The following is a 49,199-nucleotide window of genomic DNA, read 5'->3' on the forward strand; positions in this document are numbered from 1 at the left end:
CTCGTTGGCCCAGCGCTCGACCTCATCAATGATCTTCTGCTGGCTTGGCCGCACCGGCTCGGGCGCTGCGGGTTCTGCGGAAAGCTTGCGAGGTAACCTGACTGACTTCGTCGGTCATGGTCTCTCTCCCTTACGGGAACAATGCCTTACGGCGGCATGCGTTTCAATAAATTATTGATTTTATTGGATTTCCTATTCACTTGCAGACTTCGTCGGCTTTCGCGGAACTCTCATCAAGTTGTTTCGTTGAGTAAGCTACTCAACCTACTCAATTTGCGTGATCGCCATGAACGACCTTCGCGCCGAGCGCCTTCAGGTCATGCTCTCGCCGGAAGAGTTGGCCGCCATTGACGATTTCCGGTTCAAGCACCGCATGCCGACGCGGGCGGCAGCAGTCCGCGAACTCCTGAAGTTCGGACTGGCCGCTGTGGGCGTCGATGCCGCTGCCGGCGTGAAGTCGAGCAGCTTTGGCGTATTCGGCCGCGGGCCTGAAGGACATACTCAGGGGGATCCGGAGAGCGGCGCCGAATGACGCACGGAAAGCCCCTCGAAAAGCAAACGACCCCGGCACGGTGGGTGCCAGGGCCGTCCTTGGAGATTGCTTCCGGCGCACCGGGGGCATGACTGCCGGAAGCAATCCGTCGACACTTCCCGCGGAAATTCGTTCCTGGTGAGAGCTAGCCCGTGGCGTCGCTCGAGCCGTCCGGCATGGCGCCGGAACCCGGCGTCTTGATGTTGTCGTTCAGCTTGGGATCGCGCGTCGCTTCACGCGAGGGGGAGCCTTTCGGATCCGCCTTGTGCACGGATTGCGCACGTTCCTTGTCGCGGGGCTGCACCTCCCCACGCTTGTCCTTGACGATGCCTTGGTCGGAATGGGCCATGATGCGCTCTCGCTTCTGCTGATGTGTCGGAGCGCTTACGCATAGCGGCGTCAAATGTTCCGCTGCGGCAATCAGCTGCGCACGGCGTGGACGGGAGATGCGCTCTCGAGATGCACCTGTCGCACCGTGGTCACCGTCGCGAACGCGACGGAGACGCCAAAGGCGAGAATGAGGGAGAGAAGAGCCAGACGCGGAGCCATCGCCAAACCTCCTTCTGCAATTGGAATCTCCGCGATCGACGTTCCCGGATCATCCCAAATCAGTTGTGCGCCTTCCGTGAGCGGTCTCACATGCAGATTCTTGAAGACGAGTTCACCCGTTCCGCTTTGGAGCTGCATGGACGGGAACGGGCGAAATTTCGCCGTCGAGCCAATCCTGCTCGTTGGCGAGTGCCGTCCAGGCGTCGGCCATGCGCGAATAGCGCTTATGGGCGGGCTGTCCGTCAGCGCGCTCGGCAAGCTGAAGACAATTGTCAGCGTTGTCTCTGAAGACGTCAGACTGTTTCATATAGAGGACGTGGGGACGGAACTCTTGCGCCGCAACCCGCTTACCGGATCGTAATGGTCGGGGAACTTTCGCACGCGGTTCGTCATTGAAGATCGATGCGAGTTGTCGCCGCAATCATTCTGGCATTGATCAGCACCTCGGCGCTTGCCGACAGCCTTGGCGAACGAAAGCCCGGCGCACGGGCGCCCTCCGCGATCGAGGTGATCAGCGGCGCCTACAATTTCAGCCGGTTTCAACAGGGGCTGCTCGAGAACACCGACCTCAAGGGCAACGCCGAGGTCAAGAACCTCGCCGCCCTGCGCGCCGAGGAAGCGGCTAAGCGCGACAAGCGACTGAAAGAGGTCCAGGAGGCGATCGGCGCGGAACTGCATGTCGGCAGGGCAACATCCTCGAGCGCGAGCCTCGTCGAGCCCGAAATGTCGGATGGTCCGGCCTATGTCAGAAGCTTCTATGCCGCGCAGATTCCCGAGTATGAGTCGATCATCGGCCTGCTCGAACGCTATCTGACGGCGCCCGACAATGCAGCACTCGCAGCGTTCGCGCGCGAACAGCTGCCGCTGCTGCGCGCCCAGGTCAGGGACGCCGAGCGCACCATGGCAGACAAATAGCCTCTACCTGTCGCTCGGTCGTTGCTGGCTCTGCGGCCGCACGGTGCGGTCGCTCTCCGGCATCTTGTCGCGACCCGCATCGCCGTTGTCGTCCTTGCCGCCCGACGAGGACGTGCCGCTTCCGCTTGGATTCGAGCGGGTAGCCGCTCCGGTGGTCGGCGTGTCCGCCTGCGGGTTGGCGGAGCTTGCGGCGGGGTCGCCGGTCACGGAGCCGCGCCCACTTGGCGCACCGCCCTGCGCCAGAGCCGATCCCGTGGCAAGGACCGTGATGGCGATGGCGACAATTGCTGCTTTCATGTCCGTTCTCCTGTCTGCGCTGGCTAACCGTCAGGCTCGGCGCTCCGTTCCGAAGGAGGACTGCGGACGACGGACGCGTGGACAACCCGCACTTGCGGGCCTTTTTCCTTCTGAGGCCATGGAACCAAACCGGCCGGACCGCCGTTAGCGTGGTTGGGCTGAGCAAAGCGGGTTCCAATTCCTGGCGCCGTACGTTGGCGCTTGATTTCGAATTTGGCTGACGCTCTTATTTCGTCGAACGCGTCTTGCCTCAGATTCGGCCGACGCCTGCGGGGGAAACAGTATGAGCGACCTCGATTCCGGAACTGCATCACGCTCCGGTCGTCGCGTCCCAAAGCCAAAAATCAACGGTACGTCCGAGCCGGATTCCCGAGCGGAACTGCTGCTCGCCCTCCAAGCGATGCGCAGCGGTGACTTTTCGGTGCGCATGAGCGGCGACTATCTCGGTATCGACGGCAAGATCGCCGACACTTTTAACGAAATTATCGCCGCGAACCAGCGCATGGCACAGCAGCTCGAGCTGGTGGGCCAGGTGGTGGGACGCGAAGGCAAGACCCGCCAGCGCGTGAAGTTCGGCCTCGCCTCCGGCTCCTGGGCCGACATGGAAGGCTCCGTCAACACGCTGATCGACGACTTGTTGTGGCCGACCCGCGAGGTGACGCGCGCGGTTGCCGCTGTCGCCCAAGGCGACCTGCTGCAGACCGTCAAGCTCGACGTCGACGGCCGTCCGCTCCGCGGCGAGTTCTTGCAGTCGGCGACGATCGTCAACACCATGATCAAGCAGCTCGGCGTGTTCACCTCGGAGGTGACGCGCGTGGCGCGCGAGGTCGGCACCGAAGGCAAGCTCGGCGGCCAGGCCCAGGTGCCGGAGGTGACCGGCGTCTGGAAGGACCTCACCGAGAGCGTCAACTCGATGGCGAACAACCTGACCAACCAGGTTCGCAACATCGCCGAGGTGACGATCGCGGTCGCCAACGGCGACCTCTCCAAGAAGATCACGGTCGACGTCCGCGGCGAGATCCTCCAGCTCAAGGAAGCCATCAATACGATGGTGGACCAGCTGCGCTCCTTCGCCTCCGAAGTGACGCGCGTGGCGCGCGAGGTCGGCACTGACGGCAAGCTCGGCGGCCAGGCCATCGTGCCCGGCGTCGCCGGCACCTGGAAGGACCTGACCGACTCCGTCAACGCGATGTGCGGCAACCTGACCGCACAGGTCCGCAACATCGCCAACGTCACCACCGCCGTGGCGCGCGGCGACCTCTCGCGCAAGATCACCGTGGACGTGCGCGGCGAGATCCTGGAGCTGAAGGACACCATCAACACCATGGTGGACCAGCTCAACTCGTTCGCCTCGGAGGTCACGCGCGTCGCGCGCGAGGTGGGCACCGAGGGCAAGCTCGGCGGTCAGGCCCAGGTGCCCGGCGTGGCCGGCACCTGGAAGGACCTCACCGACAACGTCAACTTCATGGCCTCCAACCTGACCGCGCAGGTCCGCAACATCGCCGACGTCGCGACCGCCATCGCGAGCGGCGACTTGTCGAAGAAGATCACGGTGAACGTCTCGGGCGAGATCCTTCAGCTGAAGGAAACGCTCAACACCATGGTCGACCAGCTCAACGCCTTCGCCGGCGAAGTCACGCGCGTCGCCCGCGAGGTCGGCACCGAGGGCCGGCTCGGCGGCCAGGCCAACGTGCTCGGCGTCGCCGGCACCTGGAAGGACCTCACCGAGAGCGTCAACTCGATGGCCTCGAACCTGACCGCGCAGGTCCGCAACATCGCCGAGGTGACCACCGCGGTCGCCGGCGGCGATCTCTCGAAGAAGATCACCGTGGACGTGCGCGGCGAGATCCTCGAGCTGAAGGACACCATCAACACGATGGTGGACCAGCTCAACGCCTTCGCCGGCGAAGTCACGCGCGTGGCGCGCGAGGTCGGCACCGAAGGCAAGCTCGGCGGTCAGGCGGTGGTGCGCGGCGTCGGCGGCACGTGGAAGGACCTCACCGACAGCGTCAACTCGATGGCCTCGAACCTCACGGGCCAGGTACGCAACATCGCCGAGGTCGCAACCGCGGTGGCGAAGGGCGACTTGTCCAAGAAGATCACGGTGAACGTCTCGGGCGAAATCCTTCAGCTGAAGGAAACGCTCAACACCATGGTCGACCAGCTCAACGCCTTCGCCGGCGAAGTCACGCGCGTGGCGCGCGAGGTCGGCACCGACGGCAAGCTCGGCGGCCAGGCCGACGTGCCCGGCGTCGCCGGCACCTGGAAGGACCTGACCGACTCCGTGAACTCGATGGCGGGTAACCTCACCGCGCAGGTCCGCAACATCGCGGAAGTTGCCACCGCCATCGCCGGCGGCGACCTGTCGCGCAAGATCACCGTGGACGTGCGCGGCGAGATCCTTCAGCTCAAGGACACGCTGAACACCATGGTCGACCAGCTCAACCGCTTCGCGGGCGAGGTGACGCGCGTGGCGCGCGAGGTCGGCACCGAAGGCCGCCTCGGCGGTCAGGCCAACGTGCCCGGCGTCGCCGGCACCTGGAAGGATCTCACCGACAGCGTCAACTCGATGGCGGGTAACCTCACCGCCCAGGTCCGCAACATCGCCGAGGTGACGACCGCGGTCGCGCGCGGCGACCTCTCGCGCAAGATCACCGTCGACGTGAAGGGCGAAATCCTCGAGCTGAAGAACACCATCAACACCATGGTGGACCAGCTCAACGGCTTCGCCGGCGAAGTCACGCGCGTGGCGCGCGAGGTCGGCACCGAAGGCAAGCTCGGCGGCCAGGCCGAGGTGCCCGGCGTCGCCGGCACCTGGAAGGACCTCACCGACAACGTCAACTTCATGGCCTCCAACCTGACGGCGCAGGTCCGCAACATCGCCGAGGTCGCAACCGCCATCGCCGGCGGCGACCTGTCGAAGAAGATCACGGTGGACGTACGCGGCGAGATCCTTCTCCTGAAGGACACGCTGAACACCATGGTCGAGCAGCTCCGCTCCTTCGCCGCCGAAGTCACGCGCGTGGCGCGCGAGGTCGGCACCGAGGGCCGGCTCGGCGGTCAGGCCGTCGTGCCCGGCGTCGGCGGCACCTGGAAGGATCTCACCGACAACGTCAACCTGTTGGCTGCGAACCTCACCACCCAGGTCCGCAACATCGCCGAAGTCACCACGGCGGTCGCGCGCGGCGACCTCTCGCGCAAGATCACCGTCGACGTGAAGGGCGAAATCCTGGAGCTGAAGAACACCATCAACACCATGGTGGACCAGCTCAACGCCTTCGCCGGCGAAGTGACGCGCGTCGCGCGCGAGGTGGGCACGGAAGGAAAGCTGGGCGGCCAGGCGCAAGTGCCCGGCGTCGCCGGCACGTGGAAGGATCTCACCGACACCGTCAACTTCATGGCGGCGAACCTGACCGAGCAGGTCCGCGGCATCGTCAAGGTGGTGACCGCGGTCGCCAATGGCGATCTGAAGCAGAACCTCACGGTGAAATCGAAGGGCGAGGTCGCAGCGCTCGCCGACACCATCAACAACATGACCGAGACGCTCGCGACCTTCGCCGATCAGGTGACGTCGGTGGCGCGCGAGGTCGGCGTCGAAGGCCGGCTCGGCGGCCAGGCCAACGTGCCCGGCGCTGCCGGCACCTGGAAGGATCTCACCGGCAACGTCAACCTGCTCGCGGCCAACCTGACCTCGCAGGTGCGCGCGATCGCGGAAGTCGCAACTGCGGTGACCAAGGGCGACCTGACGCGGTCAATCCAGGTCGACGCCCGCGGCGAAGTGGCGGAGCTGAAGGACAACATCAACACGATGATCACCAACCTCCGTCTCACGACGGACGTGAATACCGAGCAGGACTGGCTCAAGACCAACCTCGCCAAGTTCACCAACATGCTCCAGGGACAGCGCGATCTCACCACGGTCGGCCGATTGCTGCTCACCGAATTGTCGCCGCTGGTGAACGCCCATACGGGCGTGATCTACCAGGTCGAGAACGAGAACGATCCCCAGCTCCTGCTGCTCGCCTCCTACGCCAGCGACGGCGTCTACCCCTATCAGCCGGTGCTGCAGTTCGGCGAAGGCCTGATCGGCCAATGCGCCTTCGACAAGCGGCCGCGCGTCGTCTCCGACATTCCCTCGGACGTGGTGCCGATCAACTCGGCGCTGTTCCGCGTCGCCCCGAAGAACCTCGTCGTGCTGCCGGTGCTGTTCGAGGGCCAGGTCAAGGCCGTGATCGAGCTCGCCTCGCTGGTCTCCTTCACGACCTCGCAGATGACTTTCCTGGAGCAGCTCACCGACTCCATCGGCATCGTGCTCAATTCGATCGAGGCCACGATGCAGACCGAAGGCCTGCTCAAGCAGTCGCAGCAGCTCGCCGGCGAGCTGCAGACCCAGCAGCGCGAATTGCAGCAGACCAACGACCAGCTCGAGCAGAAGGCGCAGCAGCTCGCCGAGCGCAACGTCGAGGTCGAACGCAAGAACCAGGAAATCGAGCAGGCCCGCCGCGCGCTCGAGGAGAAGGCGACCGAGCTCGCGCTGACGTCGAAGTACAAGTCCGAATTCCTCGCCAATATGAGCCACGAGCTGCGTACGCCGCTGAACTCGATCCTGATCCTCGGACAGCAGCTCAGCGACAATCCCGATGGCAACCTCTCGGCCAAGCAGGTCGAGTTCGCCCGCACCATCCATGGTGCCGGCACCGACCTGCTCAACCTCATCAGCGACATTCTCGATCTCTCCAAGATCGAGTCCGGCACCGTGACGGTCGACGCCGAGGAAATCCTGACCGCGAACCTGCTCGAGACCGTCGGCCGGCCGTTCCGGCACGAGGCGGACAACCGCAACCTGTCGTTCAAGATCGACGTCGATCCGAACCTGCCGCGCAGCATCGTGACCGACTCCAAGCGGCTGCAACAGGTTCTGAAGAATCTGCTCTCCAACGCCTTCAAGTTCACCGCCGACGGCGAAGTGCGCCTGAAAGTCGCCGGCGCAATCGGCGGCTGGGGGTCGGATCATCCGGTGCTGAACTCGGCGCCGGCCGTGATCGCCTTCGAAGTGTCCGACACCGGCATCGGCATTCCCCTGGAGAAGCAGAAGCTGATCTTCGAGGCGTTCCAGCAGGCCGATGCCGGCACCAGCCGCAAATATGGCGGCACCGGCCTCGGCCTTGCGATCAGCCGCGAGCTTGCCAGCCTGCTCGGCGGCGAGATCCACCTGCGCAGCGCGCCGGGCAAGGGCTCGACCTTCACGCTCTATCTGCCCTTGAAATATTCCGGCCCGACCCTCGCGCCGCGGGCGCCGGCGTCACAGCAATACGGCCAGCCGCCGGCGCTGCAGCCTGCCGCGCCTGACCAGCAGCGCGTTATCGAGCAGCTGCCCGACGACCGCCTCAACCTCGAGCCCGGCGACACCATTCTCCTGATCGTCGAGGACGACCCGCATTATGCCCGCGTGCTGGTCGATCTGGCCCGCGACAAGGGCTTCAAGGTCCTGGTCGCCGCGCGCGGCGCCGAGGCCCTCGAGCTCGCCAAGCAATACCAGCCGACGGCCGTCTCCCTCGACGTGTTCCTGCCCGACATGCTGGGCTGGACCGTGCTGAGCCAGCTCAAGCACAATCCGCTCACCCGCCACATCCCGGTTCAGATCATCACGCTCGACGAGGACCGCCAGCATGCGCTGGCGCGCGGCGCCTTCTCCTTCGTCAACAAGCCGACGACGACCGAGGGCGTCTCGGCCGCGCTGACGCAGATCAAGGAATATGCGCGGCCGCGGCGCAAGCGACTCTTGATCGTCGAGGACAACGAGGCCGAGCGGCTCTCGATCCGCGAGCTGCTGCACCACGACGACATCGAGATCCTGGCCACGGATACCGGGGCCGGTGCGCTCACGACGTTGCGCGAGCAACCCTGCGATTGCGTGGTGCTCGACCTCAGGCTGCCCGACATGAGCGGCTTCGAGGTGCTCGATCAGATCCGCAACGACGAGGCGCTGTCGAACATCCCCGTCGTGGTGTTCACCGGCCGCGAGCTTTCCGCCGAGGAGGATGCCGAGCTTCACACCATGGCACGCAGCATCGTGGTCAAGGGCGTGGAATCGCCCGAGCGCCTGCTCGACGAGACCGCGTTGTTCCTGCACCGCGTGATCACGGAGCTGCCGATCGAGAAGCAGCGCATGCTGGAGAAGCTGAACAGTTCCGACGAGGACCTGATCGGCAAGACCGCCCTGCTCGTCGACGACGATGCCCGCAATATCTTCGCGCTCTCGAGCGTGCTGGAACGACGCGGCATGAAGGTGCTGACGGCCACGACCGGCAGCGAGGCGGTGACACTGGTCGAATCCAATCCGGAGATCGCGATCGTGCTGATGGACATCATGATGCCGCAGATGGATGGCTATCAGACCATCGGCGTGATCCGCGAGAACCCGGCCTTCGCCCGTCTGCCGATCATCGCGTTGACCGCGAAGGCGATGAAGGGCGACCGGGAGAAATGCCTCGAAGCCGGCGCGTCCGACTACCTCGCCAAACCGGTCAACACCGACCAATTGCTGCTTGCGATCCGCATGTGGCTGCATCGCTGAGTTGGACCCGCGTATGGATCAGGAAAAGGTCAACATCCTGCTCGTCGACGATCAGCCGGCCAAGCTGCTCGCCTATGAGGTGATCCTGAAGGATCTCGGCGAGAACCTCGTCATCGCCTCCTCGGGCCGCGAGGCGTTGGAGGTGCTGCTCAAGACCGAGATCGCGGTGATCCTGGTCGACGTCTGCATGCCCGAGCTCGACGGCTTCGAGCTCGCCGCGATGATCCGCGAGCATCCGCGCTTTCAGAAGACCGCCATGATCTTCATCTCGGCGATCCAGGTCAGCGACATCGACCGGCTGCGCGGCTACGAGATGGGCGCGGTCGATTACGTGCCGGTTCCGGTCGTGCCGGAGGTACTGCGCGCCAAGATCAAGGTGTTTGCCGAGCTCTACCGCAAGACGCGCGAGCTCGAACGGCTGAACCACGAGCTCGAGGATCGCGTCCGCGCCCGCACCGCGGAACTGGAGGCTTCCACCGCGAAGCTGCGCGAGAGCGAGCAGCGGCGCAGCATGGCGATCGCGGCAGGCAAGATGGGGTCCTGGGACTGGGACTGGATCAGCGGCGATTGGATGTGGGACGAGGGGCAATACAATATCTTCGGCGTCAGCCCCGACAATTTCGAGATCAATCCGGCCAACGTTCAGGCCCTGCTGCACCCCGACGACGTCGACCAGTTGCGCAAGGCGATCGCCGAGTTCAACAAGGGCACACGCGCCTATGAGACGGAGTTCCGCATCATCCGGCCCGACGGCGAGGTGCGCTGGTGCGTCGGCACGGCGGCCGCAACCACGGACGAGAGCGGGCGCGTGGTGCGCGTCAGCGGCGTGACCGTCGACATCACCGAGCGCAAGCGCGCCGAGGAGCGGCAGAACCTCCTGGCGCGGGAAGTCGATCATCGCGCGAAGAACGCGCTGGCGCTGGCGCAGTCGATCGTGCGCCTCACCCGGGCCGACGAGGTCAAGGCCTATGTCAACGCCGTCGAGGGGCGCATCAATGCGCTGGCGCGCGTGCACACCATCCTGTCGCTGTCGAGCTGGCAAGGCGCCGAGCTCTCCAGGCTGATCGACGAGGAGCTTGCGCCCTACTCGCTGGGCGACCAGATCAAATTGGCAGGGCCCGAAGTTCAGTTGCTGCCGGCGACGGCCCAGACGCTGGCGCTCGCACTGCACGAGCTCTTCACCAACTCGGCAAAGTACGGCGCGCTATCCACGCGAGCGGGGCGGCTCGCGATCGATTGGCAGGTCGACGAGGAGCTGCTCACGCTGAGCTGGGAGGAATCCGGCGGTCCCCTGGTCAAGACCCCGAAATCGCGCGGCTTCGGCACGCGAAGCCTGCTTGCGAGCATCGAGTCCCAGCTTGGCGGACAGGCGCAGTTCGATTGGCGCGCCGAGGGCCTGCTGTGCCGTCTTGAGGTGCCGTTGACACGCAAGACCGCGGCGGCTGCACCAAGCAAGTTCGACACCGCCGGCGCTGCCGAATTGCAACGCGCATCCGGTTAACCTGACGCTGCGCTGCTCATGCGCTGCGCCGTGCGTGGTTCGCGCGCGACGCGCCCTTCGAGCCAAGCTTCCGTTCGGGCGAGATCGCGCAGCGCCCTCGCGTAGCGGCGGGCCGCGCTCCGCTCCGCGCCAAGCGGAAGCTTGCGCGCCTTGCGCAGGATGTCCGCGGCCGCGTTGCGATAGGCCAGCGAGCGGTAAAGAAAGACGACCTTACCCATATCGATGTTCCCGTTTTGCTGGCGCCCATCTTGGCAAGCCCGGCATGAACGCCGGATGAAACGGGCGGTAACAATTCCTTCAGCGGAACGGAACCCGGCGATCACATGCGCGTTGGCGTGGCAGTTCGGGATGCCGTCCCATGCGCACCAAGAAGTCGTCTGAGCTGATCTCTGCCAGCGGCCTTATCAAGCTGATGACGCATGCAATGATGGGCGCAGCGCTCGGCCTCATTTTCAGCCTCACGCTCGTCCTGTCCAATCCAGCCGTCGCCAACCTGCTGAACAATGGCGGAAGCCAGGCCGCGATGGTCTTCGCCCTCACCTTGGTGACGACCTTCGCGATCGGCGCGACGCTCACCGGCGCCGTGTTCATCCTGGCCGAGGACAAGCAAACTTGAAGCGTGGGTGACGCACGGAAGATACTTCGCCGGGAACTCCCTGCCGCGACGCGCGGTTTGTGCCTGCGTCAATTTAACTCAGGGAGTTTCCCCGCATGAAGACGACCAAGCTCGCTCTCGCCGTAATATTGGCAACCGGCCTTGCCGCCGCGCCGTTTGCCGCCCAGGCCAAATCGCACAAGACTAAGCATGGATCCTCGATGTCGTCGGCACAGACCACCGGCGCCAACACCAAGTCCTCCAAGGGCGCTGATCCGTCCGGCCAAGGCGGCGCCGGTCCCGGCTCTGATCAGGGCGGCACCATGACCAACAAGGGCGGCATGACCGACACCAAATAGGCGCTCCCTGGAATCATGAAGGGCTCCGCATTGCGGAGCCCTTTGTCTTCTATCTTTGGTTCGGCACTCGGCCTTCAGTATCCGGCGCCAAGGATCTCAGCGGCGCTCGGCTGCGCGCGCGGAGTTGCCGCCTGTCTTCACGGCACGAAGCCGCACCCGGTCGCGGACGTTCGGCAGTACGTCGCTGCCGCCGGCAGCCTTCCATTCGGCGATCAAGAGATTGATCTTCCGGCGCAAGTCCATCTGCGCCAGGGCTCTTTCCGTGCAGTCGTGATCGCGCTCGACGAGGTCGCGCACCGACGCCTCGACGTCGGCCATCTCGAGCCTCAAGACTCTGATTTTACGTCGAATTTCATTAATTCTGTTGTCCATGCCTTGTTAGAACAAAATAAGAACATATAGTCAAGTCACGATTTCAGGACGGAGACGCCAGATGCAGGTTCAAGGTAAATACGACGCCAGATTTTTCCTGGGCGAGCAGATGACGCGGGCGCAGGGTCTCAAGCTGAAGCGGCTCAGCGAAGAGGCCTACCAGCCCGGCCAATATGCGCGGGATCTGTCCTTCAGCGAGGCCGCCCGGCGCATCCAGGTGCTGGAAGCGGAGATCGAGCTGGCAAACTCCTTCTAGAGCATCGCATCGCGCTTTAGGCATGCGCCGTTCCACGCTCCCGGAACCATGGCTGTGCAGAATGGTTCTCCCCGCCGAGGGAGAATATGCATGGCACGCAAGGCAAAAAAGCGCCGCTACTCACGCAGCTCGGGAAGCGATGTCGCCACCGAGATGCGGCGTTACAAGAAGGGCACCGCGAAGAGCGGCCGTGGCGGGCGCGGCGGCCGCGTCAAGAACCGCAAGCAGGCCATCGCGATCGGACTGTCGAAGGCACGCAAGAAGGGCAAGAAGGTCCCGAAGAAGGCTTCGAAGCGCAAGAGCGCCAAGAAGACGTCCAAGAAAGCATCCAAGAAAACGTCCGGGACGTCGTCCAAGAAATCGTCGAACAAGAAATCATCGAAGCGCAAATCCAAGCGGTCGCGCTGACCCGCCTCAGATCATGCTCCCCGGCATGAAGCAGCGGATCGAAATCCCGAACGCAGTCTTGACCGGCCACACCATCGTGCGGCCGGCCCGGTTGGGCTCGGTGATGACGGCCTCATCCGGCACATCGATCCACTGTCCGTCGATGCGGACACGGTAGCGCCCGTTGTGCGACTCCCAGTCGAGATCGGCAAGGGCGAAACCGTCCGCGTCCGAGCAGCACGGACCGAGATGGCTGCGCAAACTGTCGAACCATGGCTTCAGAGGAGAATTCGCGTAGCGGCCGTCGTCGCGCCCGAGCGCGTTTCCCCCCGAGAGCACCAATGGCGCCACGAGCAGCGCACTCCTGAGCGAGAGCTTCAATCGATCCATGTCGGCACCGATCACTTGTGAACCACCGGCGAGTTCCACAAAGCGCCGGGAGGCTCGAAGTTCCACGCTTGCAACCCCTCTCAGCGGCGACGTTGGCGCAGAGCACCGAGGCGCCCTGCGAGTGTGATCAGCGAACACGGCTTTTTCGGACGCACCAGGTCATCATCCCTGCCGTTAACGAGAATGTGACCGGCCTGGTGCGGACGTGACGTGTGTGCAAAAGGCGGCCCGAAGGCGGCCTTCCTGGATTGGTAAGGGTCGAGTTGACGTTATGCGAGTGGCACCGCAACGAAGCGGGTGGCCTCCGCGCTTCTGACCTGAAGCAGCACGCTGCGCTTGCCCGAGGTTTTGGCCTGCGCCAGCTCGGAGCGCACCTCGCCGACATTGCTGACAGCCTTGCCGCCGACATTGAGGATGACGTCGCCGGTCCGGATGCCGCGTTGCGCGGCCGGGCCTTGCGGATCAACCTCGGTGACGACGACGCCGTTCTGGCCTGCGCCCTGGACGTCACCGGCGGGCGCCAGGCTGAGGCCGAGGCGCGGCGTGCCGGCACCCGGCTGTCCGCTGCCCTCGTCGGCATTGCCACTGCCATTGCCCTTGGCCTGCCGCTCGTTCGGCAACTCGCCGAGCGCCAGCGTCACCGTCTTGCTGTCGCCCTTGCGGAAGACATCGAGCTTCACGGACGTGCCCGGCGTCAAGCCGGCGATGGTGCGGGCGAGGTCGCGGGAGTCCTTGATCGTGGTGCCGTTGACGGCGGTGATGACATCGCCCGCCTGGATGCCGGCCTTCGCCGCCGGGCTGCCATCCTGCGGATTGTCGACGATCGCGCCGCGCGCCTCCTTGAGCCCGAGGCTGTCGGCGATATCCGATGTCACCGGCTGCACCTGCACGCCGAGCCAGCCCCGGGTGACCGCGCCCTTGTCCTTCAATTGCGCGACGACGAGCTTGGCGGTCGAGGCCGGGATATCGAAGCCGATTCCGACCGAGCCGCCCGAGGGCGAGAAGATCGCAGTGTTCACGCCGATCACGTTGCCGTTCATGTCGAAGGCCGGGCCGCCGGAATTACCCTTGTTGATCGGCGCGTCGATCTGGATGAAGTCGTCATAGGGACCGTTGCCGATGTCGCGGCCGCTGGCCGAGACGATGCCGGCGGTCACGGTGCCGCCAAGACCGAAGGGATTGCCGACCGCGACCACCCAGTCGCCAATGCGCGGCTTCTGGTCGGAGAACTTGACGAACGGAAAGTCCTTCTTGCCGTCGACCTTGATCAGCGCGAGATCTGTCTTCGGATCGGTGCCGACCACTTTCGCGGTGTAGGTCGTGCCGTCGTCCATCGTCACCTGCACGGACTCGGCGCGATCGACGACGTGATTGTTGGTCACGGCATAGCCGTCGGCGGAGATGAAAAAGCCGGAGCCTTCGCCCGTGATCATCTGGTGGCGCTGGCGCGGCATGCCGTTCGCGCCGCCCGGAAAGCGGAAACCGAACTGTCGCGAGAACTGGTCGAACGGCGTGTCCTCGTCCGAATCCATCCGGTTCTGCTGCAGCATCGCGCTCTTGTCGTTGTCCTGATCGATTTTGACCCGCACCGAGATCACAGCGGGTTTGACCCTGCTGACGAGATCGCCGAAGCCGGGCGGCGTCGCGGCGGCTTCGGCCGCCTGAGCCGGCGCAATCAAGGAGTTGATGCCGTACGGCGAGGCGCCTGGCGCAACTGCCAGGGCGGCCACGCCCAGCGCGGCCACGGTGCCGAGCAGCGCGAGCCGCCGCGGCCGCAAGATCTTGCGAGACGTGGTGATGTCGGAATTGACGCGATCGTTCATGTCGAAATGTCCATGTTGAGCAGGTGTCGCCTTGCCCGCAACATGGTCGCTGCCACCTTACGGCGTCCCGTCCGTCCGATTAAATCTCGGCAAAGAATGGATGAGCGGTCGCAGCAGGCAATCCGGACGTTTGATACAGCTCAACGCGCCGCCTTCGCGCAGTGAAAAACTGCGACCATCGGATGATGCTCAGCGGAGGCGCGCCATGTACAAAGACATTCTCGTCCACATTCCCACCGAACGTCCCATGCGTCCCGCGATCGAGGGCTCGGTCTCGCTCGCGGCGAAGCTCAACGCGCATCTCGACGCGGTCGCGGTCGGCTATGTCGCCACCAGTACGGCTTACGTCATGGAAGGCGGCGCGGCGGTGGCGGCCGTTTTCGAGCTGGAGCGCGAGCGCGCCGTGGAGCGGGCCGAGGCGGCGCTCGCGGTATTCAAGAGCGAGGCGGCGAACGCCGGCATCGCCTATACCTGCCACGCACTCGGCGCGATCCCGGCAGATGCCGCCGGGTCGCTCGGCGAGATGGCACGGCTGCACGACCTCAGCGTCCTGCTCCAGCCCGATCCGGCGCAAGGCTCGTTCGACAACGACATGCCGAGCGAGATCCTGTTCCGCGCGGGCGGCCCGGTGCTGTTCCTGCCCTACACCTTCCGGGGAGCCTTCAAGGCGAAGCGGATCGGCATCTGCTGGGACGGCAGTCGCGTTGCCGCCCGCGCCATGCGCGACGCAGCTCCGTTCCTGGCGCGCGCCGAAGAGATCGTGATCATCACCGTCAACGAGACCGACGACGTCTGCGGCGAAGCTTCAGCGAGCGGCTTGGCCAGACATCTCGGCCGGCGCGGATTGTCCACCCGCACCGTCAGCCTGACCGCCACGCGCGCCGACATTCAGCCGATCATTCTGTCGCTGGCGGCCGACGAGAGTCTCGATCTTCTGGTGATGGGCGGCTACGGCCATTCGCGGTTGCAGGAACGCTTTCTCGGGGGCGTCACCCGCGCCATGCTGGAAGCCATGACGGTCCCGACGCTGATGTCGCATTGACGCGCCGGCCTGGCGCCGTCACGCCGCGACGGGAGCTTCCCATGTCGTGGGCGCGGCGGCGTCCTTGTCGCGGTGCACATTGCACGCGTCGAAGTGCGCCTTGAGCTCGATTTCGGCAAGATGTTCGAAATGTTCGGCCTGGCCGAGGAGTTCCCAGTTCTGGAGCGGCCGGTAGGCCGCCTGCTGACGACAGAGGGACGCCAGCGCCCGGTAGCGACGTACGTTCTCCATGAGACCCTCCCTCGCGTTCACCGGCTTATTGCCCTGATTTGCGTCAGGCCGATGGCGTTTATGCAAAACATTTGCTGCGCGCTCAACGCGCCTGAACCAAGTTAATTTTCGAGAAGTGCCGGTAAGGATTTTAGTTCCAAACGTCCGCTCGGAACTCTGTGCCCAATGCTAGGCGTAGAGGCGGCGCTCCACGGCGAGGCCCACCAGGTCGAGGTAGCGCTCGATCAAGTCGGGACGGCCGACGAGATAGCCTTGCATCTCCTCGCAGGCCTCGCGGGCCAAGAAGGCACGTTGGGCTTCCGTCTCCACCCCCTCGGCAATGACCGGGATCTTCAGCGCGTGCGCCAGGCTCAGGACGGCGCGGACAATCTCGGCCGATTGCGGCGTCGCCTCCAGGTTGGAGATGAAACTGCGGTCGATCTTGATCTTGTCGAACGGGAACGACTGCAGATACGACAGCGAGGAATAGCCGGTGCCGAAATCATCCATGGCGATGCGGATGCCGAGCGCCTTCAGCCGCCGCAGCAGGTTGAGCGCGCGGGTGAAATCGCCGATCAGCACGCCCTCCGTGATCTCGACCTCGAGCCGCGTCGGCGTCAATCCCGTCTCCAACAGGATCTGGTGGATCGAGCGCTCGAGATCGCCCGCCTGAAACTGGACCGGCGACAGATTGACCGCGACCTGCAACGGCCGCGGCCAGGATGCCGCCTCACGGCACGCCTCGCGCAGCACCCATTCACCGATCTCGACGATCAGCCCGTTCTCCTCGGCGAGCGGAATGAACTGGTCCGGCGGCACGAAGCCCCGCGTCGGGTGATTCCATCGCAGCAGCGCCTCGAAGCCGATGACCTCGCCATCCACCCGCGCCTGCGGCTGGAAATAGACGAGGAGCTGGTTCTGCTCCAGCGCCTGCCGCAGGTCGTGCTGCAACAGCCTGCGGTCGCGCAGCTCCTGGTCCATCTCGGATTCGAAGCAGCGGACCCGGCTCCTGCCCTCGCGCTTGGCGCGGTAGAGAGCCGAGTCGGCATTGGCGAGCAGCGTCGCCGCGTTCACGCCATCGTCGGGATAGAACGCGATGCCGACGCTGAGGCCCACGTGGGAGAGATAGTCGTCGATCTCGAGCTCCTTGCCGATCGTCTCGACCAGGCGTTCGGCCAGCGCCAGAACGTCCTCACGGCTGGCGTTGTCGGGCATCAGGATCATGAACTCGTCGCCGCCGATGCGGGCGACGAAGGCGCCTTCGGCTTCCGCGGCAAGCCGGTCGGCGGCCGCCCGCATCAGCATGTCGCCGACGGGGTGACCGAACACGTCGTTGACCTCCTTGAAGCGGTCGAGATCGAGGCTCAGCACGGCGAAACTGGTCGACGCCTCCTGCGCCCGTTCCAGCCGTTCGTCGAGCGCGGCGTTGAAGGCGCTGCGGTTCGGCAGGTCCGTGAGCGCATCATGATGCGCAAGATGGCTGATCCGCTGCCGGGTGGTGACACGCTCCGTGACATCCTCGATCACGCCGACCAGATATTGCGGATCCCCGTTGCCATCCGTGATCAGCATCTTGCGTGAATTGACGACCCGGTCGCGGCCCTTGACGCCGACTTCGAGCAGATGCTCCTCCAGAACCATCGGCATGCCGCTGGCCGCGACGCGTCTATCCTGCTCGTTGACCACGCGGGCCACGTCAGCCGGGAAGATCTGCTCGGGCGTTCGGCCCAGCATCTGTTCGCGCGGCATGCCGTAATAGTCTTCTCCGGCGCGGTTGAGCAGGATGTAGCGCGAACTCTCCGCACATTTCGCGAAGACGGCGATCGGAATGTTTTCGATGATTGTGTCGAGGAACTCGCGGGTCCGCAGCAGATCCTGCTCGACCTCGTCGCGCGTTTGCGCGCGTACTTCGATCATCCGCTGACGCTCGCGATCACCGGCCTCGTAAGCCGCGCTGACGAACTTGCCCAGCTCGACGAGATCGACCTGTCCGGTGGCATCGGTGGCGCAGCGGAGCTGCTCGGCGAACAGGCGATGCATGCTCATGCCATCACTTTGCGCCGCGTGCGGGCTTCATGCCGCAGTTTCCGTCGTTACGCATCCGCGCTCTCATCGCGTCCCTAAACCACAGATTGAGACGCTTGGCATTGCGCGGTCGTTAATCGATTGTCCTTCTCCGGTGCGTTGGTTACCCCGGCCTGAATGAGCCGATCGATTTGGAAGGCATGCTCCGTAGAGATCCGGAGAAAGTGGCGCGCCTTGACACACCGGAGCCACGGCGGTGGGCTGATCCGTAATCTACCGGATGAGCGCACTTTCTTCGGCCCGCTTCGCGGGCGCGGAACTATCTTGCAGCTTCGGAACCCGGCCGGTCTCCGCGGCGATGCGAATAGCCGCGATATTGGCGGCATATTCGCCAGCGCTCTTGCCGCGAAACACGGCGGAGCCCGCGACCAGCGTGTCGGCACCCGCTGCAGCCACGGCCGCGGCATTGTCGCACGTGACACCGCCGTCGACCTCGAGCCGGATCGGCCGCCCGCCGATCATGGTCCTGATCCGCCTGATCTTGTCGATCTGCGATGCGATGAAGGATTGGCCGCCAAAGCCCGGATTGACCGTCATCACCAGCACGAGATCGATACGATCGAGCACATACTCGATCACCGCTTCCGGGGTCGACGGACAAAGGCTGACGCCAGCCTTGCTGCCGAGCGAGCGGATCGCCTGGAGCGAGCGGTCGAGATGCGCCCCCGCTTCGGCGTGCACCGTGATGATGTCCGCTCCGGCCTTTGCGAACGCCTCGAGATAGGGATCTGTCGGCGCGATCATCAAATGCACGTCGAACGGCTTCTTCGAATAGGGACGGACCGCCTTGATGACGTCGGCACCGAAACTGATGTTCGGCACGAAGTGTCCGTCCATGACGTCGCAATGGATCCAGTCGGCCCCAGCGGCGTCGATCGCGGCGACCTCCTCGCCGAGACGCGCGAAATCCGCGGCGAGGATCGATGGAGCGATCATGATCTCCTTCGTCATGGCACTGCACTCCGCGCATCCGCACCGCCGCTGAAGACTCGGCTCGCTAAGACGTCCATGGCATCGATGGTTTCGAGGTCGGCGACATCGAGCATGCGATTGAGATCGGACACCAGCCGATCGGCCTGCCGCAGGCGGATGCGGTCGACGGCGTTGCGGATCGAGCGCGCGTTGGAGAAGAACGGCTGGGTCCGACGCAGCGCGATGTATTTCTCGAACGCCTCGCGCGCCGCGGCCGACAAGCGATAGCCGCGCTCCTTCAGCATCAGCTCGGCTATGACGAGCAGCTCGGCCTCTGCATAGTCAGAGAATTCGATATGGTGGGCGATGCGCGAGCGGAAGCCGGGATTGGAGGCGAAGAATTTCGTCATCCGCTCGCCATAGCCGGCGAGGATCACGACGAGGTCCTCGCGCTGGTTCTCCATCACCTGGAGCAGGATCTCGATCGATTCCTGACCATAGTCGCGCTCGTTGTCGGGACGATGCAGATAATAGGCCTCGTCGATGAACAGCACGCCGCCCATCGCCTTTTTCAGTATCTCCTTGGTCTTCGGCGCGGTGTGGCCGATATACTGGCCGACGAGATCGTCGCGCGTCACCGAGATCACCTGCCCGCGCCGCACGAAGCCGAGCCCGTGCAGGATCCTGGCCATGCGCAGCGCGACGGTGGTCTTGCCTGTTCCAGGATTGCCGGTGAACGACATGTGCAGCGTCGGCGGCGCGGAGGCGAGGCCGGCACGCTGCCGGATGCGCTCGATCAGCAGCAGCGAGGCGATCTGGCGCACGCGGTTCTTGACCGGCTTGAGTCCGATCAGCTCCTGATCGAGCTGTTGAAGCGTCTCGGTGATTCCGGCGGCTTCAGCCTCCTTGCGGAGATCGAAATGGGTCTCGCTGTGTTCGGTCGTGGTTGCGTGGGGGACATCGAGCATGGCTACCCTCGAAGAAAAGAGCTTCGCCGCGAGCGAGGCGGCGAAGCAGTGGTCCGCCAGGATGCGGAGCAGGGAGAGCTCCGCGCGGAAGCGGATGACTCAAGCTGGCGCGTGCGCAACCGGCTTGCGCACGGTGGTGTAGCGGACCGCACGGCCGCCGACCTCCTGCCGCACCAGCTCGAACTCCGTCTCTTGCTTCGGCCGGTTGACGAGGAAGGAGATCCGCACCGACTCCCAGCCGTGGCTGGCATCGAAGCCGCTGATGCGGATATAGCGGTCGCCGTAGACCCTGCGGCACTCGGCCAGCTCCATCATCACGCCGGCGGCGTCCTGGAGATCGAACATCGGCAGGCCCCACATCTCCCAATAGGTGTTTCGGGGATGCGGATCGTCGGTGAACTCGATGTTCACCGCCCAGCCATTGGCGAGGCAATACTGCACCTGGCTGGTGATCTGCTCGTCGGTCAGATCCGGCAGGTACGAGAAGCAGCCCTGGGTGATCTTCATCTCAAATCTCCTCAGACGGTTTCCAGCGCGGTCGGCACGAAGTCCGGCGTGTCGGTGGATTGATAGTTGAAAGTGACATCCTTCCAGACCTCGAGCGCGGCCTTCAGCGGCGTGCAGGTCTGGGCCGCCTTGGCCAAGATTTCCGGGCCCTCGTGCACATAGTCGCGGCCCTCGTTGCGGGCGAGGATCATCGCTTCCAGCGCCACGCGGTTGGCGGTCGCGCCGGCCGCAATGCCCATGGGATGGCCGATGGTGCCGCCGCCGAACTGCAGCACGACGTCCTCGCCTAACAGGTCGAGCAGCTGGTGCATCTGCCCGGCATGGATGCCGCCGGAGGCCACCGGCATCATCTTGTTGAGGCTCGCCCAGGACTGGTCGAAGAACAGGCCATGCTCGAGCTTGGTCGGGTTGAAGTCTTCGCGGCAGACATCGTAGTAGCCGCGTGTGGTGTTGGGATCGCCTTCGAGCTTGCCGACCACCGTGCCGGCGTGGATGTGGTCGACGCCGGCAAGCCGCATCCATTTGGCGATGACGCGGAACGACACGCCATGGCTCTTCTGCCGCGTATAGGTGGAGTGGCCGGCGCGATGCAGATGCAGGATCATGTCGTTGCGCCGCGCCCACTTGGCCATGGACTGGATCGCAGTGTAGCCGATCACGAGGTCGATCATCACGATCACCGAGCCGAGCTCCTTTGCGAACTCGGCGCGCTCGTACATGTCCTCCATGGTGGCCGCGGTGACGTTCAGGTAGGTGCCCTTCACCTCGCCGGAAGCGGCCTGCGCGCGGTTCACCGCCTCCATGCAATAGAGGAAGCGATCACGCCAATGCATGAAGGGCTGCGAGTTGATGTTCTCGTCGTCCTTGGTGAAGTCGAGCCCGCCCTTCAGCGCCTCATAGACCACACGGCCGTAATTGCGGCCGGACAGACCGAGCTTCGGCTTCACCGTCGCGCCGAGCAGCGGCCGGCCGAACTTGTCGAGCCGCTCGCGCTCCACCACGATGCCGGTCGCCGGTCCCTGGAACGTCTTCACATAGGCGACGGGAAAGCGCATGTCCTCGAGGCGCAGCGCCTTCAGCGGCTTGAAGCCGAACACGTTGCCGATGATCGAGGCCGAGAGGTTGGCGATCGAGCCCGGCTCGAACAGGTCGAGATCATAGGCGATGTAGGCGAAATACGAGCCGGGTGAGCCCGGAACGGGATCGACGCGATAGCACTTGGCACGATACTTCTCGGCCGCCGTCAGGCGATCGGTCCACACCACCGTCCAGGTCGCGGTCGAGGATTCGCCGGCAACCGCAGCAGAGGCCTCGATCGGGTCGACGCCCTCCTGCGGCGTCACGCGGAACAGCGCGATGACGTCGGTGTCCTTCGGCGTGTAATCGGGCTCCCAATAGCCCATGCGCTTGTATTCCATCACGCCGGAGCGATAGCGCTCTTTGCCGCGGACCGTGCCTGCATGTGCGTTCATGTCTCTCTCCTGCTCTTTTCTCTGCTCTTTCTGATTGGCTAAGCGGCAACCGGCTCGCGGGCGTCGATGCGCGGATCGAGCTCGCCGGCGCGATAGCGCCGCGCCATCTCGCTCATTGGAATGACCTTGATCTTGCTGGCGTGGCCTGCGGTACCGAACTGCTCGAACCGCTCGCGGCACAATTCGCGCATTGCGTCCATCGCCGGCTTCAGGAACTTGCGCGGATCGAATTCGGAGCGCGCTTCCGCCGCCACCTTCCGGAACACCGCGGTCATCGCCAGCCGGCAATCGGTGTCGATATTGACCTTGCGCACGCCGCTTCGGATGCCGCGAACGATCTCCTCGACCGGCACGCCCCAGGTCTGCGGCATCTCGCCGCCGAACTGGTTGAACATGTCCTGGAGCGGCTGCGGCACCGAGGACGAGCCATGCATGACCAGATGCGTGTTCGGCAGCCGGCCGTGGATCTCCTCGACCACCCGCATCGCCAGGATATCGCCATCCGGCTTGCGGCTGAACTTGTAGGCACCGTGCGAGGTGCCCATCGCGATCGCGAGCGCATCGACCTTGGTGGCGCGGACGAAGTCGACGGCCTGATCCGGATCGGTCAAGAGCTGGTCGTGACCGACCTTGCCCTCGACGCCGTGACCATCCTCCTGTTCGCCGCCGCCGTGCTCGAGCGAGCCGAGCACGCCGAGCTCGCCTTCGACGGACGCGCCGACCCAATGAGAGAGATCGACGACGCGGCGCGTGATCGCGACGTTATAGTCATAGTCGGCCGCCGTCTTGGCGTCGGCTTTGAGCGAGCCATCCATCATGACGGAGGTGAAGCCATGGGCGATGGCCGAGGCGCAGGTCGCTTCGTCATTGCCGTGGTCCTGGTGCATGCAGAGCGGAATGTCGGGATAGGTCCGCTCCAGCGCGTCGATCATGTGCGAAAGCATGAGATCGCCGGCATAGCTGCGCGCGCCGCGCGAGGCCTGGATGATGACCGGCGCATCGACCGCGGCCGCCGCCTGCATGATCGCGATGCCCTGCTCCATGTTGTTGATGTTGAACGCCGGCACGGCGTAGCCGTGGCTGGCAGCGTGATCGAGCAATTGGCGGAGAGTAATACGGGCCAAGATTCGTCCTCCTTATTGGCTCTTGCGGGCCATCGCCCGGCGAGCCGCTTCCGCAATGCTTTGCGGTGTGATGCCGAATTCGCGGTACAACACCGGGGCGGGGGCCGAGGCGCCGAACCCGCGCATGCCGACGAATTCGCCGTCAGCGCCGATCCAGCGATGCCAGTCGCCGGCGACAGCTGCCTCGATGCCGACGCGCGGCGCGGTGCCGAGCACCGAGGCGCGGTAATCCTCCGGCTGCTCCTCGAACAGTGCGAAACACGGAGCCGAGACCACGGCGGCGCGAACGTGCTCGGTCGCGAGCAGGCGTGCGGCTTCCAGCGCGATCGAGACTTCCGAGCCGGTTGCGATGAGCGTCACGTCACGGCCGCCGTCCGGCGAGACGACGAGATAGGCACCGTTCGCGACGCGGTTTCTGCCGCGCCCATCGCTGCGGAATGTCGGCAAGGCCTGCCGCGACAGGCATAGCACTGAGGGGCGATGCTCCGCCGCGAGCGCGCAATCCCAGGCCTCCAGCGTCTCCACGGCATCGGCGGGGCGGAACACCAGTAGATTGGGGATCACGCGCAACGCCGCGAGATGCTCGACCGGCTGGTGCGTCGGTCCGTCCTCACCAAGGCCGATGGAATCGTGCGTCATCACGTGGATGACGCGCAGCCGCATCAAGGCCGCAAGTCGGATCGCCGGCCGGCTGTAGTCGGAGAACGCCAGAAACGTGCCGCCATAGGGAATGAAGCCGCCATGCAGCGCCAGGCCATTCATCGCTGCGGCCATGCCGTGCTCGCGGATGCCATAGTGGATGTAGTCGCCGGCGAACGCACCGCTCTTGACCGGCGCCTGCGCCTTGGCATGCGTCAGGTTCGAATGGGTGAGGTCCGCGGAGCCGCCGACCAGGCCGGGAATTGTTCCTGCGATTCCCTCGAGCACCTGTTGCGAGGCCTGCCGCGTCGCCAGCTTCGGCCGCTCGGATGCAAAGTGCTCACGCAATTTCGCCGCGGCCAGCGCATAGGCGGCGGGCAGAGCCGCGGCTTTGCCCTCGACGAACAGGTCGCGCTGCTCCGGCGTCGCACCTTCGTAACGATCGAGCCAAGCGAGGCGGTCGACCTGCCCGCGCTGCCCGATCATCCGCCAAGCCTTGAGCACCGGGATCGGCACCACGAAAGGCTGATAGTCCCAACCCAGCGTCCGCCGCGCCGCTGCCGTCTGCTCGGTGCCGAGCGGCGCGCCATGCACTTTCTCGGTGCCCTGTCTATCAGGCGCGCCATAGCCGATGATTGTGCGACAGGCGATCAGTGACGGCTTCGCGGTCTCCCGCTCCTCCGCTATCGCCTGCGCCACCGCTTCGGGATCATGTCCGTCGACGCGGCGCACCGACCAGCCGGAGGCAGCGAAGCGCGCGAGCTGGTCGTCCGATGTCGCCAGCGAGGTCGGACCGTCGATGGAGATGCCGTTGTCGTCGAAAAGCACGATCAGCCGGCCGAGCCCGAGATGACCGGCCAGCGAGATCGCCTCATGGCTGAGGCCTTCCATCAGGCAGCCATCGCCCGCGATAACATAGGTGAAGTGATCGACGAGCCCATCGCCATGCCGCGCATTCGCCATCCGCTCGGCGAGCGCCATGCCGACCGCGGTCGCAATGCCCTGGCCGAGCGGTCCCGTCGTGGTCTCGACACCAGCCGTGTGGCCATATTCGGGGTGGCCCGGCGTCTTCGAGCCCCACTGGCGAAAGGCCTTGATGTCGTCGAGGCTGATATCGCCGCCGGTGAGATGCAGCAGCGCATAGAGCAGCATCGAGCCGTGCCCCGCCGACAGCACGAAGCGGTCGCGGTCCGGCCAGTTCGGATGCGCCGAGTCGAACTTCAGGAAGCGCGAGAACAGCACAGTCGCGACGTCGGCCATGCCCATGGGCAGCCCGGGATGGCCTGACTGCGCTGCCTCGATGGCGTCGACCGCGAGGAAGCGGACGGCATTGGCGAGATCGTTGTGCGTGACCGCATTGAGGTCGGCTTCGGCATGGACGGAGATGTTCATCGGAGTCTCTCCCTGTTCACTTCAGGCTGCGCTTGCGCTCGATCAGCTGCATGATCAGCGGCGTCAGGATCAGCTGCATGGCCAGGTCCAGCTTCGCGCCCGGGCACACGATCGAATTGGCGCGCGACATCCAGCTCTGCGGCAGCATCGAGAGCAGATAGGGGAAGTCGATACCGCGCGGATTCTTGAAGCGGATCACCACCATCGATTCGTCCGGCGTCGGGATCCAGCGCGCGATGAATGGATTGGAGGTGTCCACGGTCGGGACGCGCTGGAAGTTGATGTCGGTCTCGGTGAATTGCGGGCAGATGTAGTGGATGTAGTCGGGCATCCGCCGCAGGATGGTGTCGGTGACCGCCTCGGTCGAATAGCCGCGTGCGCTGCGGTCGCGGTGCAGCTTCTGGATCCATTCGAGGTTGATGACGGGCACGACGCCGATTTTGAGGTCGGCATAGCGCGCGACGTTCACCTTATCGGTGACTACGGCGCCGTGTAGGCCCTCGTAGAACAGCAGGTCCGAATCCTCCGGCAGCTGCTTCCAGTCGGTGAAGGTGCCTGGTGCCGCGCCATGCAGCGCCGATTCCTCGGCGTCGTGGACGTAGTGCCGCGTCACCGCGGTGCCGGTCTCGCCGTAGTCGCGGAAGGCGCGTTCCAGCTCCTCGAACAAATTGGTCTCGGGGCTGAAATGGCTGAAGTGCTTGTTGCCGCGCTCGGCCTCCTTCGCCATCTGCGCACGCATCTCGGCACGGTCGTAGCGGTGGAAGGCGTCGCCCTCGATGTAGACGGCGTTGACCTTCTCGCGGAAAAAGATCTGCTCGAAGGTCTTCTTGACGGAGGTGGTGCCGGCGCCGGAGGAGCCGGTGATGGAGATGATCGGATGCTTCCTGGACATCGGACGCCTCGCTCAGAGCCGGAAGAATCCGCGCCGCGCGAACAGCGGCGCCGAGACGCTGGCAACCAGCAGCGGATCGCAATGCAGCTCCTCGACGCGCCGCACCTCGTTGCTCGAGCCCATGATCAGCGGCACGCGCTGGTGCAGGCTCTGCGCCGATAGATCGAGGATGCGCTCGCGCCCGGTCGAGGCCGAGCCGCCGGCCTGCTCGATGATCATCGCCATCGGGTGTGCTTCGTAGGTCAGGCGAAGGCGGCCGTCGCCGTAGCCGGGCCGCGCATCGGAAGGGTAGAGAAACACGCCGCCACGGGTGAGGATGCGATAGGCCTCCGCGACCAGCGACCCGATCCAGCGCATGTTGAAATCGTGGTTGGCGTGACCGTCGACGCCGGCGAGGCATTCGTCGATGAAGGCGCGCACCGGCGGATCCCAATGCCGGCGGTTCGAGGCGTTGATCGCGAACTCCTCGCAGGCTTCGGCGATCTGCACGCCGCTGCGCGCGAAGCGGAAGCAGCCCGCCTTGCGATCGAGCGTGAAGATGTCGACGCCGTCGCCGAGCGTCAGCACCAGCGAGGTCTGCGGGCCGTAGGTGACGAAGCCCGCCGCGAGCTGCGCCGAGCCGCGCTGCTGAAAGGCGAGTGAGAGATCATCGGGGGCCGGCAGGATCGAGAAGATCGTGCCGACGGTCATGTTGATGTCGATGTTGGAGGAGCCGTCGAGCGGATCGATCGCGATGCAGATTCGCCCCTGACGATCGACGATCTGGGCCTCACGCATCTCCTCCGACGCCAGCGCCGCGATCGGCAGCCGGCCGAGGCAGCGGCGCAGGATCGCGTCCGCCTGGACGTCGAGGTCGCGTTGGAGATCGCCGTCGCTGTTGCGCCCGGTGGTCAGGCCCGAGGCGTCGGCGAGATCGCCGCTGGCGATGAGATCGGCAATCTCGATCGCCGCGGCCGCGATGGCATCGACCGCGGCTGCCACGGCCAACGCATGCGGCGCGGTCTCAGAATACCGTTGAAGGTGGTCGTCCAGCCTGAGTTGCCCGGTCATCTGCGTCCATCCCCTTGCCGGTGCCGCAACCATTCCCTCCTGGTGGAGGCAGGTCACGGTCAGTGCCGGCATTCAGGAGATTGACAGGAGCGGCTTAATAAGGAAAATTTCTAATCATAATGAGCCTCAAAGAATTTTCTTATAATGGCGCCGGCCATGCAGCGGCCCAGCTCCGGCATCTGACGATCCGGCAGCTGCGCTCGCTTGCGGCGCTCTCGGCCAAAGGCAGCGTGACGGCGGCGTCGAGCCATCTCGGGCTGACCCAGCCGGCCGTGACCCAGCAGCTGCGGCAGCTGCAGGACCTGGCCGGCCTGCCCCTGGTGCAGCGAACCGGCGACGGCATGCTGCTGACGGAAGCCGGCAGGGAGGTGCTGGCGCTGGCCGAACGGGTCGAAGCCGCGATCACCGATTGCCAGGGCGCGCTCGACCTGCTCGCGGGGCGGACCGGCGGCACCGTGCATCTCGGCGCGGTCTCGACCGCGAAATATTTCGTGCCGCACGCGATCGCGGCGTTCTCCAAGCGCTACCCCAAGATCGAGATCAAGCTGACCATCGGCAATCGCGAGGAGATCCGCGAGGCCATGCACGGCTACGACCTCGACTTCGCGGTAATGGGTCGGCCACCGGCCGACGTCACCGTCGACGTCCGCCAGCTCGGGCGCAACCCGCACATCATCGTCGCGCGCAAGGGCCATTGGCTGGAGAAGGATTCCGGCCTCAGCCTGACCGATCTCGTGCACGAGACCTTCCTCACCCGCGAGCCCGGCTCGGGCACGCGGACGCTGATGGAGGGCATGTTCCAGAAATCGGATCTCGAGCCGATCATCGGCATGGAGATGAGCAGCAACGAGACCATCAAACAGGCGGTCATCGCCGGGCTCGGCATCGCCTTCATCTCGGCTCACACCGTGGCGCATGAGCTCGCCGAGGGCCGGCTCGTCGTGCTCGACGTCGCGGGCCTGCCGATCGTGCGGCAATGGTACGTGATCCGCCGCAGCGACAAGGTGCTGCTGCCGCCCGCGCAGGCGATGTTCGATTTCCTCGGCTCGGAAGGCTCGAATTATCTGCCTGATTTGCCCGAGCTAGGCGGACGATAGCCGGCCTTCGCTCAGCTCATCAGCTTCATGGCGAGCGTCGCCGCCAGCACCACGATGATCTGGAGCAGGCGCTCCGTCGTGAAGATGCGGTTGAAGGTGGTCATCGCGTGCCCCGGCCGACGTGAAGAAGAATCTCTCGGCCGTTGCTAGCATAGAAGGATACGGAGACAACTCCGTAGTTGCCCGTGGCGGTCGCGCCTTCGGCGAGCCGGTTCAGGGCGCGCCGATGGCCGGCGATCAGGCCGCGAGCGGGGCGGTGTGGTCCGTGCGCGAGGCGAAATAGGCTTCCAGCTCCGACAGCGCCCGCGCCTCCCACTCGCTCGCCTGCTCCAGCAGCGACCAGCTCTGGCCCGGGCGGAACGCTGCGGTCTGGCGATAGAGCGATGCGATGCCGCGGTAGCGGCGCACGTTCTCCAGGATGGCGTGACCGTTCATGTCCGAAAACTCCCTCGTCATTCCCGCGGGAGAAACTGCGGCCAAATCTTTTTCGAAAAGTTAGCGGCGCGCGGCAAGTTTGCGGATGGTTGCCGGACTGTTGCTCGGGCGCAACGCGCGCGGCGCGATCTATTGCGGATTCGTTGCCGCGCTCTCGCCCGAAGGCTTCAGCCCGCCGCTTCTGACGATTGTCATCGTCGCGCGGCAGAGATCGGCAAGGCCGATCAGGAGGACGGCAAGAAGACAGAACAGGTTGATGGAATCGGCATGCGCGCTGCTCAGCGCATTGAGCTCGAAGAACGGCGGGATGAACGCCCACCACACCAGCGGCACGGTGAGCAGCGCGGCGAATGCCGCCGCCGGTGCACCCGCCATCAGCGCAAGCACGAACAGGCCGGGCAGGAACGCTACGAAATAGAACTTTGCGCCGAGCAGGACGCAGATGCCCTGAACCACGGCCGACACCGCGACGACGGCGAGCCCGAGCAGAAACGCCCCCCACGACCATGGCCGTACCCGCCGTGCGCCAAACAGCCCCGCACGTTTCATCAGCATCCCCCTGCCGCCCGTTAACCAGGTGCGTTGCGACGAAAGTACTACAACCGCAACCAATCCGCGAGATGGAAATTGCGTCATCGCGAGGTCGGTCGCACCGTTCCGGCGACGGCCGCTACTCGGTCAGCGCGTAGAGCAACCCCGCGACGGGCAAAGCAAGGCCAATGGTCGATGCGAGCGTCCAGCCGCCCTGTGCGAACGCCCAGGCTCCGACCGCCGAGCCGACCGCGCCGGCGGCGAAGAACGTCGCCATGTAGAGACCATTGAGGCGACTGCGGTGCTCGTGCCCGAGCGCGAAGATGGCGCGGAAGCCCAGCACCACATTGCCCTGGACGCCCATATCGATCGCAATCGCGGCCACCACCAGACAGGCGAGGTTCAGCATCGAGCCGGACGCGCCGATGGAGGTCACCAGGAAGCCGGCGGCCGTGAGCAGCATCGCGACCAGCGTCGCGATCCGGCTATGGCCGCGGTCCGCGAGGCGCCCGGCGATCGGTGCTGCGAACACGCCGGCGACGCCGGCCAGCGCGAACAGCGCGATGCCGCGCTGGGAGAAGCCGAACTCGCCGGCGAGCTGGAGTGGCGCCACCGTCCAGAAAAGGGTGAAGGCGCCGAACAGGCTCGCCTGGTACAGCGCGCGGCGCCGCAGCAGCGGCGTGGCCCGCACCAGGTCCGGCATCGACAGCAGCAATTGGCCGTAATGCATCCGCGTGACCGGCTTGCGCTTCGGCAGCGTCATCCAGAGCACGGCTGCGAGCACGATCATCAGCGCGGCGGAGGCGAAGAACACTGCGTGCCACGACAGCAAGGCGGTGACGAAGCTCGACACCGGACGCGCCAGCATGATGCCGAGCATCAGGCCGGTCGAGACGTTGCCGACGACGCGGCCGCGGATGGCTTCGGGCGCCAGATGCGCTGCATAGGGGATGATGATCTGCACCGCGACCGAGCCGAGGCCGATGAACAGTGCGGCGAGCAGGAACGGCAGCGCATGGGTTGCGAACGCCGCGGCGAGCAGCGCCGCGGCGCCGAGCATGATCACCGAGCAGATCAGCGCGCGGTTCTCGACGAGATCGCCGAGCGGCACGATCAGCAGCAGCCCGGTGCCGTAGCCGATCTGCGTCATCGTCACGATCAGCCCGCTAGCTGCATGCGACAGGCCGAGCGCGGCGCTGATTGGGGCGATCAGCGGCTGCGCATAATAGATGTTGGCGGCGACCATGCCACAGGCCGCGGCAAGCACGAAGGTCAGGCGCTGCGACACCGCATCCGGCCCCGGCGCGGTCTCGATCGTGGCATTCATCGTCATTCGCATGGTCTCCAGGTAAGGCGCAGGGAATGGCCGTTAGGTAAGGTATAGGGAATGGTCATTCCCTATTCTGACAAAAAATTCAGGCGAGCAGCTTCATTGCGGCGCCGACGAGACGCTCTGCGTCGAGCGGCAGACGCGCCTTGCCGACGACGCGCATTCCCTGCGTGATGCAGAGCATCAGCCGCGCGGTGTCGTCGGCTACGACATGGCGGGGGATCGAGCCATCGGTCTGTCCGGCGCGGATGAGGCCGGCGATGAAGCTCTCGTTGCTCGCGAGCTGTGTGCTGACGCGGGCACGCACGACCGGATCGAGCGCGGACAGCTCGACCGCGCTGCCGACCACGAGGCAGCCGCGCCGCCCCTCGATTCCCCGGGAGTGCTCGACATAGGACAGCAGCACGTTGCGGATTTGCTCGCGGCCGTTTGCACCACGCGCCGCCGCGCTGCGGGTCTGCTGCTGGCGCAGGGCCGTGTAGCGCTCGAAGGCGGCGAGAAACACCGCATGCTTGTCGCGAAACGCCTTGTAGATGCTTCCCGTCGCGAGCCGCATCGCCGCAGTGAGGTCCCCGATCGAGGTGGCATGATAGCCGCGCTCACGAAACACGCGCACGGCGCGGTCGAGCGCGGTGTCCATGTCGAATTCCCGGGGACGGCCGGGCAGACGGGCGGCAGGTCGGGAGCGGCGGGCGGTCTTTTGCATTGCGGGATAATAGGGAATGAACGTTTCCGAATAAACACACGTGGTCGTGAAGAGAATCAATGACGAAGGAGAGAGCGTCACCCCCTCCGCGGCACCGACGTCCCATCCGCCATGATCGTCACGCCCTTCCGCTCGACGATCATGCCGTAGGCGCGCGGCTGGCGGTGCACGTCGAAATTGAAGGTGGTGCGCTTGTAGGAACTGCAGAGATCGAGATCGCAGCGCGCCAGCGCGATCTCGTCGCCCTTTGTCGTGCAGGCCGCAATGATCTCGCCCGAGGGCGCGATGATGCAGCTGCCTCCGATGTGGTCGACGCCCTCCTCCACACCGGCCTTGGCGACCCCGACCACGAATGTGCCGTTCTGATAGGCGCCGGCCTGCATCACCAGATGATTGTGGAACAGCGAGAGATCGTCATGCTCCGGCGCGGGCGGATTGTGCACGGGCGTGTTGTAGCCGATCAGCACCATCTCGACGCCCTGCAGGCCCATCACGCGATAGGTCTCGCTCCAGCGGCGGTCGTTGCAGATCGCCATGCCGATCACGCCGCCGAAGGCATCGACCACGCCGAAGCCGCTGCCGGGCTCGAAATAGCGCTTCTCCAGATGCTGGAATTCGCGCCACGGTTCGTGCTCGGCATGGCCGGGCAGATGCACCTTGCGATATTTCAGGACGATCGCGCCGCTCTTGTCGACGAGGATGGACGTGTTGTAGCGCCTGACAATCCCGACCTCGAGCGTCAGTTCGGCATAGCCGAGGCAGAAGCCGATGCCGAGCTGGCGGGCGAGATCGAACAGCGCCTGTGTCTCGGCACCGGGCATCTCGCGCTCGAAGAAGCTGTCGATCTCGGCCTGGTCCTCGAAGTACCAGCGCGGAAAGAACGTGGTCAGCGCCAGCTCGGGATAGACGATCAGGTCGCAGCCGCAGGCCCGCGCCTCGCGCATCAACGCCATCAGTCGCGCCACCACCGCGGACCTCGACTCGCTCCTCGCGATCGGTCCGAGCTGGCCGGCTGCAATGGTCACAGTTCTCGTCACGCGTCGTTCCTCATCTTTTTCGAGTGCGCCCGGCCAGAGCCTATCACCCGCGCGCACAGGCCGCCTCGGCGCCCCGTACTGAGGGCACAATTCAAATTCCGTGCCTGCGGGTATCATCGTGCGGCGCTAGGTGAGCACCAAACAAGAACTTCGTTGCCGATCTGCAACGGTTCCCCGCCGTCTGAAGCCGGACAAAACAAACTCTCATTCCGGCCATGAACCGATCTCACAAGGCCGTGAGACTATCAGGGGAACGACGATGCGTGCACAACGCGTTTGGAAAGTGAATGGGGCCGCCAGCATCGGGCAGCTTCAATCGAGACTGGACGACCTGAACAAGCGTCTCGGTCAGCTCGAAAACCAGCATCCGGACAGCTGGAAGCTCGAGGAGCTGAGATCGAGCGCGCTCAGCCTGTCGCGGGAGATCGACGACATCCGCTGCGCCGAAGCGACGGCGGCCTTGAGCGAGCTGCTGCGGAAATAGTCGGCCTGCCGATTCGCGCCGGCGCAGGGAACCAAGCGCGGCGGCGGCCATTTCCATGCAAAGCATGGAGCAAGACCATGAGCAGGCAGCTGACGCGCGCCGATCTCGCGCGCGACGTGGCCGGGCCCACGCTGGTTCTGTGCACGGCGGCGGCCTTCACCATCGCGCGCCATTTCTCATTGTGAAGAATTTGACGCTGTGAGGGATTTGCATGACGTCCGATCCCGAGGAGCAGGTCAGGCTGCAAGGCTACGGCGAGATGACGCTGCGCACCGCGGTCGAGACCTTGATGCTGCTCGCACCGCGTGAGCGGTCCGAGGCCGCGATCTATCGCGTCCGCGACGGCGTGCGCCTCGCGCAAAGCGAGGTCGCCGAGCTCGCATCACACTGGGGTATCCAGCCCGCGCCCAACGTGCGATCGCCGAGACTGGTGCCGGAGCAGCACTGGCAAGACGTCGTCCGCGGCATGGTGCGCGACGCCCCGCTGCCGTCGCTGCTGGTGGCCTTTCTGGTCGGTGTGCTGGTCGCTCGCAGATAATGCGCGCTCGCGATGACGCGCTCATGCCAATGGAAATCGCGGCGTTCCGTGAAACCCGAGGAAACCTTTTTTGCTCGCGAAAACGCGACCGTTCCGCGCGGAACGTCTCGCGGCAGGAGGGATTGGTCCCCCGTTAAGCCTCGAACATGGAGACAACCATGACACGTACGAAACTCGTGAGCGTCGCCGCAACTCTGGCCGCGATTTTGCCGCTCGCAACTGTAAGCCCCAGCCTCGCTGCGGGACGCGGTCCCGGCCCGTGCACCCCACCGGCTGGAGAAGCAGTCGGCGCCGCCGGGCCCGCCATGAGCGGCGGCCAGTTGATGGCCGGCATCGGCCAATGCCAGCGCATCGGCGATTGGCACCCCACCAACACCTACGGTTACCCGGGCCCGGGTTACGGCTATGACGGGCCTCGCTGGGGCACATCAGCCTACGCACCCTACGAAGAATAGGGCCCTTCACATCAGAAGATCACAGCGGCGCGGTCGATCACGGCCGCGCCGTTTGCGTTGGAGGGTGGCAAACATGAGGCGGCGCGGCTATCGAGACCTTGATTTGCAGCGGCCCGAAGCATGACGAATAGTCTTAGCAACCGCCTGCCAGAGCAGGATCAATCACTTCTGTTCGCTTGCCCGCATCTGCTCGGCAAAAGGACGCAGGGCTTCGGACATGTCGTCGAGGCGTTTCTGCCACTCCGCGCCAGGCATGAAGGCGATCACCGGCTCATCCCCGGGCGAACCCGTCAGGTACTCTGGACTACGCAGGCCCTCGGCGATCCCGGCTTCCAGCTTCTTGACGATGTCGTCTGGAACGCCCTTGGGGACCGCAAAGCCGCGTTCCGCCGTCGTCATGACCGGAAAGCCCGCCTCCTCTGCCGTCGGAACGCCCGGCAGCGATGGAAAGCGCTTCTTCGACAGGATCGCGATGACACGAAATGGCCCCTTGTTGGTGCCATGCAATTCGGGGATCTCGCTGAGGGTGACCATGCCGACGTCCAGATGCCCGCCCAGGAGATCGGTCCGCTGTGCGGCCGTTCCTCTGTAGCAGATCTCGTTGGGCTCGACTTTCGCGGCTGCCGCAAGCATGCGAATGGCCAGATGACCGTTCGTGCCGGCACCATTGTGACCGAAGGTCACCGAGCCCGGCTTGCTGCGCAGTGCGGCAACGACATCCGGCAGATTGCTGAATCTGCTATCGGCAGGCACCACCATGACATTCGGATCTTCGACGACGCGAGCGACCAGCCGGATTTCATCCGTGGTGTATTGGGTTTTGCGGGTCATTGGCAGGAAGTTGTAGCCTGGCACGTTGACGACACCGATCGAATAGCCCTCGGGCGCCGCGCGCGCGATCGACGCAAACGCGATCTCTCCGCCGGCGCCGGGCTTGTTCAGGACGACGAACTTCGCCTTGCCGCCCAGCACACGCTCGACAAAGGGAAGGAGCTTGCGCGCCATGACATCGGTGCCGCCGCCGGGCGCAAAGCCGACGACGACTTCGATCGGCTTGTCGTCGGGCCACGCGGCCCATGCCGACCCGCAGGCCGCGAAGCCAAAAGCCGTAGCGAGCGCGATGATTTTATTGTTCATGATTTCCAGCCCTGTTTTTGTTATTGGCCGATCGCGCCTCAGGCGCGCGATCAGCTTGGGACTCATCTAGCCGTCGGAATGACTGGAGGGCAACCGGCGAGGCACCACGGCCCGGCGCTGATGGTGGCGTTTTTTGGTGGGTGTGCTGATGGCGCGGCGGTAGGCCCCTGACCTAGCTCGCAAGTCGGAACCGCCGGCGCTCGCTTCTGGCAAGCCATGCTACCGCGACAGGCCACCCTGCCCCGCCAAATCGGCCGTGGACCCAATCCCGAAATCGTTGCAAAAAGGCGTCCTGAGGCGCCGGCAGCCGGTCTGCCAAGACTCTGGAAAACGTCGACTTTTAAAAGAATGGTCGGAGTGGCAGGATTCGAACCTGCGACCCCTGCGTCCCGAACGCAGTGCTCTACCGGGCTGAGCCACACTCCGACAAGAAGGCGGCTTATAGCGTCGGGCTTGACGCACTGCAAGCGGCCGAGATGAGGAATTTTATCCCTGTGAAGACGGGTGTCGAAACGCTGATATTGCCGGCCGGCGAAGCCGACGCGGAAGCCGCCGCCCGGCGACTTGCGGCCGGCGGGCTGGTCGCGTTTCCGACCGAGACCGTCTACGGGCTCGGGGCGGATGCTGCCAATGCGGTCGCGATCGCCCATCTCTACGCCGCCAAGGGCCGGCCGGCGTTCAATCCGCTGATCGCGCATGTTGCGGATCTCAAAGCCGCGCGGCGGATCGGGCTGTTCGATGCGCGCGCGCTGGCGCTTGCGGAGGCGTTCTGGCCGGGGCCGCTGACGCTGGTGGTGCCCAAGATCGAGGACTGTCCGGTGGCGGATCTCGCCACGGCTGGCCTCGACACGGTGGCGATCCGCATCCCCGCCCATCCCGTCGCGCAGGCGATCCTGCGCGCCTTCGGCGGCGCCGTGGTGGCGCCCTCGGCCAACATCTCCGGCCACGTCTCGCCGACGCTGGCCGCGCATGTCGAGAGCGACCTTGCCGGGCGGATCGACCTGATCATCGACGGCGGGCCTGTTACGGTCGGCGTTGAATCCACGATTGTCGGCTGCTTCGACGCGCCGATGCTGCTTCGTCCCGGTGGGCTCTCGCGCGAGCGGATCGAGGCTGTGCTGGGCGCGCCGCTGGCGCGGCCGCCGGTGGAGGCTGGCAGCGACGACAGCCAGCCACTGGCCCCGGGCATGCTGGCCTCGCATTATGCGCCGCGCGCCCTTGTGCGGCTCAACGCACGTGAGGTCGCGCCGGGCGATGCGCTGCTGGCGTTCGGCCCGGAGCGCCTGCCCGGTCTTGACGCCGCCTCGGCCGTCATGAATTTGTCGCCCACCGCCGATCTCGATGAAGCCGCGGCCAATCTGTTCGGCTATCTTCGCAGCCTCGATGCGAAAGCGCCGCGGGCGATTGCAGTGATGCCGATTCCCGAAGATGGTCTGGGCGAGGCGATCAACGACCGGCTGCGCCGCGCCGCGGTGGCGCGTTGAAGCAAGAGACGAGGACATGAACATCAACAAGCCTGCCACCCCGCCGCTTGCGCCCGAATTGATCGAGCAATTCCGCAAGATCGTCGGCGACCGCCACGCCATCACCGACCCGACCGATATCGAGCCTTACGTCACCGAGGAGCGCAATCTGTTCCACGGCCGCTCGCCGCTGGTGCTGCGCCCGGGCTCGACGGCGGAGGTTTCCGCGATCTGCAAGCTCGCCTCCGCGCACAACATCGCGCTGGTGCCGCAGGGCGGCAACACCGGGCTCGTCGGCGGCCAGACGCCGCACAATGGCGAGGTGGTAGTGTCGCTGCGCCGGCTCGACAAGATCCGCGAGGTCGACACCGCGTCCAACACCATGACAGTGGAAGCCGGTGTGGTGCTGCAGATCGCGCAAGCCAAGGCCTCCGAGGTCGACCGGCTGTTTCCGCTGTCGCTCGGCGCGGAAGGCAGCTGCACCATCGGCGGCAACCTCTCGACCAATGCCGGCGGCACCGCGGCGCTCGCCTATGGCGTCGCGCGCGAGATGGCGCTGGGCCTCGAAGTGGTGCTCGCCGATGGGCGCGTGCTCAATTCGCTGTCAAAGCTGAAGAAGGACAACACCGGCTACAATCTACACAACCTCTTCATCGGCGCCGAAGGCACGCTCGGCATCATCACCGCGGCGACGCTGAAACTGTTTCAGAAGCCGCGGGCGATCGAGACCGCCTTCGTCGGGCTGAAATCGCCTGCGGCGGCGCTGAAGCTGCTCACCATCGCGCAAGGCGAAGCCGCCAATGCGCTGACGAGCTTCGAGCTGCTGTCGGAGCTGGCGGTGGATTTCTCCGTCCGCCACGGCATCGACGTGCGCGATCCGCTTGCAGAGAAGCATCCCTGGTACGTGCTGATGGAATTGTCATCGCCGAGCGAGGATGCCCGCACGCTGGAGACGATCCTCGGCCGTGCCATGGAGGAGGAGATCGTCGACGACGCCGTGATCGCGGCGAGCCTCGCCCAGCGCGGCGCGTTCTGGAAGCTGCGCGACGAGATGTCGGCGGCGCAGAAGCCGGAAGGCGGCTCGATCAAGCACGACATCTCCGTCCCGGTTGCGGCCGTGCCCGAATTCATCGCGGAAGCCGATGCGGCCGTGGTGAAGCTGATCCCCGGCGCCCGGCCGGTGCCGTTCGGCCATCTCGGCGACGGCAATCTGCATTACAACGTCAGCCAGCCGATCGGCGCCGACACCGCCGATTTCCTCGCGCGCTGGCATGATGTGAACGCGGTGGTGTTCGAGATCGTGCTGCGCATGGGCGGCTCGATCTCGGCCGAGCACGGCATCGGCGTGCTCAAGCGCGACGAGCTCCCCGAGGTGAAGGACAAAACCGCGATCGAGCTGATGCGCTCCATCAAGACGATGCTCGATCCGCTCGGCATCATGAATCCGGGGAAGGTGCTGTGAGCGCTTCCCTTGCGATCGATGCGATCACCGATGCCGACGTCGAGGGCGTGGTCGCGCTGTGGCAGCGCTGCGGCCTGACGCGCCCCTGGAACGACCCGCATGCCGACATCGCACTAGCGCGGCGGCGCGACAATTCCACCGTGCTGGTCGGCCGCGACAATGGCGCGATCGTCGCCACCGTGATGGTCGGCCATGACGGCCATCGCGGCTGGGTCTATTACGTCGCCGTCGATCCCAGCTGTCAGAAGCACGGCTTCGGCCGCATCATCATGGCGGCGGCCGAGGACTGGCTGCGAAGCGCCGGGATTTTGAAGCTGCAGCTCCTGGTCCGTCGCGAGAACGCGCAGGCCAACGCGTTCTATGGCTCGCTCGGCTTCGAGCTGTCGACATCCCTGATGTTCCAGAAGTGGCTCGACGGCCGTGCGACCACGCCAAGCAATTGAGATCGAGGCATGACCCTTTCCGACCGCGTCCGCATCAAGGACGTCCGCGTGCTCTCGGACGGTTGGACCACGCTGAAGACCACGACCTTCGAATACCGGCGCGCAAGTGGCGAGTGGCAGACCCAGCATCGCGAGACCTATGAGCGCGACAACGCCGCCGCCGTGCTGCCATATAATCTCGCGCGACGGACCGTGATCCTGGTGCGCCAGTTCCGCCTTCCGGCCTTCATCCGCGGTTACGACGACCTCTTGATCGAGGCCGCCGCCGGCGTGCTCGACAACGCCGAGCCCGAGGAGCGCATCCGCGCCGAGGCGGAGGAAGAGACCGGCTATCGCCTGCACCATGTCCACAAGGTGTTCGAGGCCTTCATGAGCCCCGGCGCCATCACCGAGAAGCTGCATTTCTTCGTCGCCGAATACGAGCCGGAGATGCGGGTGAGCGACGGCGGCGGCCTGGAGCACGAGGGCGAGGACATCGAGGTGCTGGAGCTGTCCATCGACGAGGCGCTGGCGATGATCGCCGACGGCCGCATCATCGACGCCAAGGCGATCATGCTGCTGCAGTATGTGGCGCTGCATGTGTTCAGGTGACCTTGCGGCTGTCCTTCCTTCTCCCCTTGTGGGAGAAGGTGGCGCGAAGCGCCGGATGAGGGGTTCTCTCCACTTGTGAGATCGTTCGTGAGGATGGATACCCCTCACCCGTCTCGCCGCTATGCGGCGATCCACCCTCTCCCACAAGGAGAGAGGGGGGAGCGCAGCTCGCTCTATCAAGCCTGCAATTCAGACCTGCGCCGCCGCTCCCCCCCGGTTGAGCAACTGCAAAACTATCTCTAGTCTGTCGTCAACCAACAACCAGGAGACGCGCCATGTCCGCTCCGCGCGACGATGAATTCGGCTTTGCGCCCGACTACGATTCCCCCGTCCCCTACATGCAGCGCACCCGCGATTATTACGCGGCGATCGGCTACACCACGCCGTACCGCTGGGCGCATTACACCGAGGCGCCGTTCCAGCCGCTGAAGAAACCGTTGTCGCAATCGCGCGTCACCATCATCACCACCGCGGCGCCCTACGATCCGGCCAAGGGCGACCAGGGGCCGGGCGCGGCGTATAATGGCAGCGCGAAGTTTTATCAGGTCTATGACGGCGACACGTCGAAACAGCACGATCTGCGCATCTCGCACATCGGCTACGACCGCAAGCACACCTCGGCCACCGACAGCGGCACCTGGTTTCCGCTGCCGCAGCTGTTGAAGGCGAGCGCCGCCGGCCGCATCGGCGAAGTGAGCCAGCGCTTCTTCGGCGCGCCGACCAACCGCAGCCATCGCGTGACGCTCGACACCGACGCGCCGGAGATCCTGGCGCGCTGCCTCGCGGACAAGGTCGACGTCGCGGTGCTGGTGCCAAACTGCCCGGTCTGCCACCAGACCACGGCGCTGGTGGCGCGGCACCTGGAGCGCAACGGCATTGCCACCGTGGTCATGGGCTGCGCCAAGGACATCGTCGAGCACGCGGCCGTGCCGCGCTTCCTGTTCTCCGACTTCCCGCTCGGCAATTCCGCCGGCAAGCCGCACGACATCGCGTCGCAGGCCCAGACGCTCGAGCTGGCACTCCGACTGCTGGAGACCGCGAGCGGTCCCCAGACCACGATGCAATCGCCTCTGCGCTGGAACGAGGACGCCTCCTGGAAGCTCGACTACAACAACGTTGCGCAGCTCTCGCCTGAAGAGCTGGCGCGGCGCCGCGCCGAATTCGACAAGCAGAAGGAGATCGCGCGCGGCAACCGCGCCGCCTGACGTCCTCCAACCACAAGCCGAGGGAGAGCGAGGTGACGCGACCGTTCGAGGGCGTGAAGATCCTGGATTTCACACAAGTGCTGGCCGGCCCCTACGCGAGCTACCAGCTCGCACTGCTAGGCGCCGACGTCATCAAGGTCGAGCGGCGCGAGGGCGAGGACATGCGCCGCACGCCGCTCAGCCGCGAATGGGCCGAGCGCGCTCTGGCGCCGGCATTCCAGGCGGTCAACGGCAACAAGCGCAGCCTGACGCTCGATCTGCAGAACCCGGAGGCGATCGCGATCGTGAAGAAGCTCGCAGGCCGCGTCGACGTGGTCATGGAGAATTTCCGCCCCGGCGTGATGGACAAGCTCGGCATCGGCTATGAGGCGCTGTCCGCGATCAACCCAAAGCTGATCTATTGCGCGGTGTCGGGTTTCGGCCAGACCGGGCCGGATCGCCTGCGGCCCGGCTATGACGGCAAGATGCAGGCGCTGTCGGGGATCATGGCGATCACCGGCCACCCCGAGACGGGGCCGACGCGCGCGGGCTTTGCCGTGTGCGACGTGCTCTCGGGCGCCACCGCTGCGTTCGGCGTGTCCAGCGCGCTGTACCAGCGCGACCGCACCGGCAAGGGGCAGCTGATCGACGTCTCCATGCTGGAGGCGACGCTGGCGTTTCTCTCGGGCCAGATCGCCGACTGGTCGGTCGCCGGACATCGGCAACAGCTATCGGGCAATCAGGCGGTGAGCCGCCGGACCACGGCGAATTTGTTCAAGTGCGGCGACGGCCATATCCTGCTCGCCGTCAACAACGAGAAGCAGTACCGCGCGCTGATGGCTGCGCTCGGGCGCGAGGATACGCTGTCAGATCCGCGCTTTGCCGACTGGTTCTCGCGCAACGAGAACGAGGGCGCGCTGCGCGCCATCATCGAGCAGGCGCTGGCAAAACGGCCGGCACGCGAATGGGAGACAATTCTTGAGGACGCCGGCGCGCCCTGCGCCAGCATCTGGAAGGTCGAGGAGGTCATCGACCATCCCCAAATCAAGGCGCGCGGCGCGATCCAGGAGCTGGACACGGAATACGGCCGCCTGCGCTTTGCCGGCAGCGGCTTCAAGCTGGCCCATGGCGGCGGCAGGCTGGATCGCATGGCGCCGGAGCTGGGCGCGGATACGGACGCGGTGCTGGGCGAGCTGGGATTCGATGCGGCGGAGATCGCGGGCTTGAGGGCGCGGGAGATTGTGTAGCGCGACACACGTTCCGCCGCGGCCTAGAACAACGACCCCTGCCCGTCATCCGCCGGACTAGCGGCAACCTTCCGCACCGCCTTCTTCGGCTTCGCCGCCTCGGCCTCAGCCTCGATCTCATCCGCGCTGATCGGCAGCACGAGCTGCTCGTCATCATTGGCGACGCGGTTGACGCGGGTGGAGACCGGGTGCCAGGCGAATTCGCCGGCGCGCGGGGGCCTCATCAAGGGCAGGATCGCGTCGATCTCGTCGCCCTTGCTGTCGAGCCAGCGCTCGAAGTCGTGCGGGCTGATGGTGACGGGCACGCGGTCATGCAGCGCGGCGAGATCCTCGCCCGCCGCGGCGGTGACGATCGCGACCGTGTCGAGTTCCTCGCCGTTCGGACCGACCCAGGTCTCGAACACAGCGGCAAAGCCGAGCGGCTCACCGTCGGCACGGTGGATGAAAAAGGGCTGCTTGCGGCCGGTTTGCGTCTTCCACTCGTAATAACCATCGGCCGGAATCAGGCCGCGCCGGCGGCGAATCGCGTTCTTGAACGCAGGCTTCTCCAGCACCGTCTCGGAACGGGCGTTGATCAGGAGCGTGAACCCGCGGGGGTCCTTGACCCAGCCGGGCAGAAGACCCCAGCGCATCAGGCGGAAATGGCGCGCGCCGTTCTCGAGCAGCACCACCGGAATCGGTTGCGTCGGGGCGACATTGTACCGGGGCGGGAAATTCGGCTGCTCGACATAGCCGAACAGTTGCCGCAAAGCCGCGGGGGCCGAAGTTATGACGAAGCGTCCACACATCCTTGGAGGCCTATATAGGGTCCGTTCAGGTCCTTTTAACCCCGAACGTTAACACTGCGGCAGATGAGCTCAACGGCCTCCCAACCCGCGCGGACGCATGTACAGACGGGCCCTGAGGCGACCGCCTGGGCCGAACGGCTGCGCGTGGCCAACATCAATCCGCGGACCGGGCTTGCCACCGACTATCTCAACCATTTCAATGAAGCCGTGATGCTGCTCGAAATGGTGCCGGATATGCCGGAATGCGCCGAAGACTTCCTGACCTGGACGCCGCTGTCTTATGCCGAGCATTTCACGGCGTCGAATTTCAAGGCGCGGGATTTGGCGATCGAAGCCTATGAGAAAGCCGATCCCAACGTGCGTGCCCAGTTCGACCACTTGACGGATACCATGACCTCGATCCTGACCGCGGTCGGCTCGGCCATGCGCGAGGTCGAGAAGGACACGACGCGCGTCCGCCTCGCCGAGCAGGCCACGCTTTGGGTCAAGCCCCTGATCGCAGCCTGCGGCGGCATCATCAATGGCGGGGCGGAAGCCGACGTCGACACCATCATGGCGAACTCATCCGGATAGGTGACGCGATTGGCCGCAATCGTCCATCCTGCCCATCCCCAGCTTGCGGTCAGCGCGGCGATCTTCCGCGACGGCAAGGTGCTGCTGGTCCGCCGCGCCCGCTCGCCGGCCAAGGGCTTCTATTCGCTGCCGGGCGGCCGGGTCGAGTTCGGCGAATCGCTGCATCAGGCCCTGAGCCGCGAGGTCGACGAGGAAACCGGCCTTCGCATCGAGATCATTGGCCTCGCTGGCTGGCGCGAGGTGCTGCCGGCCGCGGCCGGCGCCGGCCATTACCTGATCATGTCCTTTGCCGCGCGTTGGACGGCCCAGGAGCCGGCGCTGAACGACGAGCTCGACGATCACCGCTGGATCGCCCCTGGCGCCCTGGCAAGCCTCGGCGACCTCAAGCTGACCGGGGGGCTGGAGGAGGTCATCCTGTCCGCTCACCGGCTGCTTGGAGCCTGACCGCCCGCCTTGCGCCAGCCGTCCCGAGGGGGCATACAGCCGCCGATGTCGTCGCGATTTCTGGCCATTTTTGTCCTGATTCTCGCCTGCGCCTCCGTGCCTGCGAGGGCCCAGGACGTGGCGGCGCCGTTTGACGGCGAACTGCAGCGGCTGGCCGAGATCCTCGGCGGCCTGCACTATCTGCGCGGCATCTGCGGGGCCAACGAGGGTAACAAATGGCGCAATGAGATGCAGGCGCTGATCGATGCCGAGACCCCCTCCGGCGAGCGCCGCACCCGCATGATCGCCGGCTTCAACCGCGGCTATAACGGTTTTCAGCAGACCTATCGCAGCTGCACGCCGGCCGCGATGGTGGCGATCCGCCGCTACATCGAGGAAGGCTCGAAGATCTCGCGCGATCTCACGGCGCGCTATGCGAACTAGCTACCCCGTCATTCCGGGGCTCGCGAAGCGAGAGCCCGGAATCCATTCATCGACCGTCTCTGATGCCAGATGGATTCCGGGCTCGCGCGAGGCGCGCCCCGGAATGACGGCGCGGTCGACGCATGTGCGGGCCTGGAACCCTGTCATCGACTTTGTTCACAGCCGTTAACCGTTCTTAAAGATGTGGCCTAGCGGTCGTTAACGCCCGTGCTACACCTCTCGCACAGCGCATCGCCGTGGATCGCGCCCCAGCCTGACTGAGTTTCATGAGCCAGCCGATTTCCTACGCCCCCGCCCGTGCGCCGCTGCCCGATCACGAGCAGAAACAGGCCGCACTGAGCTATCTCAACGAGGCCTGGGCCGAGGCGCGTCATGACGGCGTCGACGGCGACTGCCTGGCGCAGGCGAGCCTGTTCGCGGCCCTCGCCGAGCTCGTCGGCACCTATGGCGAGGACGCAGTGGCAAAGTTCGTCGAGGGCTTTCCCGGCCGCATTCGCAACGGCGAATTCTCGGTCGGCATCTGCAGGCAGTAAGCCGTCCTGAAGCAGTAAGCCGTCCTGAAAATGACCCCGCCACGCGGGCGGGGCCAGTTGACGGATGAATGACTCTGCGAAAGGCGTCGCGAAGTCTGCCGCTCTTATCGCACGGAAGCCGTTGCCGGCGGACAAGCATTAATCTCGCGATGACCGGGAGATGTTCCCGACAGAGCCGGGAACGCGCGCCTCAGTCCGTCTCGATCGGCAGCGCCGGATCCCTCGCCCATTCGCCCATCGAAGCGTCGTAGAGCGTCAGCTTGTCGTAGCCGAGCTGCGTCAGCAGCAGGAGGTCGATCGTCGCCGAGATGCCGCCGCCGCAATAAAGAATCACATTCTTGTCGCGTGTGACGCCCTGGGAGGCGAACTTCGCTTGCGCATCCGCAAGATCCGCCAGCGTCTTGTCGGCATTCACGAGTGTGGCTGCGGGAACGTTGACGCTGCCGGGAACGCGGCCCGGCCGGCCATAGCGGCTCGGCTCGAGGCCGCGGTGAAACTGCGGCCCGAGCGCGTTGACGATGATGGTCGCGGGATCGCCGATCCGCGCCAGCACGGCTTCCTTGTCGACGAAGCAGCCTGGGCGCGGCGCCGCCTTGAAGGCCGTCACCGGATAGCCTTTCGGTGCGCCCGTCTCGGTCGGCCGTCCCTCCTGCTGCCATTTGTCGAAGCCGCCGTCGAGCACGTGGGCATCGACGCCGAGCGCGCGCAACATCCACCAGAACCGCGTCGCCCACATTATCGTCCCTATGCTGTAGAGCACGATGGTCTTGCCCGCATCGAGGCCGTGGCGGCCGAAGGCGGCCTCCAGCTGGGCGAGATCGGGCATCATGAAGAAGTGTTGCGACGAGGCGTCGGAGAACTCGCCTTGCAGGTTGAGGAAATCGGCGCCGGGGATGTGGCCGGCCGCGAACGTCTTGTCGCCGGGCACCGCGCGATACGGCACGTCGCTGCCTTCCGGCGCGGGCTCAAGATAGGTCGTGCAGTCGTAGAGGCGAAGGTTGGGATCGCCGAGCATGGCGGCGAGCTGCTCGGTGGTGATGAGGGCGGCGGGTTGGGACATCAGGCTGCACTCCCGTTCGAGAGGAAGTGTAGACCGCTCCTCTCGTCATTGCGAGCGCAGCGAAGCAATCCAGAGTCTTTCCGCGGCGATAGACTGGATTGCTTCGCTGCACTCGCAATGACGTGTGGGGAAGCAGTGTGCATCCCCACACATCACTCTACTGCTTCAGCGTCTCCAGGAACCGCACCGGCTCGCCCTGCGCGGCCGTCACCAGCTCGCCCTGCCACATCACGCGACGGCCGCGGATAAAGGTGCCGACCGGCCAGCCGGTGACGCGAACGCCATCATAGGGCGTCCAGCCGGCCTTGGACGCCACCCATTTGTTGGTGATGGTCTCGCTGCGCTTCAAATCCACGATGGTGAAGTCGGCATCGTAGCCGGCGGCGATCCGGCCCTTGCAGGCCATGTTGTAGAGGCGCGCGGGACCGGCACTAGTGAGGTCGACGAAACGTGCCAGCGAGAGGCGGCCCGCATTGACGTGATCGAGCATCACAGGCACCAGCGTCTGCACGCCGGTCATGCCGGAAGGCGAAGCGGGATAGGTCTTCTGCTTCTCCTCCAGCGTATGCGGGGCGTGGTCGGAGCCGAGCACGTCGATGATGCCCTGTTCGATGCCGCGCCAAATGCCGGCACGATGATCGGCGCCGCGCACCGGCGGGTTCATCTGCGCCAGCGTGCCGAGCCGCTCGTAGCATTCCGGCGCGACCAGGGTGAGATGGTGCGGCGTCGCCTCGCAGGAGGCGACATCCTTGTGGTCGCGCAGGAACTCGATCTCCTCCTTGGTCGAGATGTGCAGCACGTGAATACGCTTGCCGGTCTCGTGCGCGAGCTTGACGAGGCGCTGCGTCGCCATCAGCGCCGCGGTCTCGTCGCGCCAGACCGGATGCGAGCGCGCATCGCCCTCGATGCGCAGCGATTTGCGCTCGTTGAGGCGGTATTCGTCCTCGGCGTGGAAGGCGGCGCGGCGGCGGATCACCTGGAAAATGCGGCGCAGGCTCTCGTCGTCCTCCACCAAGAGCGCGCCGGTGGACGAGCCGATGAACACCTTGACGCCGGCGCAGCCGGGTGCGCGCTCCAGCACCGGCAGGTCCTGGACGTTCTCGCGGGTGCCGCCGATGAAGAAGGCGAAATCGCAATGCATGCGGTGATGGGCGCGCTTCACCTTGTCGGTGAATTCGGCCTCCGTCACGGTCAGCGGCGAGGTGTTCGGCATCTCGAACACGGCGGTGACGCCGCCCATCACGGCGCTGCGCGAGCCGGTCTCGAGGTCTTCCTTGTGCGTCAGCCCGGGCTCGCGGAAATGCACCTGCGTGTCCATCACGCCGGGCAGGATGTGTAGGCTCTTGCAGTCGATCACCTCGGCGGCTGAGTCTTGCGATAGCGGACCGAGCTCGGCGACGCGGCCGCCCGTGATGCCGATATCCCGCACGCCCTCGCCGTCCTGGTTGACGACGGTGCCACCCTTTAGGATCACATCGAAACGCTGGGTCATGGGGCCTCTCTCATCCTCAAGGCGCAGGGCTCGAGGTCTTGTCGTTTATGCGTTGCGGGCTTACGTTCCGGAGCAACATGTCGCAAGAGATTTTCGCATGAAATCGGCGTTTCTTCCCGACCGGGGCGTGATCAAAGTCGCGGGTGAGGATGCGCGCAACTTCCTCAATGGCCTCGTCACCACCGACGTGGACAGGCTGAAACCTGGTCTGGGGCGATTCGGCGCATTGCTGACGCCGCAGGGCAAGATCATCGTGGATTTCCTGATCACGGAAGCGTCCGCGGGCCACGGCGGCGGGTTCCTGATCGACTGCCCCAAGGCGCTGGCGGACACCCTCGCCACCAAGCTGAAATTCTACAAGCTGCGCGCCAAGGTCACCGTGGACAAGCTCGACCTCGGCGTGCTCGCCGCCTGGGACGGCGAGCCGGCGGCGCAGCCCGACCTTGCCTTTGCCGATCCGCGGGCTGAGGGGCTCGGCTACCGCATCCTGGTCCCGGAAGATCTCAAGCAGAAACTGTCCGATCTCATTGGCGCCGAGCTGGTCGATGCAGCCGAGTACGAGGCGCACCGCATTGCGCTCGGCGTGCCGCGCGGCGGGCTCGATTTCATGTACAGCGATGCGTTCCCGCATGAGACCAACATGGATCGCCTCGCCGGCGTCGATTTCGACAAGGGCTGCTATGTCGGCCAGGAGGTCGTCTCGCGCATGCAGCATCGCGGCACCGCGCGCACGCGCAGCGTGAAGGTGCTGCTCGAGGACGCCTCGCCCGAGCCTGGCACAACCATTCTCGCCGGCGACAAGCCGGTCGGCACCATCGGCTCGACGGCCGGCGGCAAGGGCATCGCGCTGGTGCGCATCGATCGTGTCGCCGATGCACTCGATGCAGGCCAGCCGCTCACCGCTGGGGGGCTGGCTTTGACACTCGCTGAACCAGACGTCGTTCGCATTCCAGCCAAGCAGCCGATCGCATGAGCCGCGCTGCCCGCTTGCATCCCGATGGTCTGACCCGCTGCCCCTGGCCGGGCGAAGATCCGCTTTATGTCGCCTATCACGACACCGAATGGGGCGTGCCGGAATATGATGACCGCGCGCTGTACGAGAAGCTGATCCTCGACGGCTTCCAGGCCGGCCTGTCCTGGATCACGATCCTGCGCAAGCGCGACAATTTCCGCAAAGCCTTCGACGATTTCCAGCCTGAGAAGATCGCGCGTTACAACGCCAAGAAGGTTCACGCGCTGATGAACGATGCGGGCATCGTGCGCAACAAGGCCAAGATCGAAGGCACGATCCTGAGCGCGAAGTCGTATCTCGATATCATGGAGAAGGGCCCGGGCTTCTCGAAGCTGCTGTGGGACTTCATGGACGGACGGCCAAAGGTCAACCACTTCAAGACCACGGGAAGCGTGCCGGCCTCGACGCCGCTGTCGGTGCAGGTCTCCAAGGAGCTGTCCTCGCGCGGCTTCAAATTCGTCGGCCCGACGATCGTCTACGCCTTCATGCAGGCGACCGGCATGGTCAACGACCACCTGGTCGACTGCCACTGTCATGCGACCTGCAGCAAGACCCAGCGCAAGCTGCGCCTCAAGGCCAAATGACGGCGAAGAAGGCAGCGCGCAACGAAGAGGTCCGCGCCTGGCAGCGCATGCTGTCGGGCCGGCGGCTCGACCTGCTCGATCCTTCCCCGCTCGACATCGAAATCGGCGACATCGCGCACGGGCTGGCGCGGGTGGCGCGCTGGAACGGGCAGACCCTCGGCGCGCACATCTTTTCGGTCGCACAGCATACGCTGCTGGTCGAGACGGTGCTGCGGCACGAGACGCCCCGCGTCGACCAGCGCGTGCGGCTCGCGGCCCTGCTGCATGATGCGCCGGAATATGTGATCGGCGACATGATCTCGCCGTTCAAGGCCGTGCTCGACGGTCACTACAAGGCCGTCGAGAAGCGGCTGCTCGGCGCCATCCATATCCGCTTCGGTTTGCCGCCGGTATTGCCTGATGACATCACGCAGGCCATCAAGGCCGCCGATCGCGGCGCGGCCTATCTCGAGGCAACCGAGCTCGCCGGCTTCAGCGCAAGCGAAGCGCGGCGCCTGTTCGGTAAGGATCCGGGTCTCTCCGACAGCGTCCGACGCGACTATCTGACGCCCTGGACCGCGGCGCGGGCCGAGAAGCAGTTTCTGGAGCGGTTTGGCGCCGTGTTTGCGTGAGTCTTGTAAGGTGGGCAAAGGCGCTCTTGCGCCGTGCCCACCATCACTTCGCGTTTGCGACAAAAGTGGTGGGCACGCCTCGCTTTGCCCACCCAACGGCCGCGGCTATAATCAAGAAAAAGGTTCGACATGATCCACGTCTGTTCCCTCGCCGCGCTTCCCGAAACCGTCCGCCTCACCAAGGCCAGTCACGTGCTGACCGTGATGGCCAATGTCGAGCAGGTGGCGCGTCCGGTGTCGGTGCTCCCGGCCAACCACCTCAAGGTGTCGATGGACGACATCACCGAGGAAATGGACGGCTTCGTCGCGCCGTCGGAGACGCATATCGAGCAGGTGCTCAACTTCGTGCGCGGCTGGGACCGCAGCGCCCCGCTGGTGGTGCATTGCTATGCCGGGATCAGCCGCTCCACCGCCAGCGCGTTCGCGGCCGTTTGCGCGCTTAATCCGAATCGCGACGAGATCGAGATCGCCAGGAAGATTCGCGCGGCCTCGCCGATCGCCTCGCCGAACCGTCGCATCGTCAGCCTCGCCGATCATGCGCTCGGACGCAACGGCCGCATGCTGCGCGCGCTCGACGAGATGGGCCCCCGGCGCGATGATGGTGGAAGGCCGCCCCTTCGCGATCGAGCTCGAATGACAGCTGGTTGTCACGATGGAGGTGCGCCCCCTCTCCCGCCTGCGGGAGAGGGTTGG

The 49,199-nt window shown here is 65.3% G+C and carries 53 protein-coding genes, 1 tRNA gene and 1 pseudogene; 27 read left to right on the plus strand and 28 right to left on the minus strand.

Annotation, left to right across the window (positions count from 1 at the left end; all coding sequences use genetic code 11):
* The first annotated feature begins 286 nt into the window (after nucleotides 1–286).
* On the plus strand, nucleotides 287–532 hold the full coding sequence (locus tag XF30_RS29710; RefSeq protein WP_036003940.1) for a hypothetical protein: 246 nt from the start codon (nucleotides 287–289) through the stop codon (nucleotides 530–532).
* Nucleotides 533–677: 145 nt separating this feature from the next.
* Here XF30_RS29710 and XF30_RS29715 read toward each other — a convergent pair whose 3' ends face one another.
* From XF30_RS29715 to XF30_RS39570, 3 genes are all read right to left on the minus strand, one after another.
* Nucleotides 678–881 (minus strand): hypothetical protein, encoded by a 204-nt coding sequence (locus XF30_RS29715; protein WP_036003938.1) that lies wholly within the window; start codon nucleotides 879–881, stop codon nucleotides 678–680.
* A gap of 71 nt (nucleotides 882–952) precedes the next feature.
* Nucleotides 953–1,081, minus strand: coding sequence for a hypothetical protein (locus XF30_RS39865; protein WP_260346296.1), 129 nt, complete (start codon nucleotides 1,079–1,081; stop codon nucleotides 953–955).
* Nucleotides 1,082–1,193: 112 nt separating this feature from the next.
* The gene (locus tag XF30_RS39570; protein WP_074447527.1) at nucleotides 1,194–1,388 is read right to left on the minus strand and encodes a hypothetical protein; all 195 of its coding nucleotides are present in this window, start codon (nucleotides 1,386–1,388) and stop codon (nucleotides 1,194–1,196) included.
* Between the two features lie 95 nt (nucleotides 1,389–1,483).
* Between XF30_RS39570 and XF30_RS29730 the strand changes: the two genes are divergently transcribed.
* Nucleotides 1,484–1,996, plus strand: coding sequence for a DUF4142 domain-containing protein (locus XF30_RS29730; protein ID WP_109144640.1), 513 nt, complete (start codon nucleotides 1,484–1,486; stop codon nucleotides 1,994–1,996).
* A 3-nt stretch (nucleotides 1,997–1,999) separates the two neighbouring features.
* Here XF30_RS29730 and XF30_RS29735 read toward each other — a convergent pair whose 3' ends face one another.
* Nucleotides 2,000–2,293: a hypothetical protein gene (locus XF30_RS29735; RefSeq protein ID WP_109144641.1), complete on the minus strand. Its 294-nt coding sequence runs from the start codon at nucleotides 2,291–2,293 to the stop codon at nucleotides 2,000–2,002.
* A gap of 283 nt (nucleotides 2,294–2,576) precedes the next feature.
* Between XF30_RS29735 and XF30_RS29740 the strand changes: the two genes are divergently transcribed.
* Both XF30_RS29740 and XF30_RS29745 read left to right on the plus strand, forming a co-directional pair.
* The gene (locus tag XF30_RS29740; RefSeq protein ID WP_057026878.1) at nucleotides 2,577–8,870 is read left to right on the plus strand and encodes a HAMP domain-containing protein; all 6,294 of its coding nucleotides are present in this window, start codon (nucleotides 2,577–2,579) and stop codon (nucleotides 8,868–8,870) included.
* 13 nt (nucleotides 8,871–8,883) lie between these two features.
* The gene (locus XF30_RS29745) at nucleotides 8,884–10,371 is read left to right on the plus strand and encodes an HWE histidine kinase domain-containing protein (RefSeq protein ID WP_036003924.1); all 1,488 of its coding nucleotides are present in this window, start codon (nucleotides 8,884–8,886) and stop codon (nucleotides 10,369–10,371) included.
* On the opposite strand, the gene XF30_RS29750 is transcribed toward XF30_RS29745, so the two are convergent.
* Nucleotides 10,368–10,589, minus strand: coding sequence for a hypothetical protein (locus XF30_RS29750; RefSeq protein ID WP_036029983.1), 222 nt, complete (start codon nucleotides 10,587–10,589; stop codon nucleotides 10,368–10,370). The genes XF30_RS29745 and XF30_RS29750 overlap by 4 nt on opposite strands.
* 140 nt (nucleotides 10,590–10,729) lie before the next feature.
* Between XF30_RS29750 and XF30_RS29755 the strand changes: the two genes are divergently transcribed.
* Both XF30_RS29755 and XF30_RS29760 read left to right on the plus strand, forming a co-directional pair.
* Nucleotides 10,730–10,987 carry a hypothetical protein gene (locus tag XF30_RS29755; RefSeq protein ID WP_036029986.1) on the plus strand — a complete coding sequence of 86 codons (258 nt, stop codon included), beginning with the start codon at nucleotides 10,730–10,732 and terminating at the stop codon, nucleotides 10,985–10,987.
* 95 nt (nucleotides 10,988–11,082) lie between these two features.
* A complete protein-coding gene (locus tag XF30_RS29760) occupies nucleotides 11,083–11,325 on the plus strand; it encodes a hypothetical protein (RefSeq protein ID WP_036003915.1) in 243 nt (80 codons plus the stop codon).
* Nucleotides 11,326–11,421: 96 nt separating this feature from the next.
* On the opposite strand, the gene XF30_RS29765 is transcribed toward XF30_RS29760, so the two are convergent.
* Nucleotides 11,422–11,643: a hypothetical protein gene (locus XF30_RS29765; RefSeq protein WP_036003912.1), complete on the minus strand. Its 222-nt coding sequence runs from the start codon at nucleotides 11,641–11,643 to the stop codon at nucleotides 11,422–11,424.
* A 115-nt stretch (nucleotides 11,644–11,758) separates the two neighbouring features.
* Between XF30_RS29765 and XF30_RS29770 the strand changes: the two genes are divergently transcribed.
* Nucleotides 11,759–11,953, plus strand: a complete 195-nt coding sequence (locus XF30_RS29770; RefSeq protein ID WP_057026883.1) for a DUF3072 domain-containing protein — start codon at nucleotides 11,759–11,761, stop codon at nucleotides 11,951–11,953.
* 90 nt (nucleotides 11,954–12,043) lie between these two features.
* A complete protein-coding gene (locus tag XF30_RS29775; protein ID WP_036003905.1) occupies nucleotides 12,044–12,361 on the plus strand; it encodes a DUF6496 domain-containing protein in 318 nt (105 codons plus the stop codon).
* A 6-nt stretch (nucleotides 12,362–12,367) separates the two neighbouring features.
* Here the strand turns inward: XF30_RS29775 and XF30_RS29780 are convergent, their stop codons facing one another.
* Nucleotides 12,368–12,730, minus strand: a complete 363-nt coding sequence (locus XF30_RS29780) for a hypothetical protein (protein WP_036003965.1) — start codon at nucleotides 12,728–12,730, stop codon at nucleotides 12,368–12,370.
* Between the two features lie 269 nt (nucleotides 12,731–12,999).
* Nucleotides 13,000–14,553 (minus strand): Do family serine endopeptidase, encoded by a 1,554-nt coding sequence (locus XF30_RS29785; RefSeq protein ID WP_109144642.1) that lies wholly within the window; start codon nucleotides 14,551–14,553, stop codon nucleotides 13,000–13,002.
* A 205-nt stretch (nucleotides 14,554–14,758) separates the two neighbouring features.
* On the opposite strand from XF30_RS29785, the gene XF30_RS29790 reads away from it, so the two are divergent.
* A complete protein-coding gene (locus tag XF30_RS29790; protein ID WP_036003894.1) occupies nucleotides 14,759–15,595 on the plus strand; it encodes a universal stress protein in 837 nt (278 codons plus the stop codon).
* An 18-nt stretch (nucleotides 15,596–15,613) separates the two neighbouring features.
* Here the strand turns inward: XF30_RS29790 and XF30_RS29795 are convergent, their stop codons facing one another.
* The 10 genes from XF30_RS29795 to XF30_RS29840 all read right to left on the minus strand — a co-directional run bounded on the left by XF30_RS29795 (nucleotide 15,614) and on the right by XF30_RS29840 (nucleotide 26,846).
* Nucleotides 15,614–15,826, minus strand: a complete 213-nt coding sequence (locus XF30_RS29795) for a hypothetical protein (RefSeq protein ID WP_036003891.1) — start codon at nucleotides 15,824–15,826, stop codon at nucleotides 15,614–15,616.
* 168 nt (nucleotides 15,827–15,994) lie between these two features.
* Entirely contained in the window at nucleotides 15,995–17,851 is a 1,857-nt protein-coding gene (locus XF30_RS29800; protein WP_109144643.1) for a putative bifunctional diguanylate cyclase/phosphodiesterase, read from the minus strand.
* Between the two features lie 252 nt (nucleotides 17,852–18,103).
* The gene (gene rpe / locus XF30_RS29805; protein ID WP_109144644.1) at nucleotides 18,104–18,841 is read right to left on the minus strand and encodes a ribulose-phosphate 3-epimerase; all 738 of its coding nucleotides are present in this window, start codon (nucleotides 18,839–18,841) and stop codon (nucleotides 18,104–18,106) included.
* On the minus strand, nucleotides 18,838–19,770 hold the full coding sequence (gene cbbX / locus XF30_RS29810; protein ID WP_109144645.1) for a CbbX protein: 933 nt from the start codon (nucleotides 19,768–19,770) through the stop codon (nucleotides 18,838–18,840). Before cbbX ends, rpe begins: the two co-directional genes overlap by 4 nt.
* 99 nt (nucleotides 19,771–19,869) lie before the next feature.
* Nucleotides 19,870–20,277 carry a ribulose bisphosphate carboxylase small subunit gene (locus XF30_RS29815; protein ID WP_036003868.1) on the minus strand — a complete coding sequence of 136 codons (408 nt, stop codon included), beginning with the start codon at nucleotides 20,275–20,277 and terminating at the stop codon, nucleotides 19,870–19,872.
* A gap of 11 nt (nucleotides 20,278–20,288) precedes the next feature.
* On the minus strand, nucleotides 20,289–21,749 hold the full coding sequence (locus XF30_RS29820; RefSeq protein WP_036003865.1) for a form I ribulose bisphosphate carboxylase large subunit: 1,461 nt from the start codon (nucleotides 21,747–21,749) through the stop codon (nucleotides 20,289–20,291).
* Nucleotides 21,750–21,787: 38 nt separating this feature from the next.
* Nucleotides 21,788–22,873 carry a class II fructose-bisphosphate aldolase gene (gene fba, locus XF30_RS29825; protein ID WP_109144646.1) on the minus strand — a complete coding sequence of 362 codons (1,086 nt, stop codon included), beginning with the start codon at nucleotides 22,871–22,873 and terminating at the stop codon, nucleotides 21,788–21,790.
* Nucleotides 22,874–22,885: 12 nt separating this feature from the next.
* Nucleotides 22,886–24,904, minus strand: coding sequence for a transketolase (tkt, locus tag XF30_RS29830; RefSeq protein ID WP_109144647.1), 2,019 nt, complete (start codon nucleotides 24,902–24,904; stop codon nucleotides 22,886–22,888).
* Between the two features lie 16 nt (nucleotides 24,905–24,920).
* Nucleotides 24,921–25,796, minus strand: coding sequence for a phosphoribulokinase (locus tag XF30_RS29835; RefSeq protein WP_036003856.1), 876 nt, complete (start codon nucleotides 25,794–25,796; stop codon nucleotides 24,921–24,923).
* A gap of 12 nt (nucleotides 25,797–25,808) precedes the next feature.
* A complete protein-coding gene (locus tag XF30_RS29840; RefSeq protein WP_036003852.1) occupies nucleotides 25,809–26,846 on the minus strand; it encodes a class 1 fructose-bisphosphatase in 1,038 nt (345 codons plus the stop codon).
* A gap of 119 nt (nucleotides 26,847–26,965) precedes the next feature.
* On the opposite strand from XF30_RS29840, the gene XF30_RS29845 reads away from it, so the two are divergent.
* Nucleotides 26,966–27,943, plus strand: coding sequence for a LysR family transcriptional regulator (locus tag XF30_RS29845; RefSeq protein WP_036038207.1), 978 nt, complete (start codon nucleotides 26,966–26,968; stop codon nucleotides 27,941–27,943).
* Nucleotides 27,944–28,180: 237 nt separating this feature from the next.
* On the opposite strand, the gene XF30_RS29850 is transcribed toward XF30_RS29845, so the two are convergent.
* The 5 genes from XF30_RS29850 to XF30_RS29870 form a co-directional block, all read right to left on the minus strand.
* Nucleotides 28,181–28,378, minus strand: coding sequence for a hypothetical protein (locus XF30_RS29850; RefSeq protein WP_036003876.1), 198 nt, complete (start codon nucleotides 28,376–28,378; stop codon nucleotides 28,181–28,183).
* A gap of 129 nt (nucleotides 28,379–28,507) precedes the next feature.
* Nucleotides 28,508–28,927, minus strand: a complete 420-nt coding sequence (locus XF30_RS29855; protein ID WP_109145900.1) for a DUF4118 domain-containing protein — start codon at nucleotides 28,925–28,927, stop codon at nucleotides 28,508–28,510.
* A 121-nt stretch (nucleotides 28,928–29,048) separates the two neighbouring features.
* The gene (locus XF30_RS29860; RefSeq protein WP_109144648.1) at nucleotides 29,049–30,242 is read right to left on the minus strand and encodes an MFS transporter; all 1,194 of its coding nucleotides are present in this window, start codon (nucleotides 30,240–30,242) and stop codon (nucleotides 29,049–29,051) included.
* An 82-nt stretch (nucleotides 30,243–30,324) separates the two neighbouring features.
* A complete protein-coding gene (locus XF30_RS29865; RefSeq protein WP_109144649.1) occupies nucleotides 30,325–30,945 on the minus strand; it encodes a TetR/AcrR family transcriptional regulator in 621 nt (206 codons plus the stop codon).
* Between the two features lie 77 nt (nucleotides 30,946–31,022).
* Nucleotides 31,023–31,982, minus strand: coding sequence for an N-carbamoyl-D-amino-acid hydrolase (locus XF30_RS29870; RefSeq protein ID WP_109144650.1), 960 nt, complete (start codon nucleotides 31,980–31,982; stop codon nucleotides 31,023–31,025).
* A 130-nt stretch (nucleotides 31,983–32,112) separates the two neighbouring features.
* On the opposite strand from XF30_RS29870, the gene XF30_RS39575 reads away from it, so the two are divergent.
* The 3 genes from XF30_RS39575 to XF30_RS37885 all read left to right on the plus strand — a co-directional run bounded on the left by XF30_RS39575 (nucleotide 32,113) and on the right by XF30_RS37885 (nucleotide 33,459).
* A complete protein-coding gene (locus XF30_RS39575) occupies nucleotides 32,113–32,466 on the plus strand; it encodes a hypothetical protein (protein ID WP_244609045.1) in 354 nt (117 codons plus the stop codon).
* Between the two features lie 211 nt (nucleotides 32,467–32,677).
* Nucleotides 32,678–33,004, plus strand: coding sequence for a hypothetical protein (locus XF30_RS29880; RefSeq protein WP_036003836.1), 327 nt, complete (start codon nucleotides 32,678–32,680; stop codon nucleotides 33,002–33,004).
* 158 nt (nucleotides 33,005–33,162) lie between these two features.
* Complete coding sequence (locus tag XF30_RS37885) at nucleotides 33,163–33,459, plus strand: hypothetical protein (RefSeq protein WP_146207753.1); 297 nt, start codon at nucleotides 33,163–33,165, stop codon at nucleotides 33,457–33,459.
* A 162-nt stretch (nucleotides 33,460–33,621) separates the two neighbouring features.
* Here the strand turns inward: XF30_RS37885 and XF30_RS29885 are convergent, their stop codons facing one another.
* Together XF30_RS29885 and XF30_RS29890 are read right to left on the minus strand one after the other, a co-directional pair.
* Nucleotides 33,622–34,662: a tripartite tricarboxylate transporter substrate binding protein gene (locus XF30_RS29885; protein ID WP_109144651.1), complete on the minus strand. Its 1,041-nt coding sequence runs from the start codon at nucleotides 34,660–34,662 to the stop codon at nucleotides 33,622–33,624.
* A gap of 283 nt (nucleotides 34,663–34,945) precedes the next feature.
* A tRNA-Pro gene (locus tag XF30_RS29890) sits at nucleotides 34,946–35,022 on the minus strand.
* A gap of 50 nt (nucleotides 35,023–35,072) precedes the next feature.
* Between XF30_RS29890 and XF30_RS29895 the strand changes: the two genes are divergently transcribed.
* From XF30_RS29895 to XF30_RS29920, 6 genes are all read left to right on the plus strand, one after another.
* Nucleotides 35,073–36,080, plus strand: coding sequence for an L-threonylcarbamoyladenylate synthase (locus XF30_RS29895; protein ID WP_158284422.1), 1,008 nt, complete (start codon nucleotides 35,073–35,075; stop codon nucleotides 36,078–36,080).
* Nucleotides 36,081–36,096: 16 nt separating this feature from the next.
* Nucleotides 36,097–37,521 (plus strand): FAD-binding oxidoreductase, encoded by a 1,425-nt coding sequence (locus tag XF30_RS29900; protein ID WP_109145902.1) that lies wholly within the window; start codon nucleotides 36,097–36,099, stop codon nucleotides 37,519–37,521.
* On the plus strand, nucleotides 37,518–37,964 hold the full coding sequence (locus tag XF30_RS29905; RefSeq protein WP_036028283.1) for a GNAT family acetyltransferase: 447 nt from the start codon (nucleotides 37,518–37,520) through the stop codon (nucleotides 37,962–37,964). The genes XF30_RS29900 and XF30_RS29905 overlap by 4 nt, the downstream gene beginning before the upstream one ends.
* Nucleotides 37,965–37,973: 9 nt before the next feature.
* The gene (locus tag XF30_RS29910) at nucleotides 37,974–38,555 is read left to right on the plus strand and encodes an NUDIX hydrolase (protein ID WP_036028286.1); all 582 of its coding nucleotides are present in this window, start codon (nucleotides 37,974–37,976) and stop codon (nucleotides 38,553–38,555) included.
* A 275-nt stretch (nucleotides 38,556–38,830) separates the two neighbouring features.
* Nucleotides 38,831–39,760 (plus strand): glycine/sarcosine/betaine reductase selenoprotein B family protein, encoded by a 930-nt coding sequence (locus XF30_RS29915; protein WP_109144652.1) that lies wholly within the window; start codon nucleotides 38,831–38,833, stop codon nucleotides 39,758–39,760.
* Nucleotides 39,761–39,792: 32 nt separating this feature from the next.
* Nucleotides 39,793–40,986: a CaiB/BaiF CoA transferase family protein gene (locus tag XF30_RS29920; RefSeq protein WP_109144653.1), complete on the plus strand. Its 1,194-nt coding sequence runs from the start codon at nucleotides 39,793–39,795 to the stop codon at nucleotides 40,984–40,986.
* A gap of 23 nt (nucleotides 40,987–41,009) precedes the next feature.
* On the opposite strand, the gene XF30_RS29925 is transcribed toward XF30_RS29920, so the two are convergent.
* Nucleotides 41,010–41,774, minus strand: coding sequence for an SOS response-associated peptidase (locus XF30_RS29925; RefSeq protein WP_109144654.1), 765 nt, complete (start codon nucleotides 41,772–41,774; stop codon nucleotides 41,010–41,012).
* A 63-nt stretch (nucleotides 41,775–41,837) separates the two neighbouring features.
* Here XF30_RS29925 and XF30_RS29930 point away from each other — a divergent pair, with 63 nt between their 5' ends.
* The 4 genes from XF30_RS29930 to XF30_RS29945 all read left to right on the plus strand — a co-directional run bounded on the left by XF30_RS29930 (nucleotide 41,838) and on the right by XF30_RS29945 (nucleotide 43,747).
* Nucleotides 41,838–42,347, plus strand: a complete 510-nt coding sequence (locus XF30_RS29930; protein ID WP_036003651.1) for a hypothetical protein — start codon at nucleotides 41,838–41,840, stop codon at nucleotides 42,345–42,347.
* A gap of 9 nt (nucleotides 42,348–42,356) precedes the next feature.
* Nucleotides 42,357–42,791 (plus strand): NUDIX hydrolase, encoded by a 435-nt coding sequence (locus tag XF30_RS29935; RefSeq protein WP_109144655.1) that lies wholly within the window; start codon nucleotides 42,357–42,359, stop codon nucleotides 42,789–42,791.
* A gap of 45 nt (nucleotides 42,792–42,836) precedes the next feature.
* Nucleotides 42,837–43,214 carry a TIGR02301 family protein gene (locus XF30_RS29940; RefSeq protein WP_036003646.1) on the plus strand — a complete coding sequence of 126 codons (378 nt, stop codon included), beginning with the start codon at nucleotides 42,837–42,839 and terminating at the stop codon, nucleotides 43,212–43,214.
* 266 nt (nucleotides 43,215–43,480) lie between these two features.
* Complete coding sequence (locus XF30_RS29945; protein ID WP_036003643.1) at nucleotides 43,481–43,747, plus strand: hypothetical protein; 267 nt, start codon at nucleotides 43,481–43,483, stop codon at nucleotides 43,745–43,747.
* A 190-nt stretch (nucleotides 43,748–43,937) separates the two neighbouring features.
* On the opposite strand, the gene XF30_RS29950 is transcribed toward XF30_RS29945, so the two are convergent.
* The gene (locus XF30_RS29950; RefSeq protein ID WP_109144656.1) at nucleotides 43,938–44,807 is read right to left on the minus strand and encodes a sulfurtransferase; all 870 of its coding nucleotides are present in this window, start codon (nucleotides 44,805–44,807) and stop codon (nucleotides 43,938–43,940) included.
* 157 nt (nucleotides 44,808–44,964) lie between these two features.
* The gene (locus tag XF30_RS29955) at nucleotides 44,965–46,299 is read right to left on the minus strand and encodes a dihydroorotase (protein ID WP_109144657.1); all 1,335 of its coding nucleotides are present in this window, start codon (nucleotides 46,297–46,299) and stop codon (nucleotides 44,965–44,967) included.
* A gap of 97 nt (nucleotides 46,300–46,396) precedes the next feature.
* Between XF30_RS29955 and ygfZ the strand changes: the two genes are divergently transcribed.
* From ygfZ to XF30_RS29975, 4 genes and pseudogenes are all read left to right on the plus strand, one after another.
* A complete protein-coding gene (ygfZ, locus tag XF30_RS29960; RefSeq protein WP_057026905.1) occupies nucleotides 46,397–47,272 on the plus strand; it encodes a CAF17-like 4Fe-4S cluster assembly/insertion protein YgfZ in 876 nt (291 codons plus the stop codon).
* A complete protein-coding gene (locus XF30_RS29965) occupies nucleotides 47,269–47,895 on the plus strand; it encodes a DNA-3-methyladenine glycosylase I (RefSeq protein ID WP_109144658.1) in 627 nt (208 codons plus the stop codon). The genes ygfZ and XF30_RS29965 overlap by 4 nt, the downstream gene beginning before the upstream one ends.
* Nucleotides 47,892–48,506, plus strand: coding sequence for a YfbR-like 5'-deoxynucleotidase (locus XF30_RS29970; RefSeq protein WP_057026907.1), 615 nt, complete (start codon nucleotides 47,892–47,894; stop codon nucleotides 48,504–48,506). The genes XF30_RS29965 and XF30_RS29970 overlap by 4 nt, the downstream gene beginning before the upstream one ends.
* Before the next feature lie 129 nt (nucleotides 48,507–48,635).
* Nucleotides 48,636–49,143: pseudogene (locus XF30_RS29975) on the plus strand (tyrosine phosphatase family protein).
* Nucleotides 49,144–49,199 lie beyond the last annotated feature (56 nt).

Origin of the sequence: Bradyrhizobium sp. SUTN9-2 (assembly GCF_003122645.1) — a bacterium.
Lineage (GTDB): Bacteria > Pseudomonadota > Alphaproteobacteria > Rhizobiales > Xanthobacteraceae > Bradyrhizobium > Bradyrhizobium yuanmingense.

Bases quoted from the DNA above. Each gene is read 5' to 3' on its own strand.
- XF30_RS29710 (WP_036003940.1), top strand. From the start codon at position 287: ATGAACGACCTTCGCGCCGAGCGCCTTCAGGTCATGCTCTCGCCGGAA.
- XF30_RS29715 (WP_036003938.1), bottom strand. From the start codon at position 881: ATGGCCCATTCCGACCAAGGCATCGTCAAGGACAAGCGTGGGGAGGTG.
- XF30_RS39865 (WP_260346296.1), bottom strand. From the start codon at position 1,081: ATGGCTCCGCGTCTGGCTCTTCTCTCCCTCATTCTCGCCTTTGGCGTC.
- XF30_RS39570 (WP_074447527.1), bottom strand. From the start codon at position 1,388: ATGAAACAGTCTGACGTCTTCAGAGACAACGCTGACAATTGTCTTCAG.
- XF30_RS29730 (WP_109144640.1), top strand. From the start codon at position 1,484: ATGCGAGTTGTCGCCGCAATCATTCTGGCATTGATCAGCACCTCGGCG.
- XF30_RS29735 (WP_109144641.1), bottom strand. From the start codon at position 2,293: ATGAAAGCAGCAATTGTCGCCATCGCCATCACGGTCCTTGCCACGGGA.
- XF30_RS29740 (WP_057026878.1), top strand. From the start codon at position 2,577: ATGAGCGACCTCGATTCCGGAACTGCATCACGCTCCGGTCGTCGCGTC.
- XF30_RS29745 (WP_036003924.1), top strand. From the start codon at position 8,884: ATGGATCAGGAAAAGGTCAACATCCTGCTCGTCGACGATCAGCCGGCC.
- XF30_RS29750 (WP_036029983.1), bottom strand. From the start codon at position 10,589: ATGGGTAAGGTCGTCTTTCTTTACCGCTCGCTGGCCTATCGCAACGCG.
- XF30_RS29755 (WP_036029986.1), top strand. From the start codon at position 10,730: ATGCGCACCAAGAAGTCGTCTGAGCTGATCTCTGCCAGCGGCCTTATC.
- XF30_RS29760 (WP_036003915.1), top strand. From the start codon at position 11,083: ATGAAGACGACCAAGCTCGCTCTCGCCGTAATATTGGCAACCGGCCTT.
- XF30_RS29765 (WP_036003912.1), bottom strand. From the start codon at position 11,643: ATGGCCGACGTCGAGGCGTCGGTGCGCGACCTCGTCGAGCGCGATCAC.
- XF30_RS29770 (WP_057026883.1), top strand. From the start codon at position 11,759: ATGCAGGTTCAAGGTAAATACGACGCCAGATTTTTCCTGGGCGAGCAG.
- XF30_RS29775 (WP_036003905.1), top strand. From the start codon at position 12,044: ATGGCACGCAAGGCAAAAAAGCGCCGCTACTCACGCAGCTCGGGAAGC.
- XF30_RS29780 (WP_036003965.1), bottom strand. From the start codon at position 12,730: ATGGATCGATTGAAGCTCTCGCTCAGGAGTGCGCTGCTCGTGGCGCCA.
- XF30_RS29785 (WP_109144642.1), bottom strand. From the start codon at position 14,553: ATGAACGATCGCGTCAATTCCGACATCACCACGTCTCGCAAGATCTTG.
- XF30_RS29790 (WP_036003894.1), top strand. From the start codon at position 14,759: ATGTACAAAGACATTCTCGTCCACATTCCCACCGAACGTCCCATGCGT.
- XF30_RS29795 (WP_036003891.1), bottom strand. From the start codon at position 15,826: ATGGAGAACGTACGTCGCTACCGGGCGCTGGCGTCCCTCTGTCGTCAG.
- XF30_RS29800 (WP_109144643.1), bottom strand. From the start codon at position 17,851: ATGAGCATGCATCGCCTGTTCGCCGAGCAGCTCCGCTGCGCCACCGAT.
- rpe (WP_109144644.1), bottom strand. From the start codon at position 18,841: ATGACGAAGGAGATCATGATCGCTCCATCGATCCTCGCCGCGGATTTC.
- cbbX (WP_109144645.1), bottom strand. From the start codon at position 19,770: ATGCTCGATGTCCCCCACGCAACCACGACCGAACACAGCGAGACCCAT.
- XF30_RS29815 (WP_036003868.1), bottom strand. From the start codon at position 20,277: ATGAAGATCACCCAGGGCTGCTTCTCGTACCTGCCGGATCTGACCGAC.
- XF30_RS29820 (WP_036003865.1), bottom strand. From the start codon at position 21,749: ATGAACGCACATGCAGGCACGGTCCGCGGCAAAGAGCGCTATCGCTCC.
- tkt (WP_109144647.1), bottom strand. From the start codon at position 24,904: ATGAACATCTCCGTCCATGCCGAAGCCGACCTCAATGCGGTCACGCAC.
- XF30_RS29835 (WP_036003856.1), bottom strand. From the start codon at position 25,796: ATGTCCAGGAAGCATCCGATCATCTCCATCACCGGCTCCTCCGGCGCC.
- XF30_RS29840 (WP_036003852.1), bottom strand. From the start codon at position 26,846: ATGACCGGGCAACTCAGGCTGGACGACCACCTTCAACGGTATTCTGAG.
- XF30_RS29845 (WP_036038207.1), top strand. From the start codon at position 26,966: ATGAGCCTCAAAGAATTTTCTTATAATGGCGCCGGCCATGCAGCGGCC.
- XF30_RS29850 (WP_036003876.1), bottom strand. From the start codon at position 28,378: ATGAACGGTCACGCCATCCTGGAGAACGTGCGCCGCTACCGCGGCATC.
- XF30_RS29855 (WP_109145900.1), bottom strand. From the start codon at position 28,927: ATGAAACGTGCGGGGCTGTTTGGCGCACGGCGGGTACGGCCATGGTCG.
- XF30_RS29860 (WP_109144648.1), bottom strand. From the start codon at position 30,242: ATGACGATGAATGCCACGATCGAGACCGCGCCGGGGCCGGATGCGGTG.
- XF30_RS29865 (WP_109144649.1), bottom strand. From the start codon at position 30,945: ATGCAAAAGACCGCCCGCCGCTCCCGACCTGCCGCCCGTCTGCCCGGC.
- XF30_RS29880 (WP_036003836.1), top strand. From the start codon at position 32,678: ATGACGTCCGATCCCGAGGAGCAGGTCAGGCTGCAAGGCTACGGCGAG.
- XF30_RS37885 (WP_146207753.1), top strand. From the start codon at position 33,163: ATGACACGTACGAAACTCGTGAGCGTCGCCGCAACTCTGGCCGCGATT.
- XF30_RS29885 (WP_109144651.1), bottom strand. From the start codon at position 34,662: ATGAGTCCCAAGCTGATCGCGCGCCTGAGGCGCGATCGGCCAATAACA.
- XF30_RS29895 (WP_158284422.1), top strand. From the start codon at position 35,073: ATGAGGAATTTTATCCCTGTGAAGACGGGTGTCGAAACGCTGATATTG.
- XF30_RS29900 (WP_109145902.1), top strand. From the start codon at position 36,097: ATGAACATCAACAAGCCTGCCACCCCGCCGCTTGCGCCCGAATTGATC.
- XF30_RS29910 (WP_036028286.1), top strand. From the start codon at position 37,974: ATGACCCTTTCCGACCGCGTCCGCATCAAGGACGTCCGCGTGCTCTCG.
- XF30_RS29915 (WP_109144652.1), top strand. From the start codon at position 38,831: ATGTCCGCTCCGCGCGACGATGAATTCGGCTTTGCGCCCGACTACGAT.
- XF30_RS29925 (WP_109144654.1), bottom strand. From the start codon at position 41,774: ATGTGTGGACGCTTCGTCATAACTTCGGCCCCCGCGGCTTTGCGGCAA.
- XF30_RS29930 (WP_036003651.1), top strand. From the start codon at position 41,838: ATGAGCTCAACGGCCTCCCAACCCGCGCGGACGCATGTACAGACGGGC.
- XF30_RS29940 (WP_036003646.1), top strand. From the start codon at position 42,837: ATGTCGTCGCGATTTCTGGCCATTTTTGTCCTGATTCTCGCCTGCGCC.
- XF30_RS29945 (WP_036003643.1), top strand. From the start codon at position 43,481: ATGAGCCAGCCGATTTCCTACGCCCCCGCCCGTGCGCCGCTGCCCGAT.
- XF30_RS29950 (WP_109144656.1), bottom strand. From the start codon at position 44,807: ATGTCCCAACCCGCCGCCCTCATCACCACCGAGCAGCTCGCCGCCATG.
- XF30_RS29955 (WP_109144657.1), bottom strand. From the start codon at position 46,299: ATGACCCAGCGTTTCGATGTGATCCTAAAGGGTGGCACCGTCGTCAAC.
- ygfZ (WP_057026905.1), top strand. From the start codon at position 46,397: ATGAAATCGGCGTTTCTTCCCGACCGGGGCGTGATCAAAGTCGCGGGT.
- XF30_RS29965 (WP_109144658.1), top strand. From the start codon at position 47,269: ATGAGCCGCGCTGCCCGCTTGCATCCCGATGGTCTGACCCGCTGCCCC.
- XF30_RS29970 (WP_057026907.1), top strand. From the start codon at position 47,892: ATGACGGCGAAGAAGGCAGCGCGCAACGAAGAGGTCCGCGCCTGGCAG.